Source organism: Streptomyces sp. NPDC002701 (assembly GCF_042889045.1).
Taxonomy (GTDB): domain Bacteria; phylum Actinomycetota; class Actinomycetes; order Streptomycetales; family Streptomycetaceae; genus Streptomyces.
The window spans coordinates 1-57671 of the sequence record NZ_JBIAQL010000002.1; the positions used below are offsets into that span (position 1 = coordinate 1).

The 57671-nt window shown below is 72.3% G+C and carries 51 protein-coding genes; 29 read left to right on the top strand and 22 right to left on the bottom strand.

The window, feature by feature from the left end; genetic code table 11:
• Positions 1 to 104 precede the first annotated feature (104 nt).
• Complete coding sequence (locus ACFYXC_RS04460) at positions 105 to 587, bottom strand: ATP-binding protein (protein ID WP_388908038.1); 483 nt, start codon at positions 585 to 587, stop codon at positions 105 to 107.
• A 245-nt stretch (positions 588 to 832) separates the two neighbouring features.
• On the opposite strand from ACFYXC_RS04460, the gene ACFYXC_RS04465 reads away from it, so the two are divergent.
• From ACFYXC_RS04465 to ACFYXC_RS04495, 7 genes are read left to right on the top strand one after another with little or no spacing between them, the layout of a single operon-like run.
• On the top strand, positions 833 to 1684 hold the full coding sequence (locus ACFYXC_RS04465; protein ID WP_389546823.1) for an STAS domain-containing protein: 852 nt from the start codon (positions 833 to 835) through the stop codon (positions 1682 to 1684).
• Entirely contained in the window at positions 1681 to 2052 is a 372-nt protein-coding gene (locus ACFYXC_RS04470; protein WP_388908034.1) for an STAS domain-containing protein, read from the top strand. Before ACFYXC_RS04465 ends, ACFYXC_RS04470 begins: the two co-directional genes overlap by 4 nt.
• A 14-nt stretch (positions 2053 to 2066) precedes the next feature.
• The gene (locus ACFYXC_RS04475) at positions 2067 to 2471 is read left to right on the top strand and encodes an anti-sigma regulatory factor (protein WP_389546826.1); all 405 of its coding nucleotides are present in this window, start codon (positions 2067 to 2069) and stop codon (positions 2469 to 2471) included.
• Positions 2459 to 3526 (top strand): ATP-binding SpoIIE family protein phosphatase, encoded by a 1068-nt coding sequence (locus ACFYXC_RS04480; protein ID WP_389546829.1) that lies wholly within the window; start codon positions 2459 to 2461, stop codon positions 3524 to 3526. Before ACFYXC_RS04475 ends, ACFYXC_RS04480 begins: the two co-directional genes overlap by 13 nt.
• A 15-nt stretch (positions 3527 to 3541) precedes the next feature.
• Entirely contained in the window at positions 3542 to 4993 is a 1452-nt protein-coding gene (locus tag ACFYXC_RS04485; protein ID WP_389546832.1) for a sensor histidine kinase, read from the top strand.
• A complete protein-coding gene (locus tag ACFYXC_RS04490) occupies positions 4990 to 6594 on the top strand; it encodes a SpoIIE family protein phosphatase (protein WP_388908026.1) in 1605 nt (534 codons plus the stop codon). The genes ACFYXC_RS04485 and ACFYXC_RS04490 overlap by 4 nt, the downstream gene beginning before the upstream one ends.
• Positions 6595 to 6638: 44 nt before the next feature.
• On the top strand, positions 6639 to 7097 hold the full coding sequence (locus ACFYXC_RS04495; protein WP_388908024.1) for an RpiB/LacA/LacB family sugar-phosphate isomerase: 459 nt from the start codon (positions 6639 to 6641) through the stop codon (positions 7095 to 7097).
• Positions 7098 to 7109: 12 nt separating this feature from the next.
• On the opposite strand, the gene ACFYXC_RS04500 is transcribed toward ACFYXC_RS04495, so the two are convergent.
• The 9 genes from ACFYXC_RS04500 to ACFYXC_RS04540 form a co-directional block, all read right to left on the bottom strand.
• Positions 7110 to 8165 (bottom strand): YbhN family protein, encoded by a 1056-nt coding sequence (locus ACFYXC_RS04500; protein ID WP_389546836.1) that lies wholly within the window; start codon positions 8163 to 8165, stop codon positions 7110 to 7112.
• Between the two features lie 165 nt (positions 8166 to 8330).
• A complete protein-coding gene (locus tag ACFYXC_RS04505) occupies positions 8331 to 8945 on the bottom strand; it encodes an ATP/GTP-binding protein (protein WP_388908020.1) in 615 nt (204 codons plus the stop codon).
• Positions 8932 to 9288, bottom strand: coding sequence for a DUF742 domain-containing protein (locus ACFYXC_RS04510; protein ID WP_189770589.1), 357 nt, complete (start codon positions 9286 to 9288; stop codon positions 8932 to 8934). Before ACFYXC_RS04510 ends, ACFYXC_RS04505 begins: the two co-directional genes overlap by 14 nt.
• A 1-nt stretch (position 9289) precedes the next feature.
• Positions 9290 to 9715, bottom strand: coding sequence for a roadblock/LC7 domain-containing protein (locus tag ACFYXC_RS04515; RefSeq protein WP_388908017.1), 426 nt, complete (start codon positions 9713 to 9715; stop codon positions 9290 to 9292).
• Positions 9716 to 9726: 11 nt separating this feature from the next.
• Entirely contained in the window at positions 9727 to 12147 is a 2421-nt protein-coding gene (locus ACFYXC_RS04520) for a nitrate- and nitrite sensing domain-containing protein (RefSeq protein ID WP_389546840.1), read from the bottom strand.
• A gap of 216 nt (positions 12148 to 12363) precedes the next feature.
• A complete protein-coding gene (locus tag ACFYXC_RS04525) occupies positions 12364 to 13377 on the bottom strand; it encodes a substrate-binding domain-containing protein (protein ID WP_388908013.1) in 1014 nt (337 codons plus the stop codon).
• Between the two features lie 337 nt (positions 13378 to 13714).
• A complete protein-coding gene (locus ACFYXC_RS04530) occupies positions 13715 to 14533 on the bottom strand; it encodes an SAM-dependent methyltransferase (RefSeq protein ID WP_388908011.1) in 819 nt (272 codons plus the stop codon).
• Between the two features lie 93 nt (positions 14534 to 14626).
• Entirely contained in the window at positions 14627 to 14839 is a 213-nt protein-coding gene (locus ACFYXC_RS04535) for a DUF397 domain-containing protein (RefSeq protein WP_362780771.1), read from the bottom strand.
• A gap of 25 nt (positions 14840 to 14864) precedes the next feature.
• Positions 14865 to 15740, bottom strand: coding sequence for a helix-turn-helix domain-containing protein (locus tag ACFYXC_RS04540; protein WP_388908009.1), 876 nt, complete (start codon positions 15738 to 15740; stop codon positions 14865 to 14867).
• A gap of 413 nt (positions 15741 to 16153) precedes the next feature.
• On the opposite strand from ACFYXC_RS04540, the gene ACFYXC_RS04545 reads away from it, so the two are divergent.
• The 7 genes from ACFYXC_RS04545 to ACFYXC_RS04575 all read left to right on the top strand — a co-directional run bounded on the left by ACFYXC_RS04545 (position 16154) and on the right by ACFYXC_RS04575 (position 24694).
• Entirely contained in the window at positions 16154 to 16645 is a 492-nt protein-coding gene (locus ACFYXC_RS04545; protein WP_389546844.1) for an ATP-binding protein, read from the top strand.
• Positions 16623 to 17081 (top strand): hypothetical protein, encoded by a 459-nt coding sequence (locus tag ACFYXC_RS04550; RefSeq protein WP_389546847.1) that lies wholly within the window; start codon positions 16623 to 16625, stop codon positions 17079 to 17081. Before ACFYXC_RS04545 ends, ACFYXC_RS04550 begins: the two co-directional genes overlap by 23 nt.
• Positions 17082 to 17304: 223 nt before the next feature.
• Complete coding sequence (locus ACFYXC_RS04555; RefSeq protein WP_389546850.1) at positions 17305 to 19086, top strand: ABC transporter ATP-binding protein; 1782 nt, start codon at positions 17305 to 17307, stop codon at positions 19084 to 19086.
• A 233-nt stretch (positions 19087 to 19319) separates the two neighbouring features.
• Complete coding sequence (locus ACFYXC_RS04560; RefSeq protein WP_388908001.1) at positions 19320 to 19997, top strand: AIM24 family protein; 678 nt, start codon at positions 19320 to 19322, stop codon at positions 19995 to 19997.
• Positions 19998 to 20198: 201 nt separating this feature from the next.
• Positions 20199 to 22394 carry a germacradienol/geosmin synthase Cyc2 gene (gene cyc2 / locus ACFYXC_RS04565; protein WP_389546854.1) on the top strand — a complete coding sequence of 732 codons (2196 nt, stop codon included), beginning with the start codon at positions 20199 to 20201 and terminating at the stop codon, positions 22392 to 22394.
• 165 nt (positions 22395 to 22559) lie between these two features.
• Positions 22560 to 23717, top strand: coding sequence for a M24 family metallopeptidase (locus ACFYXC_RS04570; protein ID WP_389546857.1), 1158 nt, complete (start codon positions 22560 to 22562; stop codon positions 23715 to 23717).
• 65 nt (positions 23718 to 23782) lie between these two features.
• A complete protein-coding gene (locus tag ACFYXC_RS04575; protein WP_389546860.1) occupies positions 23783 to 24694 on the top strand; it encodes an aminoglycoside phosphotransferase family protein in 912 nt (303 codons plus the stop codon).
• A gap of 123 nt (positions 24695 to 24817) precedes the next feature.
• Here ACFYXC_RS04575 and treZ read toward each other — a convergent pair whose 3' ends face one another.
• On the bottom strand, positions 24818 to 26563 hold the full coding sequence (treZ, locus tag ACFYXC_RS04580; protein ID WP_388907992.1) for a malto-oligosyltrehalose trehalohydrolase: 1746 nt from the start codon (positions 26561 to 26563) through the stop codon (positions 24818 to 24820).
• Between the two features lie 182 nt (positions 26564 to 26745).
• Between treZ and ACFYXC_RS04585 the strand changes: the two genes are divergently transcribed.
• From ACFYXC_RS04585 to ACFYXC_RS04595, 3 genes are all read left to right on the top strand, one after another.
• Complete coding sequence (locus ACFYXC_RS04585; protein WP_389546862.1) at positions 26746 to 27309, top strand: DUF1707 and FHA domain-containing protein; 564 nt, start codon at positions 26746 to 26748, stop codon at positions 27307 to 27309.
• 137 nt (positions 27310 to 27446) lie between these two features.
• Positions 27447 to 28838, top strand: coding sequence for a M14 family zinc carboxypeptidase (locus ACFYXC_RS04590; RefSeq protein ID WP_388907988.1), 1392 nt, complete (start codon positions 27447 to 27449; stop codon positions 28836 to 28838).
• A gap of 42 nt (positions 28839 to 28880) precedes the next feature.
• A complete protein-coding gene (locus ACFYXC_RS04595) occupies positions 28881 to 29306 on the top strand; it encodes an SSI family serine proteinase inhibitor (protein ID WP_388907986.1) in 426 nt (141 codons plus the stop codon).
• A 13-nt stretch (positions 29307 to 29319) separates the two neighbouring features.
• Here ACFYXC_RS04595 and ACFYXC_RS04600 read toward each other — a convergent pair whose 3' ends face one another.
• From ACFYXC_RS04600 to glgX, 3 genes are all read right to left on the bottom strand, one after another.
• Positions 29320 to 30570 (bottom strand): M14 family zinc carboxypeptidase, encoded by a 1251-nt coding sequence (locus tag ACFYXC_RS04600; protein WP_389546866.1) that lies wholly within the window; start codon positions 30568 to 30570, stop codon positions 29320 to 29322.
• A gap of 173 nt (positions 30571 to 30743) precedes the next feature.
• Entirely contained in the window at positions 30744 to 33125 is a 2382-nt protein-coding gene (gene treY / locus ACFYXC_RS04605) for a malto-oligosyltrehalose synthase (RefSeq protein ID WP_389546869.1), read from the bottom strand.
• Between the two features lie 151 nt (positions 33126 to 33276).
• Positions 33277 to 35385 (bottom strand): glycogen debranching protein GlgX, encoded by a 2109-nt coding sequence (gene glgX / locus ACFYXC_RS04610; RefSeq protein ID WP_388907980.1) that lies wholly within the window; start codon positions 35383 to 35385, stop codon positions 33277 to 33279.
• A 179-nt stretch (positions 35386 to 35564) separates the two neighbouring features.
• On the opposite strand from glgX, the gene ACFYXC_RS04615 reads away from it, so the two are divergent.
• The 4 genes from ACFYXC_RS04615 to ACFYXC_RS04630 all read left to right on the top strand — a co-directional run bounded on the left by ACFYXC_RS04615 (position 35565) and on the right by ACFYXC_RS04630 (position 40018).
• Positions 35565 to 36395 (top strand): Tat pathway signal sequence domain protein, encoded by an 831-nt coding sequence (locus tag ACFYXC_RS04615; protein ID WP_389546874.1) that lies wholly within the window; start codon positions 35565 to 35567, stop codon positions 36393 to 36395.
• Between the two features lie 104 nt (positions 36396 to 36499).
• Positions 36500 to 37840, top strand: coding sequence for a copper amine oxidase (locus tag ACFYXC_RS04620; protein WP_389546877.1), 1341 nt, complete (start codon positions 36500 to 36502; stop codon positions 37838 to 37840).
• 102 nt (positions 37841 to 37942) lie between these two features.
• Positions 37943 to 39175 (top strand): SAV2148 family HEPN domain-containing protein, encoded by a 1233-nt coding sequence (locus ACFYXC_RS04625; RefSeq protein ID WP_388907974.1) that lies wholly within the window; start codon positions 37943 to 37945, stop codon positions 39173 to 39175.
• A 120-nt stretch (positions 39176 to 39295) separates the two neighbouring features.
• A complete protein-coding gene (locus ACFYXC_RS04630; RefSeq protein ID WP_389546880.1) occupies positions 39296 to 40018 on the top strand; it encodes a 3'-5' exonuclease in 723 nt (240 codons plus the stop codon).
• Positions 40019 to 40048: 30 nt separating this feature from the next.
• On the opposite strand, the gene ACFYXC_RS04635 is transcribed toward ACFYXC_RS04630, so the two are convergent.
• Together ACFYXC_RS04635 and ACFYXC_RS04640 are read right to left on the bottom strand one after the other, a co-directional pair.
• Entirely contained in the window at positions 40049 to 40585 is a 537-nt protein-coding gene (locus ACFYXC_RS04635) for a YbaK/EbsC family protein (RefSeq protein ID WP_389546883.1), read from the bottom strand.
• Positions 40516 to 41559: a DMT family transporter gene (locus tag ACFYXC_RS04640; protein WP_389546886.1), complete on the bottom strand. Its 1044-nt coding sequence runs from the start codon at positions 41557 to 41559 to the stop codon at positions 40516 to 40518. The genes ACFYXC_RS04635 and ACFYXC_RS04640 overlap by 70 nt, the downstream gene beginning before the upstream one ends.
• Positions 41560 to 41650: 91 nt before the next feature.
• On the opposite strand from ACFYXC_RS04640, the gene ACFYXC_RS04645 reads away from it, so the two are divergent.
• A complete protein-coding gene (locus ACFYXC_RS04645; RefSeq protein WP_389546889.1) occupies positions 41651 to 42553 on the top strand; it encodes a LysR family transcriptional regulator in 903 nt (300 codons plus the stop codon).
• A 124-nt stretch (positions 42554 to 42677) separates the two neighbouring features.
• On the opposite strand, the gene ACFYXC_RS04650 is transcribed toward ACFYXC_RS04645, so the two are convergent.
• A complete protein-coding gene (locus ACFYXC_RS04650) occupies positions 42678 to 43538 on the bottom strand; it encodes a phosphotransferase enzyme family protein (RefSeq protein ID WP_389546892.1) in 861 nt (286 codons plus the stop codon).
• A gap of 249 nt (positions 43539 to 43787) precedes the next feature.
• Between ACFYXC_RS04650 and ACFYXC_RS04655 the strand changes: the two genes are divergently transcribed.
• The 5 genes from ACFYXC_RS04655 to ACFYXC_RS04675 all read left to right on the top strand — a co-directional run bounded on the left by ACFYXC_RS04655 (position 43788) and on the right by ACFYXC_RS04675 (position 49602).
• A complete protein-coding gene (locus ACFYXC_RS04655; protein ID WP_388907963.1) occupies positions 43788 to 44723 on the top strand; it encodes a carbohydrate ABC transporter permease in 936 nt (311 codons plus the stop codon).
• Positions 44720 to 45553 (top strand): carbohydrate ABC transporter permease, encoded by an 834-nt coding sequence (locus ACFYXC_RS04660; protein WP_388907962.1) that lies wholly within the window; start codon positions 44720 to 44722, stop codon positions 45551 to 45553. The genes ACFYXC_RS04655 and ACFYXC_RS04660 overlap by 4 nt, the downstream gene beginning before the upstream one ends.
• A gap of 17 nt (positions 45554 to 45570) precedes the next feature.
• Positions 45571 to 46896, top strand: coding sequence for an ABC transporter substrate-binding protein (locus ACFYXC_RS04665; protein ID WP_389546897.1), 1326 nt, complete (start codon positions 45571 to 45573; stop codon positions 46894 to 46896).
• A gap of 172 nt (positions 46897 to 47068) precedes the next feature.
• Positions 47069 to 48277: a macrolide-inactivating glycosyltransferase gene (gene mgt, locus ACFYXC_RS04670; protein WP_389546900.1), complete on the top strand. Its 1209-nt coding sequence runs from the start codon at positions 47069 to 47071 to the stop codon at positions 48275 to 48277.
• A 275-nt stretch (positions 48278 to 48552) separates the two neighbouring features.
• Positions 48553 to 49602: a CDP-alcohol phosphatidyltransferase family protein gene (locus tag ACFYXC_RS04675; protein ID WP_389546902.1), complete on the top strand. Its 1050-nt coding sequence runs from the start codon at positions 48553 to 48555 to the stop codon at positions 49600 to 49602.
• A 94-nt stretch (positions 49603 to 49696) separates the two neighbouring features.
• Here ACFYXC_RS04675 and ACFYXC_RS04680 read toward each other — a convergent pair whose 3' ends face one another.
• Complete coding sequence (locus ACFYXC_RS04680) at positions 49697 to 51964, bottom strand: MMPL family transporter (RefSeq protein ID WP_389546905.1); 2268 nt, start codon at positions 51962 to 51964, stop codon at positions 49697 to 49699.
• A gap of 296 nt (positions 51965 to 52260) precedes the next feature.
• On the opposite strand from ACFYXC_RS04680, the gene ACFYXC_RS04685 reads away from it, so the two are divergent.
• Together ACFYXC_RS04685 and ACFYXC_RS04690 are read left to right on the top strand one after the other, a co-directional pair.
• Entirely contained in the window at positions 52261 to 52830 is a 570-nt protein-coding gene (locus ACFYXC_RS04685) for a DUF1697 domain-containing protein (protein ID WP_389546908.1), read from the top strand.
• 77 nt (positions 52831 to 52907) lie between these two features.
• Positions 52908 to 53981, top strand: coding sequence for a ketopantoate reductase family protein (locus tag ACFYXC_RS04690; protein WP_389546910.1), 1074 nt, complete (start codon positions 52908 to 52910; stop codon positions 53979 to 53981).
• 24 nt (positions 53982 to 54005) lie between these two features.
• Here ACFYXC_RS04690 and ACFYXC_RS04695 read toward each other — a convergent pair whose 3' ends face one another.
• The 4 genes from ACFYXC_RS04695 to ACFYXC_RS04710 are packed head-to-tail and all read right to left on the bottom strand — an operon-like array spanning position 54006 to position 57629.
• Positions 54006 to 54752 (bottom strand): sirohydrochlorin chelatase, encoded by a 747-nt coding sequence (locus ACFYXC_RS04695; protein ID WP_389546913.1) that lies wholly within the window; start codon positions 54750 to 54752, stop codon positions 54006 to 54008.
• Positions 54753 to 54785: 33 nt separating this feature from the next.
• Entirely contained in the window at positions 54786 to 55712 is a 927-nt protein-coding gene (locus tag ACFYXC_RS04700; RefSeq protein ID WP_389546916.1) for an ABC transporter permease, read from the bottom strand.
• Complete coding sequence (locus ACFYXC_RS04705) at positions 55699 to 56487, bottom strand: ABC transporter ATP-binding protein (protein WP_388907946.1); 789 nt, start codon at positions 56485 to 56487, stop codon at positions 55699 to 55701. Before ACFYXC_RS04705 ends, ACFYXC_RS04700 begins: the two co-directional genes overlap by 14 nt.
• Positions 56488 to 56522: 35 nt before the next feature.
• On the bottom strand, positions 56523 to 57629 hold the full coding sequence (locus ACFYXC_RS04710; protein WP_388907944.1) for an ABC transporter substrate-binding protein: 1107 nt from the start codon (positions 57627 to 57629) through the stop codon (positions 56523 to 56525).
• Positions 57630 to 57671 lie beyond the last annotated feature (42 nt).

A 57671-nucleotide genomic window follows, 5' to 3' on the forward strand; every position in this document is an offset into this window, starting at 1 on the left:
GCGCCGCCCTCGACCTCTCCCAGATGCACATCTCCCGCCTGCTCACCCGCACCCTCAACCGCCTCCGCGCCGGACTCCTCGCCGCCTGACGCGGGACCGGCGGATCAGCGCGCGGCGGAGCCGGTCCCGGAGCCGCCGGCGGCCGGCTGGTCGGCCAGGGCGATGGACGCGGTGACGCTCTTGCCGGCCGGCTCCAGGTCGACCCGGAACGCGTGGGCGACGGCCATGACGATCTCCAGGCCGTGCTGACCGACCCTGCGCGGATCGACCGGGCGGGCGGTCGGCCGGGCACGGACGCCGTCCCGCACGGTCACCGTCACCATGGCGTCCGCGATGCGCAGCTCCATCGTCAGGGGGCCCGGCGCGTACTTGTGGGCATTGGTGACCAGTTCGCTCACCACCAACTGGGTGAGGTCCGTCGCGCGGGCGGAGACCGGGACGCCGTGGTCCGTATGGGCGCGGGTGAGGAAGCCGGCTGCGAAGTGACGTGCCGCGGCGATACGGGAGCCGCCGCCGTCCAGGGAGAGGGCGGCGGTGAGGGCGGGGGCGCCCGGCGGCCGCGCGCCACCGTTGCCGGCTGACTCCACCTCTGGCCCACCTTCGTTCCGGTTGTGCCCACGCGCCACCTGGGGAACATGGTGACAGACATGCACCCGTCCGGCCCGGTCACGGGATCCGGCGGGCGCTCCGACACGTCCTGGACACCGGCCCCGGCTGCACAGCATCCGCGCACGGCCGCTGCTCCACGGCCACGACTGTCTGCTATGGCCGGTGCCGTAGGCTGCACGGGCCAGTGATGACACGTAAATAGGAACACTGAAGGAGCGCCTGAATGGCGAAGCGAGACAACGCTGTGGACCTGGTCGGGCTCTTGTCGGTAGAGGGTCAGGACCTGGCCGCGACGTGGGTGCGGGAGGTGTCGGGGTCGCTGGGCGGCCGGGTCGGCACGGCCGAACTCGACCGCGAGCTTCGGGAGCTCTACGAAGCCCTGGTGGACGCGTTGCGCCAGGGGGCCACCGACGTCCACTCCGAGCAGATGTCGGAGATCCGCGCCCTGCTGACGGAACTGTCGCGGAACAGGGCCCGCCAGGGGTTCTCGCCCACCGAGACCGCCTTCAGTGTCTTCGCCCTCAAGCGGGTGCTCGAACCCGTCCTGCAGGAGGGGTCCGTCGACGAGATCCGTGCCTATCTGGAGCTGGGCCGCATCCTGGACGGCCTGGGCCTCTTCACGATCGAGAGCTACACGCAGACCCGGGACGAGATCATCACCGCGCAGGCGGAGCAGCTCATGGAGCTGTCCACGCCCGTGGTGCGGCTGTGGGACGGGGTCATCGCGGTGCCGCTGGTGGGCACGCTGGACTCGGCGCGGACGCAGGTCGTGATGGAGAAGCTGCTGCAGGCCCTGGTGGACACGGGCTCGGAACAGGCGATCATCGACATCACCGGCGTGCCCGCGGTGGACACCCAGGTGGCCCAGCACCTGCTCAAGACCATCGTCGCCGCCCGGCTGATGGGCGCCGAGTGCACCGTCTCCGGCATCAGCCCGCAGATCGCGCAGACCATCGTCGCGCTCGGCATCGAGTTCGACGACATCGTGACGAAGGCCAGCCTCGCCGACGCCCTCAAACTGGCGTTGCGCAGGTCCGGCGTGGACCTGGTCGCCCACGAGGACACACGGCGATGAGCGAGCGCATTCCGATCCTGCGGATCGGCGACACCCTGCTGGTGTCCGTCCAGTTCGATCTGGAGGACCAGATGGTGCTGAACCTCCAGGAGGACCTGGCCGAGCAGATCGTGGCGAAGTCGGCCCGCGGCGTCATCATCGACATCAGCGCACTGGAGATCGTCGACTCCTTCGTGGGACGCATGCTGGCGACCGTGGCCGCCATCTCCCGGGTGCTCGACGCCAGGACGGTGGTGGTGGGCATGCGTCCCGCCGTGGCCATCACCCTGGTCGAGCTCGGCCTCTCCCTCGGCGGCGTCGACACCGCCCTGGACCTGGAGAAGGGGCTGGCGAAGCTCCGCCAGTCCACCAGTTCGGCCTTGCGGTGACGGCGCCCTGGGCCGTGGGAGAGAAGCCACAGGTCTATCCCATAGCGCGCAGCGGCGATCTCGTGCACATCCGGCAGGCCGTGCGGGCCCTGTCCCAGCAGTGCAAGCTGTCCCTGGTCGACCAGACGAAAATGATCACCGCGGCCAGTGAACTCGCGCGCAACACCCTGATCTACGGCGGTGGCGGCACGGTCACCGCCGGGCTGGTCAGTGCGGGCGGCAAGCGGGGAGTGGCGGCCGTCTTCGAGGACTCCGGCCCCGGTATCGCCGACGTCGAGCAGGCCATGACGGACGGCTGGACCTCGGGCGGCGGACTGGGGCTCGGCCTCAGCGGTACCCGGCGTCTCGTCGACGACTTCCGCCTGGAGACCGCGCCGGGCGAGGGGACGACCGTGACGATCACCAAGTGGGTGCGGTGAACACCGCGCTCACCCTGGCCGGCGAGGACGTGGCCTGGTTCCGGGACGGCCCCTCGCTGGCCGTGTCCGCCCGGGGCGCGGCCGCCACCCTGGCCAGGCGCCTCGGCCTCAGCGGCCACCGGTCCGCCGAGATAGCCCTCGCCGTCACCGAGGCCGCCACGAACCTGCAGCGGCACGCCGAGGACGGAGCGCTGCTGCTGCGCGTCGTGCGGTCCGGGGACCAGGCAGGCATGGAGTTCCTCACCGTCGACGCGGGACCCGGGATGGCGAACGTGCCCGCCGCCCTGGCCGACGGGAACTCCAGCGCCGGCACCCTGGGCATCGGGCTCGGCGCGGTCGCCCGCCTCGCCGACCACTTCGACCTGCACTCCCTGCCGGGCCGCGGGACGGTGCTGGCCGCGCAGTTCTGGCCGCGCACCGCGGACGGCAGACCCGTCGTCGCCTCCGCGGGGTCGTCCCGCGCCGACGGCGTGACCAGGCCCATCAGCGGCGAGACCGTGTGCGGGGACGCGTGGGCCGTGCGGAGTGTCGCGGCGGCCGGTCCCGGACAGCGCCCGGCGATCCTGGTCATGCTCTGTGACGGCCTGGGCCACGGGCCGCTCGCGGCCCGCGCGAGCCAGGCAGCGGTCAAGGCGTTCCACGCCACCGGCGACCTCGGCCCCGACGGCGTTCTCAACGCGGTGCACGCGGCCCTGCGGGGCACCCGCGGCGGAGCGGTCGCCGTGGCGCGGATCGAGCCCGACGCGGGACGCGTGCGGTACTGCGGCATCGGCAACGTCAGCGGGTTCCTCGTGGGCGGCGGCGGACGCAAGGCCCTGCTGTCCGCTCCCGGCATCGTCGGTTCGCACATGCGGCGACTGCGGACGTTCGAGGAACCCCTCCCGGAGGACGGCGCGCTCGTGATGCACTCCGACGGGCTCACCGAACGCTGGGACCACGGAAACCTGCCGGGTCTGCTGCACCACACCCCGCTCGTCATGGCCGGCCAGCTGCTGCGGGAAGCGGGGGCACGGCGGGACGACGCGAGCGTGGTCGTGGTCAAGGGGGCCTGGTGACCGGCGAGGGACGGGATGAGCGTGGCGGCTGACTCCAACCCCCGCGGCGGTGCGTCCCACGACGGCCGCCCCGCCGCCTCCGGGTCCGCCGACCCGGTGGCGTCCTTCGTCCTGTCCTCGGTGCAGGACGTCTTCGGTCTGCGCCGGACCGCGCAACAGGCAGCGGCGGCACTGGCGTTCGAGCGCCAGGACCAGGTCCGGCTGGCGACCGCGCTGAGCGAACTCGGACGGGACCGGCTCGGCTGCCACGGCCTGGAGGTCTCCTTCGACCTGGTCCCGCCGGGCCGCCCGACGGCACTTCTCGTCACCTTCGCCTGGACCGGCGGCCCGCCCCCGGCGAAGGAGACGCTCGACCTCGCCGCCAGGCTCGTACGGATCGACCACGAGGCCGGTCCGGCGGGCGGCCGCATCATCGTCACCCAGCCGCTCCCGGCGGGCGGCGCCGGCACGGCCGGACAGCGCGCCCGGCTGCGGAAGATCCTCGAAGGCGTCACCAGGTCGACCGAGGCGGACGACCTGCGCGCCCAGACCCGCGACCTGATCGCCACCCTGGAGGAGACCCGCGCCCAGCGGGAGGAACTGCGCCAGCTCAACGAGGAACTGGAAGAGACCAACCGGGGCGTGCTGGCGCTCTACACCGAGCTGACACAGGAACTGGAGACGACCAACAGCGGCGTCCTGGCGCTGCACTCCGAACTGGAGGACAAGCGGCAGCAGTTGCTGGAGGCGAGCGAGGCCAAGACCCGCTTCTGGACGAACATCAGCCACGAACTGCGTACCCCGGTCAACGCCGTGGTCGCGCTCTCCACGCTGCTGCTCGCTCCCGACTCCCACGCCCTCACCGACGAGCAGCGGGAACAGATCGAGCTCATCGCGTCCTCCGGGCACACGCTCCTGTCGCTCGTGAGCGACCTGCTGGACGTCGCGAAGGCGGAAGCCGGCCACCTCGACATCCATCCGGAACCGGTGGACCTGCGCCTGCTGGTCGCCCACCTCAGCGGCCTCTTCCCGGGCGGCCGCGGCGACGACGGGGTCACCTTCGTCACGCCCCGTCTCGAACAGCAGCCCACCCTGGTCACCGACGAGACGCTGCTGGTCCGTATCCTGCGCAACCTCGTCTCCAACGCCCTGAAGTTCACCGAGCGCGGCGAGGTGCGCCTGGACGTCCGGGTCGATCCCGAACCGACGGACCCCGCTGTCGTGTTCACCGTCACGGACACGGGGGTCGGCATCCCGCCCGAGGAACTCAACCGTGTCTTCGAGGTGTTCTACCAGGTCCGCGGCCCCCATCAGCGCGGACGACCCGGCACCGGCCTGGGCCTGCCCTACGCCCGTATGCTCGCCGAACTGCTCAACGGCACCCTCACCCTCACCAGCACCGTGGGTGTCGGCACCCGCGTGGAGGTCCGGCTGCCGGACCTCGGCCACGAGCACGTGAACACCCAGAACCGAAAGGGCGGACCGTGACCGACAGCGCACAAGAACGTCTGCCCGCGACCGTCCTGGTCGTCGACGACAACGAGACGAACCTCTACGTCCTCACCAGCTGGCTGCGGCGCGCGGGGCACACCGTCATCAGCGCCCGTACGGGCGAGGAGGGCCTCGCCCGGGTGGACAGCGGGCCGGGCCCGCTGCCGGACATCGCGATCGTCGACGTCCGGCTCCCCGACCTGAGCGGCTTCGAGGTCAGCGAGCGCATCAAGGGCAACGCGCGGACCGCCCATCTGCCGGTCATCCAGATCTCCGCCGCCGCCATCAGCCCCGCCGACCACGCCGAGGGTCTGAGGCGGGGGGCGGACGCCTACCTCGACCAGCCCATCGACCCGGGCGAACTCCTCGCCACCGTCACCGCCACCCTGCGCTACGCCAGGGCCCGGCAGCGCGCCGAACGCCTCGCCCAGCGCCTCATCGCGCTGAACCGGGCGACGCTGAACGTCTACAGCGCCGTGGGCTTCCACTCGTTCGCGGCGGCGGCCACCGGCGGCGCGGCCGCCCTCCTGACCGGCCCGGCCAGCGCGGTGTTCCTCTCGCCCCAGGCGCAGGCCGTGCACAGCATGACCGACGATCCGCAGGCCCCCGTACGCATCCAGGCCGTCAACGCGGTCCTGCTGAAGCAGCTGGCGGCCCGCAGCCTGAACCAGGACACCGGCGTCACGATCGTCCGCGTCCCGCACGCGCAGTGGCAGGTCCTGCTGCCGGGGGACCACCTCACCGGGGACGTCGCCCTCGCGGTGTCCCGCACCAAGCGGGGCCGTCCCCCGGTCTGCCTGGCCGTCCCCGCGACCTCCCTGCAGAGCGCCGACGACGAGCAGCTCCTGCAGCAGCTGGCCAACGCCAGTGCCCTGGCCCTGGAGGCGCTGCGGACCTACAACGAGGAACACGCCCTGGGGCTGGCGCTGCAACGTTCGTTCCTGCCCAAGCAACTGCCGTCCGTCCCCGGCGTGGACCTGGCCTTCCGCTACCTGCCCGCCTCCGAGCACGCGGAGATCGGCGGGGACTTCTACGAGGCGGTGGAGACGGTCAACGGCCTGCTGCTCGCCATCGGGGACGTGGTCGGGCACTCGGTGACGGCCGCGACGGTGATGGGCGAGGTGCGCCACGCGCTACGGGCCTACGCCATCGAGGGCCACCCGCCGCACCACATCCTGGACCGCCTCGAGACGCTGCTGGGGCAGTCCCAGCCCGGTATCACCGTGACGCTCTGCCTGGTGCTGGTGGAACCGGACGCACGCCGCCTGCACATCGCCAACGCGGGTCACATCCCCCCGCTGGTGATCGACCCGCAGGAGGGGCCGAGGTTCCACGACCCGCACGGCCCGCTGATCGGCCTGGGGCTCAGGCACCCGGCGCCCTCCGTCGTGCCGTCGCCTCCCGGTACCCGCCTACTCATGGTGACGGACGGCCTCGTCGAGACACGGTCCTCCCATCTGGACGCCACCCTCGCCGAGTTCCGCGAGGCCGTGGCCGCGGGCCCGGACGATCTCGAGGAGATGTGCGACCTGCTGCTCAAGCGCTTCGGACAGAACAAGGACGACGACATCGCCCTGATCACCGCCCTGTTCGCCTGAGGCACGCCCGGCCACGCCACGTCCCGCGGAGTATTCTGCGCGGCATGCGGATCTCCGTCTCCTCGGACATGGACGAACCCGTGGCCCGCTCGCTGCTCGCGGAGTTGCGCGAGCGGGGCCACGAGGTGCTGGCGTACGGGGCGCTGCGGCCCGGCGACGACGCGCGGTGGGCGGTGTGCTCGGCGGCGGCGGCCGGTGACGTCGCGGCCGGGCGGGCGGACCAGGCGGTGGTGTGCTGCTGGACCGGTACGGGCGCGTCGATCGCCGCGAACAAGGTGACCGGCGTACGTGCCGCGCTGTGCACGGACGCGTACACGGCCGAGGGCGCCCGCCGCTGGAACGACGCCAACGTCCTGGCCCTGGGGCTGCGCCTGACGTCCGAGCCGCTGCTCAGGGAGATCCTCGACGCCTGGTTCGGCACCGGGCCGGGCACGGACGCCGACGACCGCGAGAACGTGGCCCATGTGGCCCGCCTCGACCACGGCGGCACGACGGCCTCGTAGCCGGGCCGCGGCTCACAGCACCCTGCGGTGGACCAGGGCCGACAGGACCAGCGCGCCCGGCAGCAGGGGCACCCAGACGGTCAGGACGCGGTAGCCGATGACGGTCGTCGTGGCGAGGGCGACCGGCGCACCGAACGCGGCCATGGTGAACACCAGCGCCGCGTCCACGGGCCCGATCCCGCCGGGTGCGGGAACGGCCCCGACCGCCGTGCTGGCCAGGAGCAGCGCGAGGACCACCTGCGCCCAGGACAGCGGGAGCCCGAGCGAGAAGCCGACCGTGGCGATCACGCTGCCCTGCAGCAGGGGCGTCGCCGCCGACCCGCCCCACAGGGCCGCGATCCGGGCGGGCCGCCTGTGCAGCAGCCGTACGTCGGTCAGGGCGGTGCGCACGCAGTCGAGGGCCGGGCGGCGCAGCGGCCGTACGGTCGTCACGAGCAGCGCGGCGGTGACGGCCCCGGCGGTGACGGCCCCGGTGACCAGCAGCACGGTCCGTTCGTCCGGGACGAGTTCACCGAGGCGCAGCAGATCCGGGAGGGCGATGAGGAAGACCAGCAGCACCAGCGTCTTGGCGACCGGCTTGACCAGGGAGTACAGGGCGAGCGAGGCGGTGGCGCGGGGCAGGGGGATGTCCTGCTTCTGGAGGAAGCGCAGGGTGACGGCGTGGGCGCCGATGCTCGCCGGCAGCACATGGTTGGCGGCGCCGGCGGCGAACTGCGAGGCGAGCAGCAGCCCCGGCGGCAGCCGGTCCAGGACGGCGCCCTGCCGTACGCACGCGGCGGCCACCCAGCCCAGGCAGGTGAACAGCAGCGCGGCCGCCAGCCACCAGGGGTCCGCGGCGGCCAGCCGGACGCCTTCCTCACGGACGGTGTGCCGGTCGACCGCCGCCCAGGCCCCGATCAGCAGGAGCGGAAGCAGGGTCAGCGCCCAGCGGGTCCGGCCCCTGACGGAAGGCAGGCGGGCGGCGCGAGAGGACGTGGCGGGAGCGGGAACGGCGGGGGGAGTGGCAGCGAGGGCGGGGGCGGGCGTGGGGAGCGCCCGGGGGACGGTGTCGAGCGGGATCAGGGACACGGCGCACGTCGTCCTTCCGCGTCACACCCGCGCGGCGCGGGGCGGACGGTCACAAGGCGAGGCAGGAGGGGGACGGCCGGAACATGCCCGCCCGGTGTGACGCCACGGTGTCCGCGAGCCGACGGGGCGGGGGCGGCCCGCCGTCGCGCGCACGCCCCCGAGCTCTCAGGCCAGGCTGCTCGGGCGGCCGGTTCCGTCGCTGCGGGCCGAGTTCGCTATCAGCTGGTCTATGAGCGCTATCAGCACGTCCCGGCACGAGTCCCGGTCCCGGGCGTCGCACAGGAGTACGTGGGCGTTCTCCGGCAGCGCCAGGGCGTCCCGGATCTCCTCGGGCGAGTAGGGGTGCTCCCCGTGGAACCCGTTGACGCCGACCACGAACGGGATCTCGCGCCGCTCGAAGAAGTCGATGGCGGCGAAGCTGGACTCCGGGCGGCGGACGTCGACCAGGACCACCGCGCCCAGGGCCCCGATGGCCAGGTCGTTCCACATGAACCAGAACCGCTGCTGCCCGGGCGTGCCGAAGAGGTACAGCACGAGTTCCTGGCTGAGCGTGATCCGGCCGAAGTCCAGCGCCACCGTGGTGGCGTGCTTCTCCGGGATGCCGCCCAGGTCGTCGACGCCCAGGCCGGCCGCCGTGAGCGGCTCCTCGGTGCGCAACGGCACGATCTCACTGACCGAGCCGACCATGGTGGTCTTGCCGACGCCGAACCCTCCGGCGATCAGGATCTTGACCGTGTCGGGTGCTGAGGTCCCCCGGATGACGGGGTCAGAGCCGGCCAAGGCCGTCCCTCACTTTCTGCAGGAGGTCCAAGTCCGAGGTACGGGAGATCTCGCGCGGCGCCCGGGCGGTGATCCGGCCGGCCTCCAGCAGGTCGCAGAGCATGATGCAGACCACGCTCACCGGCAGATCCAGCTGGGCGGCGAGCTCCGCCACCACGACCGGCTTCGCGCACAGCCGCAGGATCCGGGCGTGTTCGGGCTGCGGTCTGGCGGCCCGGGCGGGCGGCGGATCGACCGTCGTGACCGACGTGATGAGGGTGAAGTCGGCGCGGCTGGGCCGGGTGCGGCCGCCGGTCAGCGTGAACGGCCGTACGAGACGGCCCGCCGAGTCGCCTCCGTTCACCTCACTCGCCAGTGTCGGTGGCGACGCCGGCCCGCGGTGCCGCGCTGAGGTGCTCGCCGATCTTCTTCACCAGCATGTTCATCTGGTACGCGACGACCCCGACGTCCGCGCCCTTGCTGGTGAGCACCGCCAGATGGGCGCCGGGGCCCGCCGTGGTGAGGATCAGGTAGCTGTTGGCCATCTCGATGAGCGCCTGGCGTACCGGTCCGCCGCGGAAGTCCATGCTGACGCCCTTGCTGAGGCTCATCAGGCCGGACGCGGTCGCCGCCAGCCGCTCGGCGTCGTCCCGCAGGAACCCCGTGGACCTGCTGACGACCAGTCCGTCCTCGGAGAGCACGACGGCTTGGTTGACCTCGGCGACCCGGTCCACCAGTCCGGTGAGCAGCTGGTCGAGCTGGCTGTGCGTGGCGGGGATGGGGGGTGTCATTTCTTCGTCCTTCATGAGCGGTCTGCGGGCGGAGTCGAGGTGACGGATGCGCCTTCGGGCGTGGCTGCTTCCCCTTGGTCGTACGTCGGTTCCGCGTCGTTGTCACGCGCCTGGAGCGTTCCGCGCTGGAAACCGGCGAGGGAGGAGGCCGCGCGTTCCGCGGTGAAGTCGTCCAGCGAGGCGTCGGCCTCGTCGGCCGTGGAGTCCTCGCGCAACTCGGCGGCCAGACTGGTCTGCGGCACCCGGCGCGGCAGCGGGGCGATGCCGCCGGGCCCCCTGGCGGCACCCGCGTCGGGATGGGACCTGGCGGCGGCGGTCCGGGCCGCGGGAACCTCGGCCGTCCGCGTCCGGGCGACGGGCTGCGCGTCCCGCGGGCGCTCGTGCGTGGGCCCGTCCGGCTCGGCGGCCCCGGCGCTCGTGCTCCGGGCGGCGGCCGCGGCCGGCTCCACGGCCGGGGTCCGCGCCTCCAGGCTCTCCGCCAGGGTCCCGCCGGCGGACTCCGGGGACTCGCGCACCACGATGTCGTGCGGGATCAGCACGATCGCGGTCGTTCCCCCGTACGGCGAGGGACGCAGCGTGACGGCGATGCCGTGCCTCGTGGCGAGGCGGGCGATCACGAACATGCCGAGCCGCAGGTCGTCGGCGAGCGCCACCACGTCGAACTGCGGAGGCTGCGCCAGCTGGGCGTTGAACGAGGAGTAGTCCTCCTCGGACATGCCGAGACCGCGGTCCTCGATCTCCACCGCGAGACCCTTGGCGACCAGGCCGGCCCGTACGCCGACCGGGCTGGGCGCGGGGGAGTACGTGGTCGCGTTGTCGATGAGCTCGGCCAGCAGGTGGATGACGTCGGCCACCGCGGGCGGGGCGAGGAACACCTCCTCGTCGGCCTGCACCTCCACCCGCTGGTACTCGGCCACCTCGCCGACCGCGCTGCGCAGGATGTCGATCAGGGCGACCGGCTCGGTCCAGCTGCGTCCCGGCCGCTCGCCGCTGATGATGACGAGGTTCTCCTCGTAGCGGCGCAGCTGGCTCGCCGTGGAGTCGAGTTCGTACAGGCCCTTCAGGATGTTCGGGTCCTGGTGTTCGCGCTCCAGCGCGTCGAGCTTGGTGAGCTGCAGGTTGACCAGGTTCTGGCTCTGCCGGGCGATGCCCAGGATGACCTTCTGGAAACCGCGCCGGGTGTCGGCGAGTTCCACCGCGGTGTTGACCGCCGTGCGCTGGGCGGTGTTGAACGCCTGTGCCACCTGACCGAGTTCGTCCCGGCCGTAGTCCAGCTCGGGCGTGGCGGACTCCACGTCGACCGTCTCGCCGCGGTCGAGCCGCGCGACCACGTCGGGCAGCCGCTCCTCCGCCAGGCTGAGGGTCGCGATCCGCAGCCCGCGCAGCCGCAGGGACAGGGAGCGGGTGATGCGCCACGACATGATGACGCACACCAGCAGTGCGACGAGTCCGCCGGCGCTCAGCGCGGCCGCCTTGATCAGCAGCCCCTGGGCCTGGTCGTCGCTGCGTTCCAGCAGCGCCGAGGTCTCCTGGCGGATCAGGGCGCTGTACTGCTCCGAGAGCTTGTCGAACGCCGTGTTCCAACGTTTCTGCGCGTCCGGCAGGGCCATCTTCCCGCCGTCGCCGTCCTGCGCCCGGGCCCCGAGCACCATCTCCTCGACGGTCTCCAGGGACCGCCACTCCGGGCCCTGGAGGATCCGCTCGGTCTGTGCCTTCACCGAGCCGCGCAGCGAGGGGACGAGCTGGTCCTCGACGAGGAAGCGCCGGGCGTTGACGAGCTGCGTGAAGTGGCTCCACGACGGCTCGTCGAGTTCGCGCGCGGGCCAGACCAGGTGCAGCTGGGCGTCCTCCTGGGAGACCAGCTCCGCGGAGTGGCTGAGCGCGACGAGCGGCCCCGCCTGCGAGGTGAGGTCCCCGTCGTCGACCTGGGAGATCTCCTGGAAGGCGTGGATCTGGTCGTCGATGATCGAGGTGTACTGGTCGAGCGCCTGCTCGGGGGTGATGTCGGTGGGGTCGTCCACCTGCCCCCGGTAGTACTCCAGGCTTCCCACCGAGGCGATGACCGAGTACATCCGGTCGCGGATCCGGGTGGGCGCCTCCCGGATCCGGTCGGACTGCCCGACCAGGGTCGCGATCGCCTTGTCGGTGAGCTCCCGCTGCTCGTCCAGGGCGGCACGGGAGCTGCCGGGCGAGGCCATCAGCACGGCCGACAGGCTGCGCTCCTTCTGCAGCGCCAGGGTCGCCTCGGTGCCCATGGCCCCGGTCGACCTGCTCAGCCCCGTCTGGTCCCGCAGCCGCAGACCCTCGGAGAACATCTGGATCGTCGTCACACCCCACATGGCGGCGAGGGTGACGCTGGGGACCAGCGCCAGGAGGATCAGCGAGAGACGTATGGAGCCGAGACGGCGGCGGGCGCCTGTCCGTGGAGACATCGTCGTCCTAGTACGTTCAGCGGTGAGCAGGGGGAAGTCGCGGAGGAGGAGGGGTGGTCGACGGGGCGGGGGACACGGGCGGGTGACCGCGTGTCCGGTACACACAGGGCGTCCGCAGGATGCTATCCGTACAAGTGACCGTACGCACCGTGAGTACCCCAAACCTTGTCATCGCCGTTATAAGACGCGCGCCGTTCGGGCATGTCGTGCCGTTGCTCAGCGGGTCCCGTTGGCCGCGTACTTGGCGACCGAGGCGACGTTCTCCTTGGTGACGAACGCCGGTCCGGTGAGCACGGGTTCCTCGCCGCCGCCGCTGACGTTCCCGTTGGTCTCGTACAGCCAGAACGCGTCCACGGCGAGGTATCCCTGCAGATAGGGCTGCTGGTCGACCGCGAACTGCACATCGCCCCGCTGCACGGACTTGACGATGTCGTTGTTGAGGTCGAAGGTCGCGATCTCGGCCTTGCTGTCCGCCTCCTTCACCGACTTGACGGCCTCCAGGGCGAACTGGGCGCCGTTCATGACGACTTCGTCGATGGTCGGATCCTGCCGCAGCGCGGCGGCGAGGGAGTCGATCAGGGCCTCCGAGTCGGTGCCGTCCACGTAGAGCAGGTCGGTCCGGCCGCCGAAGGTCTTCTTCACGCCGGCGCAGCGCGCCTCCACGGCGACGTTGCCCCGTTCGTGGATGACGCAGAGGGCGTGCTTCGAGCGCAGCGAGTCCAGCTTGTCGCCGACCGCCCGGCCCGCGACGCTCTCGTCCTGACCGAAGTACTGCAGGATGCCGCCCGACTTCCAGGCGTCGATACCCGAGTTCAGCCCCACCACCGGGATGCCCGCCGACTTCGCCGCGGCGACCGCGCCCCTCATCGCCTCCGGCTTCGCCAGGGTCACCGCGATGCCGTCGACCTTGTCGGCGACCGCGTCCCGCACCAGTTTCGCCTGGCCCGCGGCGTCGGGGTCGCTCCGGTACGACAGGTCGATGCCGTCCTTGGCGGCCGCCGCCTCGGCTCCCTTGCGCACCCGCTCCCAGAACGCGTCGTCCGGGGCGCTGTGGGTGATCAGGGCGACCTTGATCCCGGCGCCGCCCGCCTTGCCCGCCGTGGTGGCGTCCGAGTCGGCCCCGTCCGAGCCGGTGCAGCCGGACGCGAGCAGGGAGACGGCGGCGCAGGCGGCCAGGGCCGTGCCGCGCGCGGTTCTGGCGGGAAGGGGGCGGGAGGGAGTGGGCTTCATGGGGAAACGGCACCTCGCTGTGCGGCCGACAAGCGGATGGAAGCGTCGAGTGGCCGTGACGGCCGGCGGGACGAGTGTGCCGACAGTCCGGACTCTTCGCAGGCCGGAGCCAACCGTGTGTAACGCCCGGTCGTCAAGTGAGGGTCCGCATGGCCGGAGTTGTCCGCCTTTCGGCCGGCCCCGGTTTAGGGGTTCGACCACTACCGCTGTCGGCCGTACCGGTGCTGTCCGGACACGGCGGGAATCCGTTCGGAGCGCGCCTCGGAAGGGGCGCGGGGGACCGCGCGACGGGCCCCGGCCGGGCGGCGGCCCCGTCACCGCACGCCCGGACGGAGTACTACGGCTTGCGGGCGACTGCCCCGTACATCGCGATGTCCTCGTCGCGGACACCCTCCTCGCCCGTCCCGTCCGGATGCCACTTGTGCACCTGGACGATGCCGGGCTCGACCAGCTCCAGTCCCTCGAAGAACTCCTCGGCCTCACCGATCGTCCGCAGCCGCATCGGCATCCCGCGCGCCGCGTACTCACGCGCCACCCGCCCGACCTCCTGCGGCGCGAACTCGGCCGTGCCGATGGTCATCGCCAGGTAGCTGCCCGAGGGCAGGGCGTCCAGCAGGCGACGGACGATACCGACCGCGTCGTCCTCGTCCAGCACGAAGTGGACGATCGCGATGACGGTCAGCGCGACCGGCTCACCGAGGTCCAGGGTCTCCCGGAACTCGGCGGAGCCGAGCACGGCCTCCGGGTGCTGGAAGTCGGCCTCGATGTACGCCGTCCTGCCCTCCGGGCTGCTGGCGAGCAGCCCCTGGGACAGGGTGAGGACGATGGGGTCGTTGTCCACGTAGACCACCCGGGACTCGGGGGCCACCGACTGGGCGATCTCGTGGAGGTTGGGGGAGGTGGGGATGCCCGTCCCGATGTCCAGGAACTGGCGTATCCCCGCGTTCTCGGCGAGCCAGCGCACCGCGCGGTTCATCCAGTCGCGGTTGGCCCGCATGTGCACGGGCAGGGCGGGCCACTCCCGTGCCATGGCGTCACCCGCCTCCCTGTCGGCGGGGTAGTAGTCCTTGCCTCCGAGGATGTAGTCGTAGATGCGCGCCGAGTGCGCGTTCTCGGTGTCGATCCGGTCGGCAGGCCATCCGTCGTTGTCGGGCAACGCCGATCTCCCATCATGTCGTCGGTCCACGGTGAACGCTCCAGCGGAACCAGGAGTTTCGGAACTGCGCGCCGGAGCGGGGGAATCGGGGGTTCAGAGCAGGAAGTCGGCCCGGCCGGCCTTCACGCCCGCCAGGAAACTCGTCATCTCGCGCGGGGTGAAGACCAGCGCCGGGCCGTCGGGGTCGGTGGACTGGCGCAGCGCGACCCGGCCGTCGCCGAGCTTCTTCGCCTCGACGCAGGCGCCGCCCGCGTCGTCGCTCCACGGCTTGTACCAGCCGCGGGTACCGAGATCGCGGGACGGCATGCCGTTGCGTATGTGGTGGTGCACGTCAGAGCTCCTTGCGGATCGCACCGAGGAGGGCCTCGGTCTTTCTGGCGGGCGCCGACTGGGCGCCCAGCCGGTCCAGGGCCTCGCGGTAGACCACGACGTCGTCGTCCTTGTCCAGGTACACAGCGCCCACCAGGCCGCTGAGATAGACGATGTCGGGCAGCTCGCGCGCCCGGAACCGGAAGAGGTGGAACGCGCCGGCCCGCATGGCCGGGTGCGGGCCGTTCCTGAACGGCATGATCTGCAGGGTGACCTGCGGCAGCGAGTTGACCTCGATCAGGTGGTCGATCTGGGCGCGCATCACCTCGGGACCGCCGACCGGCCACCGCAGCACCGTCTCGTCCATCACGATCCACACACGCGGCGGCGACGGCCGGGAGAGCAGCTCCTGGCGCCGCATGCGCAGGGCCACCCTGCGGTCCGTCGCCTCTTTCGGGGCGTGCGGGTTGCCGGCGCCCAGGAGGGCGCGCGCGTACTCCTCGGTCTGCAGCAGCCCGTGCACGAACTGCGCCTCGTACGCGCGGATCTGCAGCGCCGCCTGCTCAAGGCTCAGATAGGCGGCGAACCAGTCGGGCAGCACATCGCGGTACGTGTGCCACCAGCCGCGCTTGTTCGCCTCGCGGACCGACTTCAGGAAGGTGTCGATCTCCTGCTGGTCGTGCACGCCGTAGATGTGGAGCAGCTTCTCCGCGTCCGGGAGTCTGAGCCGGGCCACCTTGGCGGCCTCCATGCGGCGGATGGTGGAGTGGCTGACCCCGAGCGCCTCGCCCGCTTGCTCGAACGTGAGTCCGGCCCGGGTGCGCAGTTCCTCCAGTTGCCTGCCGAGGATCATGCGCAGGACGGAGGGCGCGCCACCCCAGTCTGTCTCCGCGGTCACGCCTTACCCCCTCACAGCGGGCTTCGAGATCGCAGTCTGTCACGATCACCCGTTCGACGGACGAAGCATGCACCTCGCGAATTGCAATTTTCAACTTGCCGGTTGCGAGCTGATGTTGGCAGGTGCCACAGTAGGGCGTACCGTCCGGCCGGATGAACGGCGTGACGACGCGGCCCAGTTGGGGGAGAACGGACCGCGGGTCGTCACCGTCCGTCACCCGCGACGAGGTGCGCGCGCCTCGGGGCACCACCGGTCCGTGCGGTACCGGCGCCGGTCTGACCCCCGGCGCGAAGGCAGACGAAAGGCGAACGGCGATGGCTCCGCCCTCTCTCCCCAAGCCATTGGGCCGACTGCCCGCGAAGACGCCCCCGCACAGAACGGGAGCGTTCGGCCTCCCCCCGATACCCGCCTCGGTGGGTCTGGCCCGCCGCAACGTGCGCGAACTGCTCGACGCGTGGGACACGGACCCCGAGGCGTGTGACAACGCTGTCCTGGTGACCTCCGAACTCGTCACCAACGCGCTCACGCACACGGCGAGCAGATGGATCGTGTGCAGACTGCGCACCGACGGACACCGCCTCCACCTGGAGGTCGAGGACCAGAACCGCGGCCTGGCGATCCCCGCGCAGCGCACCGCGGGACCCGACGACCAGGGCGGCCGCGGACTCCTGCTGGTCGGCACGCTCAGCAGCGACTGGGGCGTGCGGGACACCGCGCACGGCTCCGGGCGCGTCGTCTGGGCCGTACTGCCCGCGGGGCCGGAGACCGCCCCGCCGTGCCCGCCGTCGTCACCGGAGCCACGGGAACTCGCCCCCACCGGGCCCGTGCCCACCGTCCACCTCACCCGGCCCACCCCCCACTCGGCCGAAGGATCCCTGCCTCATGGAACTGCAGCACGTCCCTGACCCGTGGTCACGTACCGCCGTGACGTCCCCCTCCGAGCGTCCGATCCGACTGGTCATCCCCACCGAACTGCGCACCGGTCTGGGGTGCGACGTGGTGGGCACGTCCCGGGAACACGGCGAACGCATCCTGGACTGTCTGCCCCGCGTCGGCTGCGTCTTCGCCGACGGCTCCGCGGACGACGAGCGCTGGTGGTGGATCGTCCCCGCCGGATCCCACATCGGTGTCAGCTGGCCGCCCTCGGTCACCTACACCGTCGGCGCCCACCGCGCCGACCCGTCCTGGACCCGGATCCGCCGCGGTCTCCTCTCCGCGCGGCCCCGCCTGATCCACAACGCGGCCGGCGACTCGCCGTACACCCCGCCGATCCCCCTGTACTTCCTCGCGTGCCGCCTCGCGGGCAGCGTCCCGCGCTGGTCCCTCGCCGGCGGGAACTGAGCCGCACCCTCCCCGGACGAACGGCCCCGCCGGGTCTGCCGGAACCTCTCCGGCGGGGCATCGGCGATACTTCTACGACCCCTTCCGCTCCGACTCGACGGCGGCCCCGACGACGGCCTCGACGAAGACCTGAACGACGGCCCCGGCGAGGACACCGAGTCGCCGGGGCGGCGGGACACCGGCCGGGAGGGGCAGGGGAAGCCGACCGTCCAGGGGGAACACCGTGCCGCAGGCCCAGCCGACCGAAACAGCAGCCACCCCGTCGTGGCGGCTGCTCCTCGCCTACGTCCGCCCGTACCGCTGGACCCTGCTGCTCGGGGCCGTGCTGTCGCTGCTGACCGGCGCCGCGGGGCTCGCGCTGCCGCTGGTGGCCAGATCGCTGATCGACGACCTCGGACACGACCGGGCGATCACCGGCGCGCTGCTGGCCATGTCCGGCCTGGTCGTGGCCAACGCCGCGATCGGCGCCCTCGGTTCGTACGTACTGCGGTACACCGCCGAGTCCGTCGTGCTGGGGGCGCGGCGCGGACTGGTCTCGCACCTGCTGCGCCTGCGCATAGCCGCCGTCGACCGCAGCGAGCCCGGTGACCTGATGGCCCGCATCACCTCGGACACCACCCTGCTGCGCGAGGTCACCACCGACTCGCTGGTGGGTCTCGGCACGGGCGGGCTCACCCTGGTGGCCACCCTCGCGCTGATGGGGTTCGTCGACCCCGTGCTCACCGCCGTCACCCTGGGCGTGGTCCTGGCCGCGGGCACGGTCATCGGCGTGATCGTGCCGCGCATCAACCGGGCGAGCCGGCGGGCCCAGGACGCGGTCGGCGCGATGGGCGCCTCACTGGAGCGGACCCTGGGCGCGCTGCGGACCATCAAGGCGTCCGGCGCCGAGCACCGCGAGGAGCAGGCCGTGCACGCGGCGGCCGAGGAGTCCTGGCGGCAGAGCGTCCGGGCCGCCAAGTGGTCGGCGCTGGCCGGGAACACGGCCGGGCTGTCGATGCAGATCGCCTTCATCACCGTCCTCGCCGTCGGTGGCGCACGGGTCGCCACGGGGGCCGTCGACATCGGCACCCTCGTCGCCTTCCTGCTGTACGTCTTCTACCTGATGTCGCCGATCCAGCAGGTCGTCGCGGCGGTCGCCCAGTACCAGACCGGCTCGGCCGCCCTGGCCCGTATCGAGGAGGCCCGCCGGCTGCCCGCCGAGCCGGCCGCCGAGCCCGCGCCGCTGCCGGGACCCGGCGCCGAACCGGCCTCGGTCGCCTTCCGGGACGTCCGCTTCCGCTACGACGAGGACCTGCCGTACGTCCACCACGGTGTGACCTTCACCGTGCCCCCGCGCGGCATGACCGCCTTCGTGGGACCTTCCGGCGCGGGCAAGACCACCGTGTTCTCGCTCGTCGAGCGGTTCTACGACCCCGACGAGGGAAGCATCACGCTGGACGGCCGCGACCTCACCGACTGGGACGTGTCCGGGCTGCGGTCGGCCATCGGCTACGTGGAGCAGGACGCGCCCGTCCTGTCCGGCAGCCTCCGCGACAACCTGCTGCTCGGCAACCCCGACGCCGACGAGAGCGAACTGCTCCGCGCGCTCAGGACCACCCGGCTCGACTCCCTCGTCGACCGGCTGCCGAAGGGCGTGGACACCCTCGTGGGCCACCGCGGCACCAAGCTCTCCGGTGGTGAGCGGCAGCGGGTCGCCATCGCCCGCGCCCTGCTGCGGCGGCCCCGGCTGCTGCTGCTCGACGAGGCCACCAGCCAGCTCGACGCGGTCAACGAGGCCGCGCTGCGCGACACGGTCGCCGACGTCGCCCGCACCACCACGGTGCTGGTCGTCGCCCACCGGCTGTCCACCGTCACCATGGCGGACCGCATCGTCGTCATGGACGCCGGGCGGGTACGGGCCGTCGGCACCCACCGCGAACTCGTCACGGGCGACCCGCTGTACGCCGAACTCGCCGCCACGCAGTTCCTCGCGTCCACCGACGACGCCGCCGCGGTGCCGTCGTAGGGGTGCCCGCCACGGATCGAGGGTTTTCCCCGTATCCGCCGGGCGGCGGTGCCCCCTATCGTCGAACCGCGGTCGAACCGTGGGTAACACCCCCTGGAGCACCCTGCCACCCCCCACAGGGTGGGGCCGAAAGGCCCCGCGGGGGCGGTCGACGCGAGCGGGCGTCGACCGCCCCCGCCCTTTCTTCCGTCGCGGGATGGTGGAACGGACGCAGGCCGGGACAGGATGCCCCCATGAAGGGTGATCTGTTTTCCAACGAGTACATGGTGCAGCCGGCCGCCACGGCGGGCATGAGCGTGCAGAACGCGAAGTCGATCAGGTACGCCGTCAACGGCGAGATGCTCGCCCGGCAGGGAGCGATGATCGCCTACCGCGGCAATCTGCAGTTCGAGCGCAAGGGCCAGGGCGTCGGCGGCATGCTCAAACGGGCCGTCACCGGTGAGGGTCTGCCGCTCATGGCGGTGCGCGGACAGGGGGAGGCGTGGTTCGCGCACGAGGCGCAGAACTGCTTCATCATCGACATCGACCCCGGTGACGTCTTCACCGTCAACGGCCGCAACGTCCTGTGTTTCGACGCCTCGTTGCAGTACGAGATCAAGACGGTGAAGGGTGCCGGTGTCACCGGCGGCGGCCTGTTCAACAGCGTCTTCACCGGGCAGGGCAGGCTCGGTCTCGTCTGCGACGGCAATCCGCTGGTCATCCCGGTCTCCCCGCAGTGGCCGGTGTACGTCGACACGGACGCGGTCGTCGGCTGGACGGCCAACCTGCAGACCTCGCTGCACCGATCGCAGTCCATCGGCTCGATGATCCGCGGCGGCTCGGGCGAGGCCGTGCAGCTGATGCTCCAGGGGGAGGGGTACGTCGTCGTACGGCCGAGCGAAGTCACACCGCAGAAGACCCAGCAGCACTGACCCGGGCCCGGTCCGGGCCGCCGTCCGTCACAGCACCGAGGTGCTGTGACGGACGGCGCGGGGACGGCGCCGACGTCCGGCCCGGCAGTGAAAAGGGCGCCCCTTCCCCGGTCGGCGCCCGCCTACTCATCCGTTCACGCGATGGTGCGATCATGTCCCGCCCCGCGGGTGCCCCCGGATGGCCATGGGTAGGGCCGCCCCATGACGCAGCCGTTCGAACTCCCGCACTTCTACCTGCCGTACCCCGCGCGGCTGAACCCGCACGTCGACGAGGCACGCGCCCACACGAGTGCATGGGCCCGCGAAATGGGCATGCTGGAGGGCTCCGGCATCTGGGAGCAGTCCGACCTCGACGCGCACGACTACGGACTCCTGTGCGCGTACACGCATCCCGAGTGCGACGGCCCCGCCCTCTCGCTCATCACCGACTGGTACGTGTGGGTGTTCTTCTTCGACGACCACTTCCTGGAAACCTTCAAGCGCAGCCAGGACCGCTCCGGCGGCAAGGCGTACCTGGACCGCCTGCCGCTCTTCATGCCGCTGGACCTGTCGGCCCCCGTACCCGAACCGCAGAACCCGGTCGAGGCCGGCCTCGCCGACCTCTGGACACGCACGGTCCCCTCGATGTCGGCGGGATGGCGCAGGCGCTTCGCCGAGGCCACCGAGCATCTGCTGAACGAGTCGATGTGGGAGCTGTCCAACATCAACGAAGGGCGGATCGCGAACCCCGTCGAGTACATCGAGATGCGCCGCAAGGTCGGCGGCGCCCCCTGGTCGGCCGGGCTCGTGGAGTACGCGCGAGCGGAGGTGCCCGAGCGGATCGCCGGCTCCCGGCCGCTGCGCGTGCTCATGGAGACCTTCGCCGACGCGGTCCACCTGCGCAACGACCTGTTCTCGTACCAGCGGGAGGTCGAGGAGGAGGGTGAGCTGTCCAACGGGGTGCTCGTCCTGGAGACGTTCTTCGGCTGCACGACCCAGCAGGCCGCCGACACCGTGAACGACATCCTCTCCTCGCGCCTCCACCAGTTCGACCACACGGCGCTCACCGAGGTCCCCGCGCTGGCCCTGGAGAAGGGCCTCACCCCGGACGAGGTCCGTGCCGTCGCCGCGTACGCGCAGGGGCTGCAGGACTGGCAGGCGGGCGGCCACGAATGGCACATGCGGTCGAGCCGGTACATGAACGAAGGGGCACTGAAGACCTCGCCGCTGAACGGTCCCACCGGGCTCGGCACCTCGGCCGCCGACGTCGGGGCGCTGCTCGCCGCCGCCGGGACCGACCGGCTGCGCGCCTACACGTACGTGCCGTACCAGAAGGTGGGCCCCTCCCTGCTGCCCGACTTCTTCATGCCCTTCCAGGTACGGCTGAACGCCGACCTGGACGGGGCCAGGCGGCGCATCACCCCGTGGGCGCACAGCATGGGCATCCTCCAGGAGGGCGTCTGGGACGAGGACAAGCTCGCCGCCTACGACCTGCCGCTGTGCTCGGCGGGCCTCGATCCGGACGGCACTCCGGAGGCTTTGGACCTCAGCGCGCAGTGGCTCGTGTGGGGGACGTACGGCGACGACTACTACCCGATGGTGTTCGGGCACTGCAGGGATCTGGCCGCCGCGAAGGTGTGCACCGCGCGGCTGTCCGCCTGCATGCCCGTCGAGGGCGAGGAGATCCCGCCCCCGGCCAACGCGATGGAGCGCGGCCTCGCCGACCTCTGGCGCCGCACGACGGCCACGATGACGCCGGACGCGCGCCGCACCATGCGGGCCGCGGTGGAGGTCATGACCGAGAGCTGGGTGTGGGAGCTGTCCAACCAGCTGCAGAACCGCATCCCCGACCCCGTCGACTACCTGGAGATGCGCCGTGCCACCTTCGGCTCCGACCTCACCATGAGCCTGTGCCGTCTGGGCCACGGCCCCGCGGTGCCGCCGGAGGTCTACCGCAGTGGTCCCGTACGGTCGCTGGAGAACGCCGCGATCGACTACGGGATGCTCATCAACGACGTCTTCTCGTACCAGAAGGAGATCGAGTACGAGGGCGAGGTGCACAACCTGATCCTCGTCGTGCAGAACTTCTTCGGCTGCGACTACCCGACGGGGCTGGGCATCGTCCACGACCTCATGACCCAGCGCATGCGGCAGTTCCAGCATGTCGCCGCCCATGAGTTCCCGATCCTGTACGAGGACTTCGGGCTCTCGGACGAGGCCCGCGCGATCATGGAGGGCTATGTCGTCGAGCTGCAGAACTGGCTGGCCGGCATCCTGAACTGGCACTACGGCTGCCGCCGTTACGGAGCCGCCGACCTGGCCCGCCGCGCCCACGGCTTCGTGCCGGGACAGCTCCCGGAACTGCCGTTCGGCACGACCGGCACGACCCGGCCGACCCCCTTCACCGCGGCCCTCTGAGCCCGCAGGGGACCGGCGGACCGGCGCCCGGCGCGGCCGGTCCGGGACCCGCCCGGCGCGCTCCGGCGCCCGGCGGGTCCCGGAAGTGGCGCCGACCGGCTCGCGTCACCTCCGCCGTACGGGCAGGATGCTGCCCGTACCCCCTGACGACCACGGAGGAACGTGATGACCGGCACGCCCGCGCCCTTCACCGCCGGCGACTACCAGGCCCGGATGGAGCGCGCCGTCCGGGCCGCCGCGGCGGCGGGGCTCGCCGGGGTGCTGGTCGCACCCGGACCCGACCTCGTCTGGCTCACCGGCTACGCCCCGCCCGCGGCCACCGAGCGGCTCACCCTCCTGGTGCTCGCCGCCGGACAGGAACCCGTGCTCGTCGTACCCACCCTGGAGGCCCCGGACGCGGAGAGGGCCGTGGGCGCGCCCGCGCTGACCCTGCGCGACTGGACCGACGGCGACGACCCGTACGCCGCGACGGCCCGGCTCCTCGACGCCTCGGGCGTGCTCCACAGCCTCAAGGGCGGGGCGGGCGCCCGCTTCGGCGTCAGCGACAACGCCTGGGCGCTGCACCTGCTGGGCCTGCAGAAAGCACTGCCCGGCACCTCCTACGTCTCCCTCACCGAGGGACTGCCGATGCTGCGGGCCGTCAAGGACGCCGCCGAACTGGAGCGGCTGGCGGCGGCGGGCGCCGCCGCGGACGCCACGTACGAGGAGATCCTGAAGGTCCCCTTCGCGGGGCGCCGCGAGTCGGACGTCGCCGGGGACCTCGCCGGCCTGCTGCGCGAGTACGGACACGAGCAGGTGGACTTCACGGTGGTCGGCTCGGGTCCGAACGGCGCCGACCCGCACCACGAGGCGGGGGACCGGGTCATCGAGCGCGGCGACACGGTCGTCCTCGACTTCGGCGGGCTCAGACACGGCTACGGCTCCGACACCTCCCGCACGGTGCACGTCGGCGAGCCGACCGCCGAGGAGCAGCGCGTCCACGACATCGTCCGCGCCGCCCAGCAGGCCGCCTTCGAGGCCGTGCGGCCCGGTGTCGCCTGCCAGGACGTCGACCGGGTCGCCCGCGCCCTCATCACCGAGGCCGGCCACGGAGACCGCTTCATCCACCGCACCGGGCACGGCATCGGCGTCACCACCCACGAGCCGCCGTACATGATCGAGGGCGAGGAGCAGCCGCTCGTGCCCGGGATGTGCTTCTCCGTGGAGCCCGGCATCTATCTGCCGGGCCGCTTCGGGGTACGCATCGAGGACATCGTGACGGTCACCGAGGACGGCGGACGCCGCCTCAACGACACCCCCCGGGAGATGGCCGTCGTGGACTGACGGCTCCCGGCAGCCACCACGGCACACCCCGCACCCCGGACTCCCCAACGGCGGACGGCGCGACCATGACCCAGGCAGCGACACCCACCGCGGACACCGTGCGACGCCTCGTCCGCTCCCTGCTCCCGGACGGCGGCGGCACCAGGATCACGCCCGCCGCCGAGGGCGGCGGGCACCTCACCTGGTTCGTGGGCGCCCGCCATGTGCTGCGGCTCGCCCCGGACCGCGCGGCCGCCCGGCGCCAGCGCCGCGAACTGCGGCTGCGCGACCTGGTACGCCCGCACATCGGCGTCGCCGTCCCGGTGAGCATCGCGCACGGCGAATGGGCGAGCGGTCTGACGTACACGCTCGACACGCTGATCCCCGGCGGGTCCGGCGAACAGCGGGACGTCTCCGCCGTCGGCGAGGCCGACCTGGCGGGGCTGCTCACCGGACTGCGCGAGGTGCCGGGACGGCAGGCCGAGGCGCTCGGCGTGCCCGAGGCGGCGCCCCGGTCCCTCGAAGCGCTCCGGACCGCGGCCGGACGTGCCGCCGAACGGCTCGGCGCGGCCGACGAGTTCGACCCCGCGAGGCTCCAGCAGCTCGCGGCGCCCACCGCCGCCCAGCTCACCCCGCAGCCGGGCGCGGCCTTCCTCGTCCACCACGACCTGACGGGCGAGCACCTCGTGGTCGGCGGCGACGGACGCGTCCGCGGGGTCCTCGGCTGGACCGACGCCGTGGTCGGTGACCCCGGCGAGGACATCGCGGGCCTCGCCCTGGCCGTCGGCGCCCCCGCGGCCGTCCGGGCGGCCACCCTCGCCGGCTACGGCGCCCGCCCCTGCCTGCGCGGCCTGTGGCTCGCCCGCTGCGACGCCCTGATCCGCCTCGCCGACCGCCTGCGCCACCACGACGAGGCCCGGCTGTCGGTGTTGCGCGCCCAACTGCTGCGCTCCTGGGAGCCGATCCTGTTGGAACGGGTCACGGACGAGCCCTTGTGACGACCTGCGGGGCGCCCCCCAAAGACCGCGCAGTTCCCCGCGCCCCCTTTTCAGGGGCGTGGGGAACTGCGCGGCCGGCCCCCACCGGAGCCGCACGTCGTCACATCCCCGGCGGAGCCCCCGTCACCCTTGCAACAGCACCACGCACGACTCGCCCGGCAGCCCGAGCAGTCCGTCCTCGCCGGGGAGCTCCACCGGCTCCCAGGCGGCCAGCACGCGCGCCTGGCGGGCACCCAGGGGGATCGCCGCGCGGTCCTTGCCGAGGTTCACGGCCACCCGGACGTCACCGCGGCGGAAGGCGAGCCAGCGGGCGTTCTCGTCGAAGGCGACCTTCACGTCCGCGAGATCGGGGTCCGTGAGGTCGGGCTGGGCGTGCCGCAGCGCGATGAGCTCGCGGTACCAGGCGAGCACGCGCGCGTGGATCCCGCCGGCCGGCTCCGACCAGTCGAGGCAGGAGCGGTCACGGGTGGCGGGGTCCTGCGGGTCGGGGATGTCGTCCTCGGCCCATCCGTGTGCCCCGAACTCCCGCCGTCTGCCCCGCCGCACGGCATCCGCCAGCTCGGGATCCGTGTGGTCCGTGAAGAACTGCCAGGGCGTGCCGGCCGCCCACTCCTCACCCATGAACAGCATCGGCGTGAACGGTCCCGTGAGCGTCAGCGCGGCCGCGCACGCCAGCAGGCCGGGGGACAGGGAGGCCGACAGCCGGTCGCCCAGGGCGCGGTTGCCGATCTGGTCGTGGGTCTGCGAGTAGCCGAGCAGGCGGTGCCCGGCGACCCGCGTGACGTCCAGGGGACGGCCGTGCCGCCGGCCCCGGAAGCTGGAGTACGTGCCGTCGTGGAAGTAGCCCGCCGTCAGTGTCTTGGCGACGGCGGCCAGCGGGGAGCGGCCGAAGTCCGCGTAGTAGCCCTGCGTCTCACCGGTCAGTGCGGTGTGCAGGGCGTGGTGGAAGTCGTCGTTCCACTGCGCGTGCAGCCCGAGCCCGTTCTCCTTGCGGGGTGTGATCAGCCGCGGATCGCCGAGGTCCGACTCGGCGACGAGGAACAGCGGCCGGTCCACCTCCGCGGAGAGCGCGTCCACGGCGGCCGACAGCTCCTCCAGGAAGTGGCACGCGCGTGTGTCGTACAGCGCGTGCACCGCGTCCAGGCGCAGCCCGTCCATCCGGTAGTCGCGCAGCCACGACAGGGCGCTGCCGATCAGGAAGGCGCGCACCTCGTCCGAGCCGGGCGCGTCCAGGTTCACGGCCGAACCCCACGGCGTGTGGTGCGTGTCCGTGAAGTAGGGCCCGAAGGCGGGCAGGTAGTTGCCGGACGGGCCCAGGTGGTTGTGCACGACGTCCAGGACGACACCGAGGCCCAGTTCGTGCGCCCGGTCGACGAAGCGCTTCAGGGCCTCGGGGCCGCCGTACGGTTCGTGCACGGCCCACAGCGACACTCCCTCGTACCCCCAGCCGTGCCGGCCGGGGAACGGGCACAGGGGCATCAACTCGACGTGCGTGACGCCCAGTTCCACCAGATGCCCGAGCCGCTCGGCGGCCGCGTCCAGCGTGCCCTCGCGGGTGTACGTGCCCACGTGCAGCTCGTACAGCACGGCGCCCGGCAGCCCGCGCCCCGCCCACTCGGCCCGCCACGCGTACCGCTCGTGGTCGACGACCGCGCTCAGCCCGTCGGGTCCGTCCGGCTGCCGGCGCGAGCGCGGATCCGGCAGCACCGGGCCGTCGTCCACCGCGAACCCGTACCGCGTGCCGTCCTGTGCCTCGGCCGCTGCCCGCCACCACCCCACGCGCTCGGGATCGGGCTCCAACGCGCGCGTGGTGTCCGCGCAGTGGAGCGTCATGCGGTCGGCCTGTGGTGCCCACACCTCGAACTGCACGGACGGTTCTCCCTCGTCTGCTCACCGTGACCTCGCCCGGTCCCATGGTGCGTCAAACGAGATCAATCCACCTTCGGATCCCCTCGATCGGGGGAGGTGAAACGGCCGGACCCGAAGTCCGCACTCCGCTGAGGTGCTGCGTTTCCTGGACACTCCGGCCGTGCTGCCAGACAATCAGCTTCGTGACGTCGTCCTCCGAGTTCCACACCTATCCCGCTCCCGTGCGGCTGTCGGACGCCGAACGGGACAGGACGCTGAAGGCGCTGCGGGAGGGCGCCGCCCTGGGCAGGCTCTCGCACGACACGTTCGTCTCGCGGATGGAGCTGGCGTTCGCCGCCCGGACCTCGGACGAGCTGGCCGCGCTCACCGCCGACCTGCGGACCGAGGGCCGCTGGTCCCGGATGCTGTTCGGCACGGTCGAGGCCGTCTCCGGATTCCCCGTGCGGCTGCGCCGGGCCTGGCAGGCCGAGCGGCTCCCCAAGCTGCTGCTGCCCCGCCCGGAGAGCCCGTACCCGCTGCGCATAGGGCGCGATCCGGCCAGCGGTCTGCGGCTCAGTCACGAGACGGTGTCCCGGGTGCACGCCGAACTCACCCGGCAGGGCGGCCTGTGGGTACTGCGCGACCTCGGCTCGACCAACGGCACCTCCGTGAACGGCCGCAGGGTGATCAGCGCCGCCGTCGTCCAGGTCGGCGACCAGGTCAGCTTCGGCCGGATGGCGTTCCGGCTCGCCGCCGACCGCGGCTGAACCGAAGGAAACGGTCGGACAGAACTCCGCGGACACCGCCCGGCTCCGCGCCCGTGCGGGCTTTCCTCGTGCACCGGTGTTGACGTACCACCGTCGCCGTGACTCACTGTGCGTACACATGTACAGCAAGTGAACCGGTGGTAACCCGTCGCGGAGGTAAGACCCTGCCGCCACTCCTCCGCTACCCGTCCGTCCACGAACTGGACGTCCGGGCCGCCGCCCTCGTGCAGCGCCGCCCACGGGACGCCCGGCTGCGCCGGGTGGGCACCTCCCGGACCGGACTTCCGCTGCGGCTCCTGTCCGTCGGACACGGCAGCCGCCAGGTCCTCGTCGTCGCGGGCCCGCACGCCAACGAGCCGGTCGGCGGCGCCACCGTCCTGCGGCTCGCCGAGAGGGCCCTCGCCGACCCCCGGCTGTGCGACGGCGCCGACGTCACCTGGAACCTCCTGCTGTGCCTCGACCCCGACGGCTCCCGCCGCAACGAGGGCTGGCTGCCCGGCCCGTACACCCTCGGCCACCACTTCCGGCACTTCTTCCGGCCCGGCTTCACGGAGCAGCCGGAGTGGCTGCCCGACGGCGCCGCGCGGGCCGCCCTGCCGGAGACCCGGGCCCTGCTCGCCCTCCAGGACGAACTGCGCCCCTTCTTCCAGTGCTCCCTGCACGGCGTCGACGTGGGCGGCGGCTTCGTCGAGCTCACCCGGGACCTGCCCGGCCTCGCGCCCCGCCTCGCGCACATCGCGACGCGCACGGACATCCCCCTGGAACTCGGGCCGTACGACACGATGTACTGGCCCGCCCTCGGACCCTCGGTCTTCCGGATCCCGCCCCCGCGCCGCGGCGGCCTGGCCGCGGCCCTCACGGAGGCCGCGGTGGAGTCCACCTGGTTCCACCCGCACCCCTACGGAACGGTCACCGCGGTCGTGGAGGCGCCCATGTGGGGCGTGGCGGCCGTGCAGGACCCCTCGCCGCCAGCCGACCCCGAAGAGGCCCTGAGGGACGTCGCCCGGACCCTGCGCGGCGACACGGCCCGCATCGAGGGCCTGCTGGCCCGGGTCCGCCCCCACCTGGGCCCGGCCCGGGACGTGGACCGTCTCCTGGCGCCCGTCGACGACTACCTGCTGGTCTGTCCCGGCCTCGCCGACGCGTGGGACCCCGACACCGCCGCGCCCGCGGACGGCCACGGCGGCGCCCGCCCGCTGCCGCCGCTCACCACGGCCCGGCTGACCGCGCTGCGCATCTGCGCCCGCCGGCTCGCGCTGCGCGCGGCGGGACTGCTGCACCAGCTCGTGACCGCCGGACGGGATCCGTACGGCGCCGCGGCGGTCCTCGACCCGCTCATCGACGCGTGGTGTGCGGACTTCCACGACGGCCACGAGGCACGCTTCATCCCGGTCGCGCGGCAGGCCGAGTACCAGGCGCGGGTGGTGCTCGCCGCGTTCGACCTGGCCCGGGGCCGGGGTCCCGCGCCCGGCCCCGGGACACGTCCGTCCGGCCCGCCCGCGATCAGGGCCGAAGTGCCGTTCGAGTGAGCCGGGGTGGGCCCGGGGGCCCCGCGTGCCGATGACCAGGAAATGACGAACCACCAGAAAGCGACCATGGCGGTACGGGCCTGTCTGCTGGCCGCCTGCGCACTCCTCGCGGCGGGGCCGGTGCCGGCCCGGGCGACGACGTTCCCGGAGTCGCTCCCGGCCGACTGGCTCTACGTGACGGTCACCAGCGGCGACACCCGCTCCGGTGGCACCCGCGGCACGCTCCTGCTCTGCGACCCGCCCCAGGGACACGAGCAGGCCGAACGCGCCTGCGGGGAACTCCGTGCCGCGCGCGGCGAGGTCGGGCGGATCCCGCTCAAGGAGGCGTACTGCCCGATGGTCCACGCGCCGGTGTCCGCCTCCGCGCGCGGCCGGTGGGACGGCCGCCCGATCACGTACCGGGAGACGTTCGCCAACGCCTGTGTCATGGCGGCGCGCACGGGGGCGGTGTTCGCGCTGCCGCACTGACCCGCCCGGGCTCTCACCCCACCCGGTCCCGGGCGTGCCGCGCCGCGGCCACCACCGTGCGGCTCTGGTGCTCGACCTGGTGCTCCAGCGGCACCCAGCGCGCCCGGAAACGGTCGGCGAAGGCGTCGCTCCAGGACACGACCAGGCGCTCCAGCCGGGGCGCGGCCCGGTCGTCGGCCTCCCGCAGGACCCGCAGGAGCATCGCCGCGGCGCGCAGCGGCAGCCGGCGGCCGAACGCGTCCACACTCACCACATGGGCCCTCGTGGTCCCCGCGGGCGGCGGCCGGTCCCAGTCGTCCGCCAGACCGGGGACCAGCTCCAGTGCCCATCTGGCGGCACGCAGCAGCGGGCCCCCGGGCCCGGTCAGCCGCGGCAGCGCCCCGGCGAGGACGTCGTCGACCTGTCGCGCGTCCTGGCGGAGCCGGTGCGCCAGGCGTCGCATCGCCGCCGCCGGCGCGGGGTGCGGCGCGGGGTCGTCCACCAGGTCGCTGGCCCACATCGGCACCTCGACGACCGCGGTCAGACCGCCGTACCGGTGGGCCCGGTACCAGGTGCTCAGCCGGGCGTCGTCCGGTGTACTGGGGTACGCCGGGTCCGAGCCGGGCGGGGGCATCACATGCACCCCGGGCCCGGAGGCCGGCCAGCCCGCGGCGTCCGAGGCGCCGGTCTCCACCGGGATGTTCAGCTCCGCCGCGGACTTGGCGAACGGCTCGGCGAGCCCCGGGACGTCCTTCGTGAGCTGCACCCAGCTGCCGCCCAGATCGGTGGCGTGCAGCGTCACCTGGAGGTAGGGGCGCACCTCGTCGATCACCCGGAGGAGGGCGCGGGTCTCGGGCGGCAGCCGGCCGGGCGGCAGCACGGAGGGCGACCACTCGGGCTGCTCGGGCCCGGCGGGGCGGAAGAAGCCGAGGTGGTAGTCGAGGAGGGTGCGCGGGGCCGGCGTCACATGGAGGCCCGCCCCGTCCGGGTCCGCGCACAGCAGGAAGTGCCAGGAGGTGTCGCTCCGCAGCGACCGCTCGCGCAGCACCCGGTCCGCCAGGGCCAGCAGGGTGGAGCCGCCGGTCGGCTCGTTGGCGTGGGCGCCCGCGACGACCAGCACGGAGTGCCGGGCACGGCCCACGGACAACAGGTGCAGGGGGCGGCCAGCGCGCGAGGTGCCGACCTGTCGGAGAGAGCACAGGCCCGGCCGGTGGGCCGCCAGGGCCCGGGCGCGGCGGACCAGTTCGCCGACAGTGGGGTAGCGCAGCTCCGGCAGCAGACTCACCCCCGACTTGGTCCGCACTGCGTCGCAACCGCAGTACTCCATGGACTGGGTGAACTGTCAAGTACCTGCGGGGGCGCCCGCGGGGAGCGCCCGGCAGCACGCCCCGGCGGGCCGGGACGGCGATCCGCCCCGGCCGGCCGGCGCGCCCCGCGCAGGTATGCGGGCGCCGCCGCTCAGCCGCCCGGCGCGGAGCCGTCCGCCCGCTCCAGCAGCGCCACGGGCGAACTCCCGAACAGTTCCTCCACGCGTGCGTGCCCCGTGAACTCCCGTCCGGGCGCGAGCAGGTCGGTCCACCGCCCCGCGGGCAGCGGCAGCTCCGTGCCGCGCCAGCCGCCGGCCTCCTCCAGGCGGGCCGGCAGCCGGGTGACGGCGGTGATCACCTCCCCGGAGCGCGCGAACGCCAGGCAGTGCGCGGCCCCCTCCCCCCGGGCGGGCAGCGGCTCGTAGGCGGCGGACTCGCCGAAGACCTCCGGGCGCCGCCGCCGCAGCCGCAGCGCCGCCGAGGTGAGCGCCGCCTTCTCGGCGGACAGGGCGTCCGGGTTCTCGGGAGGGAAGGACACCGGCCGCCGGTTGTCCGGGTCCACCAGGGCCCGGTACTCGGACTCCGTGCCCTGGTAGAGGTCCGGTACGCCCGGCATCGTCAGATGGGCCAGGGCGGCCCCGAGGACGTTCGCCCGCACGTACGGCTCCAGCGTTTTCCTGAAGTCGGCGACGAGCTGCCCCGGCGTCCCGCACGGGCCCGCCTTCAGGAACGCCGCCACGGCCTCCTCGTACGCGGGGTCCTGCTCGGTCCACGCCGTGGTGAGGCCCGCCTCCCGGATGTGCTTCAGGAGTGCGTCCTGGAGCCGCTCCCCGGCGGCGGGGCCGAGGCCGACAGCGGTCTGCCACGCCGCCCAGGCCACCTGCGGATCCGGCGCGGCCACGCCCTCCGCGGCCGTCCGCCCGGTCACTTCGGCGAGCAGCCCGGCCCAGCGGGCGGGCACCTGGGTGAGCACGGAGATCGCGGCCCGTACGTCGGCGCTGCGCTTCGTGTCGTGCGTGGACAGGACGGTGCCGGTCGCCGGCCAGTCGCGCTGCACGCGCGTGCAGTACGCGTGGAAGTCCTCGGGGGAGACGGCGGGCGCCCCCGGCTCGCCGCCCACCTCCGTCGCCGACAGCAACGGTACGTACCGGTAGAAGGCGGTGTCCTCCACGGACTTGGCCCGCAGCGCGGAGGCGAGCTGCGCGAACCGGGCTCGGAACGCCGCGTGCTCGGGACCCTCGCCGAGGCGCCCCAGCACCAGGTCCCGCACGAGGTCGACGGCCTGGGCCTCCTCGGGGACCTTGAAGGCCCGCTTCGCCTCCCGGGCGGCCTCCTCGGTGACGACCGACGCGGCGTCCCCCGAGGTGTAGGGCCGGTAGACCTCAAGGCGCACGAGGAGCTCGCGCAGCGCGGTGCGCAGGGCCCAGGGGGCCCGGTCGCGCAGCACGGGGTCCGCGGACGTGCGGCACAGCCGGTCCGCCTCGCGCGTCAGCCGGCCGACCTCGGCGGCCAGCTCGTGCTCGACGACCTTGTACGCGGCCCGCCGCACGGTCGCCTCCCAGTCGCCCCCGCGGTCGGCCTGGGGGGCCGCGAACCGCCGGTACAGGCCGAGGAGTTCCCCGAAGCCCGCCGGATCCGTGAGAACACCGTCCACGTGCCGCAGCGCGTCGTAGCCGGTGGTGCCCGCGACGGGCCAGGCGGCGGGCAGCGGCTCGCCGTCCGCGAGGATCTTCTCCACCACGGTCCAGCGCCCGCCGGTCGCCCCGTTGAGACGGCGCAGGTACGCGTCCGGGTCGGCGAGGCCGTCCGGGTGGTCGATGCGCAGCCCGTCGACGACCCCCTCGTCGAGGAGCTGGATGATCTTGCCGTGGGTCGCGTCGAAGACCTCCGGGTCCTCGACGCGCACCCCGATGAGCTCCGAGATGCTGAAGAACCGGCGGTAGTTGAGCTCGGTGCGGGCGAGGCGCCACCACGCGAGGCGGTACCACTGGGCGTCCAGCAGTTCGGGCAGCGGCAGCTTCTCGGTGCCGGCCCGCAGCGGGAACGCGTGGTCGTGGTAGCGCAGGACGTCCCCGTCGACCACGAGGTCGCCCGTCTCGGCGCCCACGGGCCCGCCGAGCACCGGCAGCAGTACGCGCCCGCCCTGGGCCTCCCAGTCGATGTCGAACCAGCGGGCGTACGGCGAGTCGGGGCCCTCGCGCAGCACCTCCCACAGAGGGCGGTTGTGGCGGGGGGACATGGCCATGTGGTTCGGCACGATGTCCACGACGAGGCCGAGGCCGTGGTCGCGGGCGGTGGCGGAGAGCTTCCGCAGGCCCTGCTCGCCGCCGAGCTCCTCCCGTACGCGCGCCGGGTCGACCACGTCGTAGCCGTGGCCCGAGCCGGGGACGGCCTCCAGGACGGGGGACAGGTGCAGGTGGGAGACGCCGAGTCCGGCCAGGTAGGGGACCGCCTGCTCGGCCGCGGCGAAGGGGAAGTCCGGCTGGAGCTGGAGGCGGTAGGTGGCGGTGGGGCCGGGGTGCGCAGGTTTCATGTGGACTTACGTACCCGGCCGGCGCCGTTTCGTGTCCACGACTCGCTCCGCGGGGGTGTCGTTTTCGGCTGCGGCCCGGTGGGGGCTGATCGCGCAGTTCCCCGCGCCCCTTTTTGGGGGCGCGGGGAACTGCGCGATCTTTTGACCGTGGTCAGGCCGGGCGTTGCAGGACCACCATGCTTCGGTCGAGCATGGTGATGCTGCCGCCCGCCTCGACCTTCTCCCCGGTCCCGGCGGGAACCCCGCCGGACCGCCCCGTGTCGACGATCACCTGCCACTGGCGCCCGTGGTCCACCGGCACCACGAAGTCCAGCGTCTTCGGCGAGGCGTTGAACAGCAGCAGGAACGAGTCGTCGGTGATCCGCTCCCCGCGGGGGCCCGGCTCCGAGATGGCGTTGCCGTTGAGGAACACCGACAGCGCCCGCGACTGCGTGGAACCCCAGTCGTCGTCGGTCATCTCCTTGCCGTCGGGGGTGAACCAGGCGATGTCCGACAGGTCGTCGCGGGTGCCCTCCACGGGCCGCCCGTGGAAGAACCGGCGCCGCCGGAACACCGGGTGCTCACGCCGCAGCCGCACCATCGCGCGGGTGAACTCCAGCAGCTCGCTGCCGTCCTCGGGCCACGGCACCCAGGACAGCTCGGTGTCCTGGCAGTACGCGTTGTTGTTGCCGCCCTGCGTCCGCGCGAACTCGTCGCCGTGGCTGAGCATGGGCACGCCCTGCGACAGCAGCAGGGTCGCGGTGAAGTTGCGGTGCTGGCGGGCCCGCAGCTCCAGGACCTCCGGGTCGTCGGTCTCGCCCTCGGCCCCGCAGTTCCACGACCGGTTGTGGCTCTCGCCGTCGTTGTTGTCCTCGCCGTTCGCCTCGTTGTGCTTCTCGTTGTACGACACCAGGTCGTGCATCGTGAAGCCGTCGTGGCAGGTGACGAAGTTGATGGAGGCCAGCGGGCGCCGCCCGTCGTCCTGGTAGAGGTCCGAGGACCCCGTCAGCCGGGACGCGAACTCGGCGAGCGTCTGCGGCTCGCCCCGCCACAGGTCCCGTACGGTGTCGCGGTACTTCCCGTTCCACTCCGTCCACAGCGGCGGGAAGTTGCCCACCTGGTAGCCGCCCTCGCCGACGTCCCAGGGCTCGGCGATCAGCTTCACCTGGGAGACCACCGGGTCCTGCTGCACCAGGTCGAAGAACGACGACAGGCGGTCCACCTCGTGGAACTGGCGGGCCAGGGTCGCCGCCAGGTCGAAGCGGAACCCGTCGACGTGCATCTCGGTGACCCAGTACCGCAGCGAGTCCATGATCAGCTGGAGCACGTGCGGGGACCGCATGAGCAGGGAGTTCCCCGTGCCCGTGGTGTCCATGTAGTAGGTGGGGTCGTCCGTCAGCCGGTAGTACGAGGCGTTGTCGAGCCCCTTGAAGGACAGCGTCGGGCCCAGGTGGTTGCCCTCGGCGGTGTGGTTGTACACCACGTCGAGGATGACCTCGATACCCGCCTCGTGCAGCGCCCGGACGGCCGACTTGAACTCCAGGACCTGCTGTCCGCGGTCGCCCCAGGACGCGTACGCGTTGTGCGGGGCGAAGAATCCGATCGTGTTGTAGCCCCAGTAGTTGTTGAGGCCCATGTCGACCAGCCGGTGGTCGTTCACGAACTGGTGGACCGGCATCAGCTCGAGCGCCGTGACGCCAAGCTCGGTCAGGTGTTCGATGACGGCCGGATGGGCGAGCGCCGCGTAGGTGCCGCGCAGTTCCTCCGGCAGCCCGGGGTGCAGCATCGTGAGGCCCTTGACGTGGGCCTCGTAGAGCACGGTGTGGTGGTACTCCGTACGCGGGAGGCGGTCGTCGCCCCAGTCGAAGTACGGGTTGACCACCACGGAACTCATCGTGTGGGGTGCCGAGTCCAGGTCGTTGCGCTCGTCGGGCGACCCGAAGTGGTAGCCGTACACCTCCTCGCCCCATTCGATGCTGCCGCTTATGGCCTTCGCGTAGGGGTCGAGGAGCAGCTTCGCGGAGTTGCAGCGCTGCCCCCGCTCCGGCTCGTAGGGACCGTGCACACGGAACCCGTACCGCTGGCCCGGCATGATGCCGGGCAGGTACGCGTGCCGCACGAACGCGTCGGTTTCGCGCAGCTCTATCGCAGTCTCGGAGCCGTCGTCGTGGAGAAGACACAGCTCGATCCGGTCCGCGGCCTCCGAGAAGACCGCGAAATTCGTGCCGGCGCCGTCGTACGTGGCACCGAGTGGGTACGCCTGTCCAGGCCAGACCTGCATGGATGCAACTCTTCCAGTTGTGCGACGCCGCGGAGGGCGACTCCTGCCCGAGTGTCCCCGAAACTCATGGAACCACCTATGACTTACCTCCCTCTTACCGGTCGACCAGTGCATACGCGGTATGCCGAACCGGTGTGACTCGATCGACTCCTAGGAATACAGGGGAAGTAGGGGGAAATGTGCGCACAATAGTGCACCGTCATCTGGGCAAGGTGGTGGCGGGCGCGGCGATAGCGGTCGCCGGGACCGCCGTGATGGTCGGAATCACCCTGCCGGGCTCGGCGGGCGCCGACGACTCCGCGGGCCAGGGCGCCGGACAGGCCGCCCAGCAGGCGGGGCAGGCGGGCCGGGCCGGTGAAGCGGGAGAGCAGGCGCAGGGCGCCGTGCGGCCCGGGGTCGTCGAGCAGGCTCCGGCCGAGGGCGAGCAGGGCACGGGGCGCGACCCGCTCACCGACGACGAGACCGAGCGTGTCGCGAAGCTCGCCCTCGACCGGCAGCTCTTCCGCAGCAGCCAGGACGTCGAGGGCGACAAGGGGCCGCAGCGGATCACCGTCGACCTCGCCGAACCCGAGGTGGACGAACTGGACGACCCGGGCGCGCCGCGCCGCGCCGAGGTGTCGTTCTACGACTACAAGGACGACTCGCTCGTCACGAAGACCGTGAACCTCGACACCGGAAAGGTCGAGGCGACCGACACGCAGCACGGCGTCCAGCCGCCGCTCAGCCGCGCCGAGACCGTCGAGGCCGCGCAGCTGCTGATCGCCGACCGGCTGGGCGCGGGCCTGCGGGCCGACTACAAGGACGCGACGGGCAAGGAGCTGACCACTCCCGACCAGCTGCTGCTCAACAGCATGGTCTTCCGCGCGAACCCCGGCACGCCGGCCGCCCTGAAGGACTGCGGCGAGCACCGCTGCCTGCGGCTCTTCGTGAAGGCCAGGAACGGGCCCTGGATCGACAGCCGTGACCTGGTGGTCGACCTCAGCGCCCGCAAGGTCGCCGAGGTCGGCTGAGTCTTCCCGGTCCACCGGCCTCCCCTCGTCGGCATGTCGGTCGGCCTCGTCGGCCCCACTTCACCTTTCCCACTTTCCTGCTTGTGCAAGGGAGTCAATTCTTCATGCGCGAACCTCAATCGTTCGGCGGCCTCCGGCCGCGGGGAGCCGGCCGCGGACGGACGGCGGTCGGCCTCTCGGTGGCCGCCCTGGTCGCCGGCCTCACGACGGCCGCGGGACCGGCCGCCGCCCAGGGCAAGGACGCTCCCGCGGCGGCCGCCGACTGCAGCGCGGCGTACAAGATCGAGCAGAAGCTCGCCACCGGCACCACCTGGACGATGTGCTGGCACTACGAGAGCGAGGCCGGGCTCGTCCTGGAGAACGTCTCGTACCAGCCCAAGGGCGAGACCAAGCCGATCCGGGTCCTGACGAGCGCGAAGCTCGCCCAGATCCACGTCCCCTACGACGACGGCTCGGTCGAGTACGACGACCTCACGGGCGCCGGCTTCGGACAGGGCCTGATGGAGATGGCCCCCGGCGAGTGCCCGGGCGGCACCATCAAGACCGTCAAGGTCCCGGACGCCTGGGACCCGGAGCACCCGAACGTCAAGGGCCTGTGCGCCACCACCCGCTCGCGCGGCCACGCCTACCGCATGCAGGGGGACTCGGCGAGCAAGGTCTTCCAGCAGCAGGGCAAGGACCTGCTCGTCTACACCGTCAACCAGGTCGGCTGGTACGAGTACATCACCGAGTGGCGTTTCCAGGACGACGGCACCATCAACATGAACGTCGGCGCCACCGGCAGCCTCTCGCCCGGTGACTACGACGCCGGTGACGGCCGCGGCTGGCCCATCGGCAAGGGCGCCAAGGGGTACGCCACCAGCCACAGCCACAACGTCTTCTGGCGGCTCAACTTCGGTCTCGACGGCAACTCCAAGAACAAGGTCGAGCAGTACGACTCCGTGGTCAGCCCGCCGGCCCAGGGCGGCGAGGCCCCGCGCAACAAGACCACCCGCACGAAGATCACCAAGGAACTCGCGGGCGACGCCAAGAACATGCGCTGGTGGCGCGTGGTCAGCACGACCGGCAAGAACAAGGACGAGCACGCCCGCTCGTACGAGGTCGTCCCCGGCGCCACCTCCAAGTACCCGGGGCGTGGCTACACCAAGCACGACATCTACTTCACCGAGTACAAGAAGTGCGAACAGTTCGCCAGCCACAACATCCGCAACTGCGGTACCGGAGCCGGTAAGTCCGTCGACAAGTGGGTCAACGGACAGACCCTCACCCACCCCGTGGGCTGGGTGAACATCGGTTTCCACCACGTCGCCCGGGACGAGGACCAGCAGCCGATGCCGGTCCACTGGCAGGGCTTCCAGCTCGCCCCGCGGGACGTCACCGCTATGAATCCGCTCACTCCGCCGGAGCTGGCCGACCAGAACGGACGCCCGCAAAACGGTAGTTGAGAAGTGACCTGTCCATCCGGCTGCACCGTCCGCCGCTCCCGGAGTACCCTTCCTTGATCGTTGGCTGGGGGAGTGCTCGGGGGAGCGGAAGGCGGTGTGCGGGTGGGGTCCGGAGGGCTGGAGCTGCCCCCTGGTGACGGCGGTCACGAGGGGAGCTCCGCAGATGCCCCACCCGGAGCGGTGTCCCTGGCCCGTCCGATGGAGATCGGAGCGGAGCTGGACTGGGACGCCGACGCCTGGCGTGAGGTGCGTACGCGCGCCCAGCGGGCCGGACGTGCCTACATCTGGCTGAACCTCGTGGAACAGCGGCTGCGCGCGGTCGTGGCCGCTGTTCTGCGTCCGATCTACGAACCCGTGCACGGTGACGACGACTGGGTGGTCGCCGCCGCCGGACCCGCCGGGCAGGAGTGGGTCCAGCGCGCTGTCGCCGTCCGCGAGGTCAGCCGCCGCAAGGGCTACCTGCTCGACCCGGCCGACGACAACGTCCTGAGCTTCCTCACGCTGCCGCAGCTGCGCGAGCTGATGGTGCAGCACTGGCCGTGCTTCGAGCCGTACTTCGACGAACGCCGGGACGTCGAACTCGCCCTGGACGAGCTGGAGGTCACCCGCAACGTCGTCTCGCGGAACAGGGCCCTGTCCGAGGCCGTCCTGGCCCAGGCCGAGCGCGCCTCCGCGAAGCTCCTGGAGATCCTCGGCGCGGGCAGCGACGTGCCGTCCGCCCGCCGGCTGCCCGTCGACGCCGTCGAGAACCTGGTCGGCGACCGGTACGCGGACGTGGTGGCCGTGCACTCGGACCGGGTGCGGCTGCTGCGGCAGTTCCCCGCCGAGGACCTCTTCGGCGGGGCCCGCCGCCTCGACGTGATCGGGATCGGCCTGAACCTCCTCGTGCAGAACTTCTCGGGACGGCGGCTCGTGCGGCTGGCCGAGTCCGGCTGCCGGGCGCGGCTGCTGTTCCTGAATCCCGCCTCCAGCGCGGTGAAACGGCGTGAGCGCGAACTGGGCATCAAACGCGGCGAGTTGAGCCGCTCCGTCGAGATGAACATCATGCACATGCGCCGGGTCAGGGCCCGGCTGCGCGACCCCGGCGCCTTCGAGATCCAGGTCTACGACGAGACGCCCCGCTTCACGGCGTACCTCGTCGACGGGGACGGGTCGGACGGCGTCGCCGTCGTGCAGTCGTACCTGCGCCGCACCCGCGGCATGGAGGCCCCGGTACTCGTGCTGCGCGGCGGGGGGCGCGTGCTGAAGCCGGACGAGGCGGGCGAGGACGGCCTCTTCGGGACGTACCGCGAGGAGTTCGAGGTGGCCTGGGCGGATTCGCGGCCTGTGTCCTGACGGGTCCTGTTCCCCCGGCGGCCCCGGTGCCCGGTAAGCGGAACGCGCTCCTCGGATTGTCAGTGGCCCGTGGGATCGTGGTGGTCACTGGGGGAAAGCACCACGAAGAAGGGGGCCGGCATGGGTTGGCACGGGGAGCTGCTGATCGGCTTCGACCTGGAGACGACCGGGACCGATCCGCGCGAGGCGCGCATCGTCACCGGGGCGGTGATAGAGGTCAGGGGCGGAGAGCCGGCCGGGCACCGGGAGTGGCTCGCCGACCCGGGGGTCGAGATCCCGGCGGACGCGGTCGCGGTGCACGGGATCAGCAACGAAAGAGCCGCGGCCGAGGGCAGGCCGGCCGATCAGGTGGCCGACGCGATCGCCTCGGTGCTCGTCTCGTACTGGCAGTCGGGCGTCCCGGTCGTGGCGTACAACGCCGCCTTCGACCTGACCCTGCTCTCCGCCGAACTGCTGCGGTACGGGCTGCCGTCACTGCGCGAGCGGCTCGGCGGGCTCGACCCGGCGCCGGTCATCGACCCGTACACGATCGACCGCTCGGTGGACCGCTACCGCCGTGGCAAGCGGAATCTGGAGGCGGTCTGCACGGAGTACGGGGTCCGGCTGGACTCCGCCCACGACGCCTCCGCCGACGCGCTGGCCGCCGCCCGGCTGGCCACCGCGATAGCCGTCCGCCACCCCAAGGTGGCCGGCCTCGGCCCGGCGGACCTGCACCGCCGCCAGATCGAGTGGTACGCGCAATGGGCCGCCGACTTCCAGAGCTTCCTGCGCCGCAAGGGGGACGCGGAGGCCGTCGTCGACGGGACCTGGCCGGTGCGGGACCTGGCGGACGAACGGGTCTGACGGCGGCCGTCCTCCGCGACCGGGCCCGCGTCAGGTGGCGGCGGGGGACGCGATGCGCTCGATGCGGGGAGTGGCCAGCCGGGCGTAGTCGGCGCCGGACATGACCAGGGAGCGGTCGAGGCGGGCCGCGTTGAAGTAGAGGCGCGGTTGGGTGACGACGTCCGGGTCCGCGACGACCTCCAGGTCCGGGTCGAAGCTGAACGGGAGGACGGTGCCCGGCACCGAGCGGGCGAGCCGCTCCGCGGTGGCCGCGTCGCTGAAGCCGGCGTAGCGGGCCGAGTAGAGGGCCTTGACCGCGTCCAGGTCCACGCGGCGGTCCCCGGGGACGACCGCGAGGACGTTGCGGGTCGTCCTCCTGTCCACCTTGACGCGCAGGACGATGCACTTCGCCGCCTCGGACAGGGCGTTGCCGCGCAGCGCGCAGACCGTCTCGGTGACTCCTTCCGGCGCGTGGTCCAGGAGTTCGTAGGGGACGGCGGCGGTGTCCAGGAGAGCGATCAGACGGTCGTAGGTGTCGTGGGTGTCGTGGGTGGTGGCGTCGTCGCGGTGGGTGGTGTGGTGGGACATGCGGGGTCCTTCCAGGGCTCGGGTCTCGTCTGTGGGTCCGTCGTGGCCGGTCGCGCCGTTCCATGCACCACTGACGGGGCGCCCCTGCGCGCGGCGCCGGTGCGGTGGGCGCGTTCGACTGCCTGGCCCCAGTACGTCCCGGTCAGCATCAGGACCGCGCCCAGGCCGGTCAGCGGGGTGAAGTGATCGCCCGCCAGGGTGATGGCCACCGCCGCCGCCCAGATCGGTTCGGTGCCCAGGAGGAGGCTGGCCCGGCTGGCCGAGGTGCGCTGGACGGCCCAGGTCTGCGCGAGGAACGCGAACACGCTGCAGAACAGGGCGAGGTAGAGGAGCTGGGCCCAGCCCGCCGCGCCCACGTGGACGAGGGAGGGCAGGTCGCCGGCGGCGGGAAGGAGGAACAGGCCCGTACCGACGAGGGTCTGCACGGTGGTCAGCCGCAGCGGCCTGACCGCGCGGCCCGCGGTCAGCCGGCCGACCAGCGCGACGTGCCCCGCGCGGATCACCGCGGCACCGAGCATCAGCAGGTCACCGAGGCGGGGCGCGTGGAAGCCGTTGCCCGACATGAGGAGACCGACGGCCAGCAGGCACACACCGGCGGCCGCGTAGAAGGCCGGGGGAAGGCCGCCGCCCCGGCCGCGGCGGTCCAGGAGAGGGGTGATGACGATGGTCAGACTGATGATGAGGCCCGCGTTGGCGGCGCTCGTGTGCGCGACGCCGTAGGTCTCCACGACCAGGACGGCCGCCTGGGTGACCCCCAGGGGGAGACCGATGCGGATCTCGTCGCGGGTCCACGGTCCCGACCGGCGGTCGGCGGCGACCAGGCCGAGACAGGCGAGCGCGGACAGGGCGTACCGCGCGAAGAGCACCACCAGGACGGGCAGTACGGCGGTCGCCGTCTGGGCGGAGAGATAGCTGGAACCCCAGACGAGGGCGACCAGGAGGAGTACCGCGTCGGTACGGCGGGCATCGGGCACGCGCTCACCCTGCCCGGTCACCTCTCTGAAGCCCAGAGCCAACTTCTTAAACGATCCTTTAGCATCACTACATCGGGAGGAGGTCCGGGGCATGGACGAACGGCAGCTCAGAATCCTGCGCGAGCTGGGTGAACTGGGCAGCGTCACGGCGGTCGCCGAGGCGCTGCTGGTCACCCCCTCCGCGATCTCCCAGCAACTGCGGCTGCTGCAGCGGGCGATCCCGGTGCCGCTCACCGAGCGCCAGGGGCGGCGGCTGGCCCTGACGGACGCGGGACAGGCCCTGGCGGGAGCGGCGATCGAGGTGGAGACGGCGCTGGAGCGCGCGCGGCACACCGTCGCGGAGTTCGTCGACCGGCCGGACGGCGAGGTGTCGGTGGCGGCCTTCCACAGCGCGGCATCGGCGTTCTTCCCGCTGCTGCTGCGGGCACTCGCCGGGCCGGACGGACCCCGTCTGTCCCTCGCCGACGCGGACGTGACGCAGGACGACTTCCCGCCGCTGACCAGGGAGTACGACCTCGTGCTGGCCCACCGGCTCGAACACACTCCCGGCTGGCCGCGGACCGTCACCGCCACGACGCTGCTGCGCGAACCGCTCGACGTGGCCATGCCCGCCGGCCACCCGCTCGCGGCCGAGCGACGGCTCACCCCGCGCGACGTGGCGGACCAGCCCTGGATCACGGCGCACGACGGCTTCCCGGTGGTGGCCACCATCGACGCGATCGCCACGGCCGCGGGCCGTCCGCTGCGGCTCGCCCACCGCATCAACGAGTTCGCGGTGGTCGCCGAGGCCGTCGCGGCCGGCGGGGGCCTCGCCCTGATGCCCCGCTGGACGATGCGCCCGCACCCCGCGCTGGTCCTCAGACCGCTCAGCGGCGTCCGGGCCCGCCGCCACATCGACGCCCTGCACCGCCCGGAACGCACCGCCCGCGGAGCGGTACGCACCGTGCTGACAGAACTGCACCGAGCGGCCGCAACGATCCGCGGCCGGAGCTGAGTCCACCCCGGCCGAGCAGCGCCCCGAAAGGGGCGCGGGGAACTGCGCGACCAGCCGCGACGCACCCGCGGACGACACACCGGACGCGCGGTGGACCGCGCAGGACGGGCGCCGGCGGACCGGCTCAGAACGGGTACCAGCGGACCGTCTCGTCGCCGTCCCGCAGGGACGCCACCCGACGCTCGAACTCCATCAGCGCCTTCGGGTTGCTCGGCGCGTGCTGCGCCACCCAGGCGCAACTGGCCGTCTCGCGCGCCCCGCGCAGCACACCGCAGCCCTCCCACTCGCACACATCCCAGCCGTACGTGCCGGTGAACGTGTCGTACGCCTCGGCGGACAGGCCGTACCGGTCGCGGGACAGGGCCATCACGACCAGGTCGTGCTCGCGCAGGTCGGCGGAGAACGTCTCCAGGTCGACCAGGACGGGCCCGTCGGGGCCGACGTGCACGTTGCGGGGCAGCGCGTCCCCGTGGATCGGGCCGGGCGACAGCCGCGGTACGAGCGTGGCGGCCGCCGCGGCGAAACCGTCCCGCCGGTCCCGCAGGAACGCCGCGTCCGCCGGGTCGATCACGTCACCCGCGAGCCGCAGCCACCGCTCCACCCCGCCCAGCAGTTCACGGCGCGGCAGCGCGAAGCCGGGGGCGGGCAGGGCGTGCACCACCCTCAGCAGTCCGGCCAGGTCGCGCGGCTCGGCGGGGCGCACGGGCTCGGACAGCCGGTGCCACAGCGTCACCGGGTGACCGGCCACGAGCCGGGCCGCCGGCTCGGCGGGCCGCACCGCGGGGACGCCCGCCTCGGCGAGCCAGAGCGCGACGGCCACCTCCCGCCGCGCCCGGTCGAGCAGTTCGGTGTCGCGGCCCACCTTGACCACCAGGTCACCGGCGGCGAACACGGCGTTCTCACCGAGGGCGAGCAGCACCGCGTCCCGGCCGGCCGCGCCGATGTCCGTCCCGGCGAGTACGTCCCGCGCCTGTGCCTCGTCCATCACTCGCCTCCCGTGAAGCCCTCGGCTCCCGCAGTTCTCGCGTACGGCATCGCACGCCATTCTGCCCCGGGCACCGGACCACGGGATCACGCCGTCCGCCGCCCGGTGTCACGTCCGCACTGGTGGGAACCCGTGGGGGTGGTGAGCGGGACCTGCGTGCTGTCTTGACGCACTGTCGGCGGCTCAGCACGATGACGGGGGCCGTCGGGACGGCCAGATACCCACGAACCGCTCAGAGGAGCCGCATACGTGACATTGGCGACCGCAAGGAAGCGGTCCACCGAACCGGCATCGAAGGGCCGCGGGCCGAGCCGCCCCGTCGACCACGGTGCCTGGTTCCTGGTGCTGCCCGCGCTCATCCCGATCCTGGTCCTCAGTGTCGGGCCGCTCCTCTACGGCATCGCCCTGGCGTTCACCGACGCGCAGTCGGGCCGGACCGAGCCCACCCGGTGGATCGGGACCCTCAACTTCCAGGACCTGCTGCACGACACGCTGTTCTGGGACTCGTTCCGGATCGGGCTGCTGTGGGCGGTGGGGGTGACCGTCCCGCAGTTCCTGCTCGCACTGGGGCTCGCCCTGCTGCTGAACCAGGAACTGCGGCTGCGCTGGCTGGCGCGGGCGCTGGCGATCATCCCGTGGGCGATGCCCGAGGTCGTGGTCGGCATCATGTGGCGGCTCGTCTACAACCCGGACGCGGGCATCCTCAACGAGACGATCCGCGACCTGGGCCTCGGCGACGGACGGGACTGGCTGTCGGGCCTGGCGACCGCGCTGCCCGCGGTGATCGTCGTCGGCGTGTGGGCGGGCATGCCCCAGACGACCGTCGCCCTGCTCGCCGGACTGCAGAACACCCCGCGCGAACTGCACGAGGCGGCGGCCATGGACGGCGCCGGGGCCTGGCGCCGCTTTCGCACGGTCACCTGGCCCGCCCTGAAACCGGTCGCGCTCGCCGTCACCGCGCTCAACTTCATCTGGAACTTCAACTCGTTCGCGCTGGTCTACGTGCTGACCAGTGGCGGACCGGGCGGCCGCACCCGGCTGCCGATGCTGTTCGCCTACGAAGAGGCTTTCCGCTACGGGCAGTTCGGGTACGCGGCGGCGATGGGATGTGTGATGGTCGCGGTGATCTCGGTGATCCTCGCCTTCCATCTGGTCGGCCGGCTGCGGGGGGATGAGGACGCGTGAGGACGAACAGAGGGGCCCGCGCGGGCCAGTACGCGGCCCTCCTCGCGTATCTGGTGTTCCTCGCCTTCCCGTTCCTGTGGCTGGTCTCCACCGCCTTCAAACCGCCGCGCGAGCTGGGGAGCCTCCACCCGACCTGGCTGCCACGCGACCCGACCCTCGACAACTTCCGGCAGGCGTTCGACGAACAGCCGCTGCTGGAGGCGGCGTCGAACTCCCTGGTGGCGGCGCTCGGGGCGGCCGTGATCGCCGTACTGATCGCCACCCCGATGGCGTACGTCGTGGCCCGGCACCGCACGCGGCTCGCGAAGGCGGCGACCGGCTGGGTGGTGGTCAGCCAGGCGTTCCCGTTCGTGCTGGTGATCATCCCGCTGTTCCTCGTCCTGAAGAACCTGCGCCTGATCAACTCCGTACCCGGTCTGATCATGGTGTACGTGGTGTGGGCCCTGCCGTTCGCGCTGTGGATGCTCGTGGGGTACGTACGCGCGGTGCCCGCCGAGCTGGAGGAGGCCGCGGCGGTCGACGGCGCCGGCAAGGTGCGGACGCTGGTCTCCGTCACCGCGCCGCTCCTGGCGCCGGGCATCGTGGCCACGGCACTGTTCGCGTTCATCAGCGCGTGGAACGAGTTCTTCTTCGCGCTGGTGCTGCTCAAGACCCCGGAGAAGCAGACCTTGCCCGTCGTCCTCACCCACTTCCTCGGCGCGGAGGGCGTGGCGGACCTCGGGCCGCTCGCCGCGGCGGCGTTCCTGGCGACCCTTCCGTCGCTGGTCGTCTTCGCGCTCATCCAGAAACGGATCACGGGCGGGATGCTCGCCGGGGCGGTGAAGAGCTGATGGGGGTGCGTGGGTGGATGCGGACGCGTACGAGGACGCGTACGAGGTGGCTCGCCCTGGTGGTCGCGGGGCTGCTGCTCGGCGGGAGTTCCGGCTGTTCCGGCGACGGGGACGGGGACGGCGGCGCGGACGGGCGGATCACGCTCCGGTTCCAGTCCCTGGCCTGGCAGGAGGAGTCCGTCGACGTCAACAAGGAACTCGTACGGGAGTGGAACGCCGCGCATCCCGACGTCGAGGTCGAGTACGTACAGGGCTCCTGGGACAGCGTCCACGACCAGTTGCTCACGTCCTTCGAGGGCGGTGAGGCGCCGGACATCATCCACGACGCCTCGGACGACCTGGCGGACTTCGCGTACGGCGGGTACCTCGCGGATCTGCGGGGCCTGCTGTCCGAGCGGCTGACGTCCGACATCCCGCGGCGGAGCTGGGAGACGACGACCTTCGGGGACGGCGTCTACGGCGTGCCGTTCCTCCAGGAGCCGCGCGTCCTGATCGCCAACGCGAAGTGGCTCGACGAGTCCGGCGTACGGATCCCCACCACCGGCAAGCCGTGGAGCTGGGACGAGTTCCGGCGCATCACCGACGAACTCGGCGCCGGCGGGGACGGGGACGGGAGGTACGGGGTGGCCTGGCCGCTCAAGGAGCCGGTCTCTGCCACGCTCAACCTGTCGCTCTCGACCGGCGGGCAGCTGTTCCACCGGGGAGCCGACGGGAAGGTGCGGGTGCAGTTCGAGGAGGGGGACGCCGTGGTGCCGCGGACCATCCACGACCAGGTCAACACCGACGGCAGCGCGTCGGGTTCGACGCTCGGCAGCGGTGGGTCCGACACGCTTCCCGGGTTCTTCGGCGGCAAGTACGCGATGGTGCCGCTCGGGTTCTCCTATCGGCAGCAGATCGTGCAGCAGGCGCCGGAGGGGTTCGAGTGGCGGGTGCTGCCGGCCCCCGCGGGGGCGGACGGGCTCACTCAAGGGGTGAGTCCGCAGACCTTGTCCGTGGCCGAGGACAGTCCGCACAAGGAGGAGGCCGCGGCGTTCATCGACTTCCTGCTGCGGCCGCGGAACATGGTGCGGCTGGCTCTCGGCGACTGGATGCTGCCCACGGGGAGTGCGGCGCTGGCGGATCCGGCGCTGCGGGGCGAGAAGGACGGCTGGGCCACCGGGGTGGCGCTGGCCGGGCAGTTGCGGTCGGCGCCGGCGCAGTCCGTGCGGGGGTATCCGGAGTGGAAGGACAAGGTGGCCACTCCCGCGCTCCAGGAGTACTACAGCGGGGCGATCGGGCTGGGGGAGCTGCGGCGGCGGTTCGTCAAGGACGGGAACCTGGTGCTTGCGCGGTATCAGCGGTAGCCGCGATAGCCGCGGCGCTCGGCCGTGAGTGGTCGGCTGCCGGCTGTCGGGTGCGGGTTCGTCGTGGCTGGGCGCGCAGTTCCCCGCGCCCCTGGCGGGGCGCCCCGAGCACCGGGGTGGCGGACGGTTATTCGGTTGTACGAGACGTCTCGTCTTGCTTAGGGTTGGCGGCATGATCGTCTCGCGTCCTGCGCACATCGCCATGTTCTCCATCGCCGCTCACGGGCACGTGAATCCGAGCCTCGAGGTGATCCGGGAGCTCGTCGCCCGCGGCCACCGGGTCACGTACGCGATTCCGCCGGCCTTCGCCGACACGGTGGCGCAGACGGGTGCCGAGCCGAAGCTCTGGAAGTCGACCCTGCCGTCACCCGACGACGACCCCGAGGCATGGGGAACCACGCTGCTCGACAACGTGGAACCCTTCCTCGCGGACGCCGTCCAGGCACTGCCGCAGCTCATCGAGGCGTACGAGGGCGACGAGCCGGACCTCGTCCTGCACGACATCACCGCGTACCCCGCCCGCGTCCTCGGCCACCGCTGGGGCGTCCCGGTCGTCTCCCTCTCGCCGAACCTCGTCGCCTGGGACGGCTACGAGGAGGAGGTCGCCGAGCCCATGTGGGCGGAGCCGAGGAAGACGGAGCGGGGCCGGGCGTACTTCGCCCGGTTCCAGGCATGGCTGGACGAGAACGGGATCGACCTGGACCCCGACTCCTTCGTCGGCCGCCCCGACCGTTCCCTGGTCCTCATCCCGAAGGCCCTCCAGCCGCACGCCGACCGGGTCGACGAGTCCGTGTACACGTTCGTCGGCGCCTGCCAGGGCGACCGTGCTGCCCAGGGGGAGTGGCGGCGGCCCGAGGGCGCCGAGCGCGTCCTGCTCGTGTCGCTGGGGTCCTCGTTCACCAAGCAGCCCGCCTTCTACCGCACGTGCGTGCAGGCGTTCGGTGACCTGCCGGGCTGGCATCTGGTGCTGCAGATCGGCAAGCACGTCGACCCGGCCGAGCTCGGCGACCTCCCGGCGAACGTGGAGGCGCACGCCTGGGTCCCGCAGCTGTCCGTCCTCAGGCAGGCCGACGCCTTCGTCACGCACGCCGGGGCCGGCGGCAGCCAGGAGGGCATGGCGACCGCCACGCCGATGGTCTGCGTACCCCAGGCCGTCGACCAGTTCGGCAACGCGGACATGCTCCAGTCGCTCGGGGTCGCCCGCCACCTGCCGATGGAGGAGGTGACCGCCGACACCCTGCGCGAGGCCGTCCTCACGATCGCCGACGACCCGGAGGCCGCGCGCAGGCTCGCGCGGATCAAGGCGGAGATGGCGGCCGAGGGGGGAACCGCACGCGCGGCGGATCTGATCGAGGCGGAAATTCCCGAAGGACGCCGGTGAGCCGCGAAGTGCCCGATCCGGTCACCGTCAGCGAAGCCGGAATTCCCCCGGGTCACGGTTGCGCGCATTCGGTGAAGCCATGGCGCACTTTGGATAACGGGACGGTCGCTCGATAACGCTCGGATAACGCGGGGTTCGCGTTATCCGGTCATGGACCGGGTCATTCAGTACGACCGCCGACCCCCGCGGAAGGTTGCACTGGCCTCTTCTTGTTCTTTCTCCGAACAGGTTCTTAGCGTGAGGTGAACTCCGAACGAACTTTGGGAAGTTGACCTATGCGCCGTGACATACCGCCCCTCGCAGAGGTGCGCCGCATCACCGAGAAGAAGCGGGACGCCTGGTGGACCGTGCTGCTCGTCGACCCGGTCGCCACCCCGCTGGTGCGGCTCACCGCGAAGTACACGAGGATCACGCCGAACCAGATCACCTGGGGGGCGTTCCTGCTCGGCCTGGTCTCGGCGGCGTGCTTCGCGTTCGGTGACTGGCGGTGGCTGGTCGCCGGCGCGTTCGTCTACCACCTGAGCTTCGTCCTCGACTGCATGGACGGCAAGGTGGCCCGCCTCACCGGCCAGGGCTCGGTCTTCGGCGCCTGGCTCGACTTCGTCTTCGACCGCATCCGGGTGGCGGTGTGCGGGGTCGCGCTGATGGCCGGGCAGTACGACCGCACCGGCGAGACGATCTACATCTGGCTGGCCGCCGCCGTCGTCGGGCTCGACACGCTGCGCTACATCAACGGCCTGGAGATCTTCAAGATCCGCCACACCATGCGCAAGCAGATCAAGGCACGGGTACGGGAGGCCCGGCGCGCGGAGAACGCCGCGGAACTCGCCTTCATGGAGGACCTGCTGCGCGACAATCCCGAGGCGGACATCGAGCAGGACCTCCGGAAGGCCGCGACGCCTTCGGCGACGGCACCGGCGGCCGTTTCCGATCCGGGGGCCGGGGAAGAGGCCGGGACTCAGGCCCAGGCTCGAAGCCAGTCCCAGGATCAGGACCCGGCTGAAATCCAGGCCCAAACCAAGTCCCAGGCTCAGGTGGTCGACCTCCACCAGGAGTTCCGGCACCGCTTTCCGGTCTATCTCCGCGCGCGGTCCTTCTTCCTGCGGCACCGCATCCGTACGCATCTGGTGAGCGGCATCGAATTCCAGATGGGTGTCTTCATTCTCGGCCCGCTCTTCGACTCGGTCATCGAGGCGACCATCGTATCCGGGGCCCTGCTGCTCGTCTTCGAACTCGCCATCATCTACAAGCTGCTGCTCTCCACCCGCGACTTCACGCGCACGATCGACTCCTTCGAGCGCGAAGAGGTCACCACCGCGGCCTGAACGCCACCGCGCCCGCACGGCACCGCGGCCGCACGGCGGCGGGGCCGGGGCACATGCCCCGGCACCGCCGCCGTTCCGTACGGGAACCGGCCGGTCAGACGCCGACCTTCTCGCCCGCGACCGCCGGAGGCGGCGGCGTCGTGGACGGCGCCTCGAACGACTCGTCGTGGCTGAGGTCCGGCAGGCGGTGCAGCCACTTCGGGAAGTACCAGTTGCGTTCGCCGAGCATCGCCATGACCGCCGGGAGCAGCACACCGCGGATGATCGTCGCGTCGATGAGGACCGCGGCCGCGAGGCCCACGCCCATCTGCTTCATGGACTGCATGGACAGCGTGCCGAAGATGGCGAAGACGGCGACCATGATGACGGCGGCACTGGTGATGACACCGGCCGTCGTGACCACCCCGTGCTGGATGGCGTCCCGCGTCGTCAGCCCCCGCAGCCGCGCCTCCCGGATCCGCGAGACCACGAACACGTGGTAGTCCATCGAGAGCCCGAAGAGGATCACGAAGAGGAACAGCGGCAGCCAGGTGATGATGGCGCCCACCCCTTCGGCGCCCACCAGCGACGCACCCCAGCCGTGCTGGAAGACGGCGACCAGGATGCCGTACGCCGCGCCCACCGACAGGAGGTTGAGGATGATCGAGGTGACCGCGATCGTCAGCGAGCGGAACGACAGGAGCATCAGCAGGAAGGCGAAGACCACGACGAAGGCGAAGACCGGGGCCACCGCGCTGCCGAGCTGGTCGTTGAAGTCCTTCGACCCGGCCACCTGACCGGACACCGGGGCCTCGACGCCGTCGACCTTGCCGAGCGTCGCGGGACGGACCTCGTCGCGGATGATCTCCAGGCTCTTCCCGGCCTTGTCGAGGTTCGACCCGCCCACCAGCGGTACGTACACGAAGGCGATGTTCTGCGCGTCGTGCACCTTCACGTCGACCGGGCCGCGTGAGGCGCCCGAACTGACCGCCTGCGCACGGAAGTCGGCGAGCGCGGACTTCACCTCGGCGGAGTTGATGTCGTCCGCCCTGACGACGACCTCGGCCGGGTCGGAGCCGCCGGGGAACGCCTCGTTCACCCGGTCGTACGTCGCCACGATCGGCAGCGAGTCCCCGAACTCCTGGTCCAGTGTGAGGTTCTGGGTCTTCATGCCGAGTGCGGGGGCCGCGATGGCCAGCAGGGCGCCCGTCGCGACGACCAGCGAGATCGCCGGCCTGGCCAGCACCACGCGCAGCACGCTCGTCCAGAAGCGGCTGCCCTTGTCCCGGCCGCTCTCGGACTTCCGGCGCTTGTCCGGGTGCAGGAACGGGATGCGGCCCTTCTCGACCCGCGTGCCGAGCAGCGAGAGCACCGCGGGGAGCACCGTCACCGAGCCGACCATGGCGACGGCCACCACCATCAGCGAGGCGAGACCCATCGCCTTGAAGGTGGCGATCCCCGTGAACAGCATGCCCGCCATCGCGACGCACACCGTGACGCCGGAGACGATGATGGCCCGGCCGCTGGTCGCCGCGGCGATGCGCAGCGCGGTCTCGGGGTCCCGCCCCGCCGCGCGTTCCTCGCGCTCGCGCCGCAGATAGAACAGGCAGTAGTCGACGCCGACCGCGAGCCCGACGAGCAGCATCACCGAGCTGGACGTGTCGTCCATCGGCTGGATGTGGCTGACGATCATCATCAGGCCCATCGTGGCCATGATCGCGGTGATCGCCAGCAGGACCGGCACCAGCGCCGCCACCAGCGCGCCGAACGCGACCAGCAGGATGCCGAGGGCCACCGGCACGGCGGAGAACTCGGCCTGCCGGAAGTCGTCGCCGAACGCGTCGTCGAACGTCTTGTTCATGCTGGCGCCGCCGATCTCCTCGATCCGCAACGCCTCGTGGTCCTTCTGGACCCCCTCGACGGCCTTCAGCACGGGCTCCACCCGCTCGCCCGCCGTGTCCGCGTCGCCGCGCATGTCGAACTGCACCAGCGCGCTCCGGCCGTCCTTCGAGATCGTGCCGGTCTCGTACGGCGAGGTCACATCGGTCACCTCGCCGGTGCCCTCGACCGCTTCGACCACGGCCGCGACGGCGGCGCGGAACTCGGTGTCGGTCGCCCTGAGGCCCGCGTCCCGGCCCTGGAGGAGTACGGTCTCCCCGGCCGGCTCCTCGATCCCCGCCTTCTCCGCGATGGCGGCGGCCTGGCTCGTCTCGCCCCCGAGCTGCTCGCTGTCCTTGAGCTCGACGGTGCCCGCCGCCGAGCCGAGTCCCATCGCCAGAACGACGAACAGCACCCAGATCCCGACGGCCGCCCAGCGGTGCCGGGCACTCCAGCCGCCGGCCCGGGCCGCTATCCCCCGTACCCGCGTGTCTCCCTTACCCATGACGGGCCTGCCCCCTCGTTCCGGGCGCCGACCCCCTGCCGACACCTTTGACACGAAGGTATGGCGCGAATAAGTGGCTCTCCTCGTGCTCCTTGTCGAAGTCGGGCCCACCGGCCTCCTCCCCCCGGACCCCGCGGTCTCCGCACTGAGGAGGACGGACGCCCCTTACACGTACACCGGCTCCTCGGGGGTCGCGGCCGAGCCGACCGGTCGGTAACCTGCGGTGGCGGGGCAGCCCGGACGGCGGCCTTCGTGCCCACCCCCACGGGGCACGACGGCCGCCGTAGGGTGTGCGGATGACTACGGGGACGACTGCCGGGACGACGACGTACGCGGCGCTGCTGCGCGGGATCAACGTGGGCGGCAGCCGGAAGGTGCCGATGGCCGAACTGCGCACCCTGCTCGAAGGACTCGGGTACGGGGCCGTGCGCACGTACCTGCAGAGCGGGAACGCCGTGTTCTCCAGCGACCACGGGGACGAGGACTCGCTCGCCGCCGAGGTGTCGGGGGCCCTGGCGGAGCGCTTCGGCTTCACGGTCGACGTGCTGGTGCGCGACCACGCGTATCTGCGGGCCGTGCTCGACGACTGCCCCTTCCCGGCGGCCGACCTGGAGGCCAGGCAGCTGCACGCCACGTACTTCTCGGAAGCCGTCGGGCCCGACCGCTTCGAAGCGGTCGACCGACAGGCGTTCCTGCCCGAGGAGTTCCGCCTCGGCGACCGGGTCCTGTACCTGTACGCCCCGGACGGCCTCGGCCGGTCCAGGCTGGCGGAGACCCTCGCGAAGCCCCGCCTGACGAAGGGCGTCGTCGCCACCACGCGCAACTGGAACACCGTCGTCAAACTCGTGGAGCTCACCGGCGGCTGAGCGGCACACCGCGGTCGCGGCGGGCACGGTGCGGGCCGTCGCCGGGCCGTGACCGCGACTGTGGCAGGCTCGGACCCATGCGCTACCTCATCATCGGAGCAGGTGCCGTGGGCGGGGCCGTCGGCGGCCGGCTCGCCGAGTCCGGACACGACGTGGTGCTCGTCGCCCGCGGCGCGCAGTACGCGGCGCTGCGGGAGCGCGGACTGCGCCTCGTGACGCCCGACGGACCCCGCACCCACCACCTGCCCACCGTCGACGGGCCCGGCGCCCTCGGTGAACTCCGCGCGGACGACGTCCTCGTGCTCGCCGTCAAGACGCAGGACAGCGTGGCCGCGCTGGAGGCATGGGGCCCCGCGCCCGTCGCCGGCGGCGGTACGGCGGCCGAGCGGCTGCCGCTGGTCTGCGCGCAGAACGGGGTGGAGAGCCAGCGCCTCGCGCTGCGCCGCTTCCGGCGGGTGTACGGCGTGTGCGTGTGGCTGCCCGCCACCTTCGTCGAGCCGGGAGTGGTGTCGGCGGCCGGTGCGCCCCTCACCGGCATCCTGCACCTCGGGCGCTTCCCGCACGGCACGGACGACACCGCGCGGGCCGTCGCCGCCGACCTGACCGCCTCCCGCTTCGAGGCGCCGGTGGTGGCCGACGTGACGCGCTGGCAGTACGCCAAGCTGCTGGCCAACCTCGCCAACGCCGTCGAGGCGGTCAGCGGCGTGACCGACACCGAGGAGGCCGCCGCGCTCACCGCCCGGGTACGCGCCGAGGGCGAGGCCGTGCTCGCCGCCGCGGGCATCCCGCACGTCTCCGTGGAGGAACAGAAGGAGGCCCGCGCCGGCAAGATGCGCCTCGTGCCGCTCGACGGCACTCCGGTGCGGGGCGGCGGCTCGTCCTGGCAGTCGCTCGACCGCGGCACCGGCACCATCGAGGCCGACTACCTCAACGGCGAGATCGCCCTCCTCGGCCGGCTGCACGGGGTGCCGACCCCGCTCAACGACCTGCTGCAACGGCTCGCCGGCGACTTCGCGCGCGCCCGGCGGGCGGCCGGCTCCATGCCGGTGTCCGAACTGGTCCGGCTCGCCGACGCCGCCGCAGCAGCCGTGCACGCTCCCGCGTCCGCCGCGACAGGTGGGTCCGGGGACGCAGCCCCCAGGGTCGGGTAGGGGCGGCGTGGGCGGAGAACAGGTTCAGGCGCCCAGCGAGGCGAGGCGCGCCGGGCGGCACGTCTCGTCGTAGCGGGCGAGGAGGAGGCGGGACACCTCCGGCGCCGGACCCAGCACGGACGCCAGAACGTCGGCGTCCGCGGCGCCCCGCGCGATCCGGTCCGGCAGGAACCCCGGCGCGAGCACATACGGCGCGACGGCCACCCGCGCACACCCCAGCGCGCGCAGCTCCCGCACCGCCTCCTCCGTCCGGGGAAGAGCCGCGGAGGCGAACGCGGGCCGCACGGCGCACCAGCCGGCCCGCCGCCACTCCCGCGCGACACCCGCGATCACCGCGATCGCCTCCGGGTCCGTGGACCCCGCCGAGGCCAGCACGACCCCGGTCGAGGACTTGTCGGCGGGGGACAGCCCCGCCTCGTACAGGCGGCGTTCGAGCGCGGCCGTCAGCAGCGGCGACGGGCCGAGCACCTCGGCCTGCCGGATCCGCAGCCGGGCGGGCGCCTCGCGCAGCACCGCCGGGATGTCCGCCTTCGCGTGGAAGGCGCGGGTCAGCAGCAGCGGGAGGGCCACCACGTCCCGTACGTCCTCGCCCTCCGCGGCCAGCGACTCCAGCACGCCGCTGACCGACGGGACGTTGAAGTCCAGGAAGCCGGTCTCCACGCGCAGCCCGGGCCGCCGCGCCCGCACCCGGCTCACCAGGGCGTGCACGGTCGCGGCATGGCGCGGGTCGCGGCTGCCGTGGGCGATGACGAGGAGTACCGGTTGCGGCATGGAGGTCAGCTCTTCATTCGGTTCGTGACCGGCTCAGCTCTTCACCAGCAGACCGCGGCTGCGCAGGACCCACCGCTCCAGCGGGCTGAAGATCAGCAGGTCGATGGCGATACCGACGATCAGGATGAGGAGGATGGCGAGGAACACCATGGGCATGCTGTTGGCCGTACGGCCGTTCTCCAGCAGCTGGCCGAGGCCGACGCCCAGGTCGGGCGAGGACGCGATGATCTCGGCGGCCATCAGGGAGCGCCACGAGAACGCCCAGCCCTGCTTCAGACCCGCGAGATAGCCGGGCAGCGCGGCCGGCACCACGATGTGCCAGGTGCCGCGCAGGCCCGTCGCCCCCATGGTGCGGCCCGCCCGCAGGAACAGCGGCGGCACCTGGTCGACGCCGGAGACGAGCCCGTTGGCGATCGAGGGGACCGCGCCGAGCAGGATGACCGCGTACATCATCGAGTCGTTGAGGCCCAGCCACAGGACGGCCGGCGGCACCCACGCCACCGACGGCAGCGACTGGAGTCCGGACAGGATCGGGCCGATCGCCGCGCGGACGAACTTCACCCGCGCGACCAGCAGGCCCAGTGGGGTGCCGATCGCGAGGGCCATCAGGAAGCCCAGCAGGCCGCGGGAGACGCTGGTCCAGATGTACTCGAGGAGGGTGCCCTGCAGCCAGGCGTCCTGGACCTCGTCCCAGACCGCGGACGGCGCCGGCAGCTTGTAGCTGTCGGTGACCTCGGCCCACACCAGGACCTGCCAGACCACCAGCACCAGGGCCACGGCGACGATCGGCGGAAAGATCTTCTCCATGAAGGTCTTGCGGAACGCGGGCCGTCCGGCCCGGTCCGTCGTCTCCAGCGCGTCGAGGCCCGCCTCCAGTCCGGCGAGGTCGCCCCCGCCGTCCCCGGCGCCGCCCTTCGTGACGCCGCCGTCCTCGACGGCGCTCGTCTCAGTGCTGGCCATGGCGGCGGATCTCCCCACGCAGTTGTTCGGTGATCTCGACGGACAGTTCCGCGACCTCGGAGTCCTCGATGCGGCGCGGCTGCGGGATGTCGACCGTCCACTCCCGCGCGATCCGCCCGGGACGCGAGGACAGCAGGACCACCCGCTCGGCGAGCCGCACCGCCTCGCGCACGTTGTGCGTCACGAACAGCACCGACAGGTTCGTCTCGCGCCAGATACGGGTCAGTTCGTCGTGCAGCACGTCCCGGGTGATGGCGTCGAGGGCCGCGAACGGCTCGTCCATCAGCAGCAGCTGGCTGTCCTGGGCGAGCGCGCGGGCCAGCGCGACCCGCTGCCGCATCCCGCCGGACAGCTCGTGCACCCGCTTGCCGTACGCGCCCTTCAGCCGGACGAGCTCCAGGAGCTCCTCCGCCCTGTCGCGGCGCTCGCCCTTGGGCAGGCCCCGCAGCCGCAGGGCGAGTTCGATGTTCTTGCCCGCGGTCAGCCACGGGAAGAGGGCGTGCTCCTGGAACATCAGGGCCGGGCGGCCGTCGGTGCTGATGCCGCCCGCGGACGGCTTGTCGAGCCCGGCGACCAGGTTCAGCAGCGTCGACTTGCCGCACCCGGAGGCTCCCAGGAGGGTGACGAACTCGCCCGGCCGGACATCGAGCGTGATGTCGTCCAGGACGAGCTGCTGCCCGGCGGGGCCGGCGAAGGACTTCGAGACGTGCTCGATGCGGGCCGCGTACTCCACCGGCGTACCGGTGTCGGCGGTCCTGGCGAGGGCGGTTGCCATGGTCGTCACCTCCTGGGAATCAACGGTGGACGGGCTTACTTGACGCCGAGACCGGCGTCGTCGACCGCGCTCTCGCCCTCGGCCTCAAGGACCTTGTTCAGCGGGGCGAGGTCGTAGATGCCGTCGAGCCTGGGCTTCTCCAGCAGACCGGCCTGCACGGCGTGCTCCGCCTCGGCGTCGAGGGTCGAGGCGAGCGGGTCGTCGGTGAACCGGATGGACTTCCACGCCGGGTCGATGACCTCGGCGGGCAGCGCCTTGCCGGAGAGCTCCTCGAGCTTGGTGTTCGCGGCGGCCTTCGCCTCGTCCGGGTTGGCGTTGATCCACTTGTTCGTCTTCACCGAGCCGCGCAGCACGGCCTCGACGACGTCCGGGTGCGCCTTCAGGAACTTCTGCGACACGATGATGTTCGTGATCACGAACTTCTTGTCCGGCCACAGGTCGGCCTCGTCGAGCAGCACCTTCGCGCCCTCGGCGACCAGCTTGGACGCGGTCGGCTCCGGCACCCACGCGCCGTCGATGGAGCCCGACTTGTAGGCGTCGGGCGTGATCTTGTTGTCCGTGCGGACCACGGAGACGTCGCCCTTGCCGCTCTGGGCGTCGACCTTCCAGCCCTGCTCGCTGATCCAGTTGAGGAACGCCACGTCCTGCGTGTTGCCCAGCTGCGGGGTCGCGATCTTCTTGCCCCTGACGTCCTTCAGGGACGTGATCTTGTCGGGGTTCACGACCAGCTTCACCCCGCCGGACGCGGAGCCGCCGATGATCCGCAGGCCCTTGCCGTCCGTCGTGCTGTAGCCGTTGATGGCGGGGGAGGGGCCGATCCAGCCGATGTCGATCGAACCGGAGTTGAGCGCCTCGATCTCCGAGGGACCCGCGTTGAACTGCGAGTACGTGGCCTTCGTGCCCCCGAGCTCCTTCTGCAGCAGCCCCTTCTGGTCACCCACGAGCGCGGTGGCGTGCGTCAGGTTCGGGAAGTAGCCGATCCGGACGGTGTCGGCGGAGAGCTTCTTGCCCTCGGCGGCGACCTTCGACGTGTCGTCGTCCTCGGCGTCGGAACCGTAACCGCAGGCGGCGAGCGTGAGGAGGGGGAGCGCGGCGGCCACGGCGAGGCCGCGGCGGAGCAGTGTGGAGCCAATGGCAGGCACGGGAGGGGTTCCTCTCGTCGGCCCGGCGGTCACGGTTCTTCA

Excerpts from the sequence above, each read along its gene's own strand:
- ACFYXC_RS04465 (WP_389546823.1), top strand. The coding sequence starts at position 833 with ATGGCGAAGCGAGACAACGCTGTGGACCTGGTCGGGCTCTTGTCGGTA.
- ACFYXC_RS04470 (WP_388908034.1), top strand. The coding sequence starts at position 1,681 with ATGAGCGAGCGCATTCCGATCCTGCGGATCGGCGACACCCTGCTGGTG.
- ACFYXC_RS04485 (WP_389546832.1), top strand. The coding sequence starts at position 3,542 with ATGAGCGTGGCGGCTGACTCCAACCCCCGCGGCGGTGCGTCCCACGAC.
- ACFYXC_RS04495 (WP_388908024.1), top strand. The coding sequence starts at position 6,639 with ATGCGGATCTCCGTCTCCTCGGACATGGACGAACCCGTGGCCCGCTCG.
- ACFYXC_RS04515 (WP_388908017.1), bottom strand. The coding sequence starts at position 9,715 with ATGACACCCCCCATCCCCGCCACGCACAGCCAGCTCGACCAGCTGCTC.
- ACFYXC_RS04520 (WP_389546840.1), bottom strand. The coding sequence starts at position 12,147 with ATGTCTCCACGGACAGGCGCCCGCCGCCGTCTCGGCTCCATACGTCTC.
- ACFYXC_RS04525 (WP_388908013.1), bottom strand. The coding sequence starts at position 13,377 with ATGAAGCCCACTCCCTCCCGCCCCCTTCCCGCCAGAACCGCGCGCGGC.
- ACFYXC_RS04535 (WP_362780771.1), bottom strand. The coding sequence starts at position 14,839 with ATGCCGTCCCGCGATCTCGGTACCCGCGGCTGGTACAAGCCGTGGAGC.
- ACFYXC_RS04550 (WP_389546847.1), top strand. The coding sequence starts at position 16,623 with ATGGAACTGCAGCACGTCCCTGACCCGTGGTCACGTACCGCCGTGACG.
- ACFYXC_RS04560 (WP_388908001.1), top strand. The coding sequence starts at position 19,320 with ATGAAGGGTGATCTGTTTTCCAACGAGTACATGGTGCAGCCGGCCGCC.
- cyc2 (WP_389546854.1), top strand. The coding sequence starts at position 20,199 with ATGACGCAGCCGTTCGAACTCCCGCACTTCTACCTGCCGTACCCCGCG.
- ACFYXC_RS04570 (WP_389546857.1), top strand. The coding sequence starts at position 22,560 with ATGACCGGCACGCCCGCGCCCTTCACCGCCGGCGACTACCAGGCCCGG.
- ACFYXC_RS04575 (WP_389546860.1), top strand. The coding sequence starts at position 23,783 with ATGACCCAGGCAGCGACACCCACCGCGGACACCGTGCGACGCCTCGTC.
- ACFYXC_RS04595 (WP_388907986.1), top strand. The coding sequence starts at position 28,881 with ATGACGAACCACCAGAAAGCGACCATGGCGGTACGGGCCTGTCTGCTG.
- treY (WP_389546869.1), bottom strand. The coding sequence starts at position 33,125 with ATGAAACCTGCGCACCCCGGCCCCACCGCCACCTACCGCCTCCAGCTC.
- glgX (WP_388907980.1), bottom strand. The coding sequence starts at position 35,385 with ATGCAGGTCTGGCCTGGACAGGCGTACCCACTCGGTGCCACGTACGAC.
- ACFYXC_RS04620 (WP_389546877.1), top strand. The coding sequence starts at position 36,500 with ATGCGCGAACCTCAATCGTTCGGCGGCCTCCGGCCGCGGGGAGCCGGC.
- ACFYXC_RS04630 (WP_389546880.1), top strand. The coding sequence starts at position 39,296 with ATGGGTTGGCACGGGGAGCTGCTGATCGGCTTCGACCTGGAGACGACC.
- ACFYXC_RS04635 (WP_389546883.1), bottom strand. The coding sequence starts at position 40,585 with ATGTCCCACCACACCACCCACCGCGACGACGCCACCACCCACGACACC.
- ACFYXC_RS04645 (WP_389546889.1), top strand. The coding sequence starts at position 41,651 with ATGGACGAACGGCAGCTCAGAATCCTGCGCGAGCTGGGTGAACTGGGC.
- ACFYXC_RS04650 (WP_389546892.1), bottom strand. The coding sequence starts at position 43,538 with ATGGACGAGGCACAGGCGCGGGACGTACTCGCCGGGACGGACATCGGC.
- ACFYXC_RS04665 (WP_389546897.1), top strand. The coding sequence starts at position 45,571 with ATGCGGACGCGTACGAGGACGCGTACGAGGTGGCTCGCCCTGGTGGTC.
- mgt (WP_389546900.1), top strand. The coding sequence starts at position 47,069 with ATGATCGTCTCGCGTCCTGCGCACATCGCCATGTTCTCCATCGCCGCT.
- ACFYXC_RS04675 (WP_389546902.1), top strand. The coding sequence starts at position 48,553 with ATGCGCCGTGACATACCGCCCCTCGCAGAGGTGCGCCGCATCACCGAG.
- ACFYXC_RS04680 (WP_389546905.1), bottom strand. The coding sequence starts at position 51,964 with ATGGGTAAGGGAGACACGCGGGTACGGGGGATAGCGGCCCGGGCCGGC.
- ACFYXC_RS04685 (WP_389546908.1), top strand. The coding sequence starts at position 52,261 with ATGACTACGGGGACGACTGCCGGGACGACGACGTACGCGGCGCTGCTG.
- ACFYXC_RS04690 (WP_389546910.1), top strand. The coding sequence starts at position 52,908 with ATGCGCTACCTCATCATCGGAGCAGGTGCCGTGGGCGGGGCCGTCGGC.
- ACFYXC_RS04695 (WP_389546913.1), bottom strand. The coding sequence starts at position 54,752 with ATGCCGCAACCGGTACTCCTCGTCATCGCCCACGGCAGCCGCGACCCG.
- ACFYXC_RS04700 (WP_389546916.1), bottom strand. The coding sequence starts at position 55,712 with ATGGCCAGCACTGAGACGAGCGCCGTCGAGGACGGCGGCGTCACGAAG.
- ACFYXC_RS04705 (WP_388907946.1), bottom strand. The coding sequence starts at position 56,487 with ATGGCAACCGCCCTCGCCAGGACCGCCGACACCGGTACGCCGGTGGAG.